Below are 55894 nucleotides of genomic sequence, written 5' to 3' on the forward strand. Positions count from 1 at the left end.
TGGCCCTCCTCGATTCGCTGCTCGGCCCCGTTACCCGGATCATCGACAAGGTCGTTCCCGACCCCGAAGCGCGCGACCGTGCCAAGCTCGAACTGCTCAAGATGGAAAATTCGCAGGAACTCGAAATGCTGCAGGCCAGCCTCTCGGCGATCGTCGCCGAGGCGAACAGCAGCGATCCCTGGACCAGCCGCGCACGGCCCAGCTTCCTTTACGTCATGTACGTCATCGTCCTGTGGGCCCTGCCGATGGGCTTGATCGCGGCCTTCAACCCCGGCCTCGCCAAGTCGATCGGCACCGGCATGAACGACTACCTCGCGGGGATACCCGAGCCGCTCTACGCCTTGTTCGGCACCGGCTACCTCGGCTATTCGGCGATGCGCCAGTGGGGCAAAACCAAAGGCTCAGACCGGTAAGCGAAACGCTAACCCTTTCGCGCTAGGCTGCGCCCATGACCGTCCGCACCTTTCCGAACCGTCGCCTGGCCGTTCTGGCCGCCGTCCTTCCGGCGCTGGCCCTTGCGGGTTGCGGCAGTGGAACCGCTCCGCAACCCGTGCCGACCGAAGACACGGCTGCAGTTCAGGCGGAACAGGCGCGGGCGGAGGCCAAGGCCCAGCGCGAAGAAGCCCTCGCCCGATTCTACGGAGGCGACGAGCCCGCCGCCGACCAGGACAAGAAGAAGGACAAGGAAGCCGAGGATCACACGCGGCCGGTCGGCGACGATCGCCCCGACCCGGTCATGGCCGCACCGGCTGCATCCGCGCCGATCCCCGCACCTTACGGTGGATCGCCGCCGCCCCCGCCCTTTGCGGAGCCCGCGCCGCCCCATCCGGTGCCTGTACCGCAGTAACCGCCCCGCGTCTCTTGCCAGCCTCGCTTGCGCACGGCGCGCGGCCCGCTAAAGGTCGTCGCAAAGTTGCGGAGTTCTCGAGGAATATGGCGGACAAGCTGGTCTACGTGCTCAACGGCCCCAATCTCAACCGGTTGGGCAAGCGCGAACCGGCGATCTACGGATCGCAGACGCTGGAAGACATCGGCGCGATGCTGGAGGAACGCGGCCAGGCACTGGGCCTGTCGGTGTTGCTGTTCCAGTCCAACCACGAAGGCGACCTCGTCGACTGGCTGCACGAGGCCGAGGATGCTGGCGCCCATGCCGTGCTGCTCAACGCCGGAGCCTATACCCACACCTCGGTGGCGCTGCTCGACGCGATCCGCGCGATCACCGCGCCGGTGATCGAGGTCCACCTCTCCAACCCGCACACCCGCGAGGAATTCCGTCACACGTCCTGGGTCGGCATGGCCGCCAAAGGCACCATCGCCGGGTTCGGCGCGGAGAGCTATATGCTGGCGCTGGAAGCTGCGGCGGGGCTATAGCCCTCTTCGTCACCCTGGGATCTTCTGAGGCAATCTGCACGATCGGCCACCGTGACGCCGAACTGTCGCGACCTTGCGGTGGCGTCCGCATAAACCGGGATGACGGCGTCACGGCTTGCAGGAATGCAGTTGTCCTTGCCCATCGCGAACCGAAACGATCCGGTGGACCGGGGCTTTTTCTGCACCCGCATCTATGAGCGCCACATGGCAGATTCGCTTGCGCACAAGCGTCAGCAACGCCAGACGCATCTGCGTTGCCCCGAAATCGTCGGAGAGACGAACCGGAAGATAGTCGACAACTTCTGCCGTATCGGTCTGCTCGCCAGTGCTGCGGAGCAGCGGGCGCAAATCGTTCACGGCGCGGCCGTTCAGCGTCCAACGATGATGTGCGGAATCGAACGAAGGCGAAGCTGCCAGCAATTCGGAAGAAACCGGTATGCTCTCGCCGCCCCAAGCCCCGAGTTCGAAATCCGGCTCGCGCGGTGCCGGAGCACGCAGGAAAAACCACCAGACATTCGCCGCCACCAGCACCGCCACCGCCAGCAGCAACAGCGGCGTGCGCCTCGATCGTCTCATCATGCCGCCAGACTCAGCCCAGCGGGACGCCCGGAGTGCTCTTGGCGGTGCGGATCGTCAGCGAGGTCTTGACGCTGTCCACGTTGGGCGCGGGCGTCAGCTTGCTGGTGAGGAATTCCTGGAAGCTCTGCAAGTCGCGGCTGACGATCTTCAGGATGAAGTCGATCTCGCCATTGAGCATGTGGCACTCGCGTACTTCGGGCAGGCCCTTCATGTGGTCCTCGAAGGCGCGCAGCGACTCCTCGGCCTGGCTCTTGAGGCTGACGAGCGCGAAGACGGTGATCGTGAAACCCAGCTTCGATGCATCCAGATCGGCGTGATAGCCCTGGATCACGCCCGCTTCCTCGAGGCTGCGCACGCGGCGCAGGCACGGCGGCGCGGTCAGCCCGACGCGCTGCGCGAGTTCGACGTTGGTGATCCGTCCTTCCGCCTGCAGCTCCGCCAGCAGCCGACGGTCGATTTCATCGAGATTGATCATTCACTATTCCTTGGACAGGCGTCCTCTCGCATCCCCGTGTTGCAACATCCACATCGAAAACGCCAGCGTGCCGTAATAATATTATGCCTTAGCGTAATCGTCCCGCTTTGCAACGTCCGAAACTGCACTCTTTCGCTATCCGCAGGCCTTGCTAGGAAAAGCGATCCGTTGTTTTCCTTATGGTAAAGATCATCGGGCCATAGGGGTGTGTCGGCCAGCTTGTCCGGCGCCCCCGCCACGACGCTTTGAGGTGCGGAAAAGTCCGCGCCTGGAGATGGAATGCATTTCGACGACCGCCTTGCCACTGTCCTGCGCCTGCCGCCCTCCGGGGACGGCATTGCGCGGATTCAGTTCAGGCAACTCGTCGATATCCTCGGCCGCACGCCTGATTCGTCGGAGAGGAGCGAGACGGTCGAGGCCGCCTTCCGTCGCCTCGGCGAACTCGGGAACGAACTCCCTGCCGCCGATCGCGCCCGGCTGCTGCGCCAGCCCCTGCAGCCGATGGGCAATTCCCGGCTGCTCGCCTGGCTGGTCGAGGCCGAGCCCGACGTCGCCTGCGCCGCGATCGCCGCCGCGCGGCTCGACGACGCGGCATGGCTGGACCTGATCCCCAGCCTGCCCGTACGCGCACGGGGCATCCTGCGCCATCGCAAGGACTTGTCACCTGCGGTCGAAGGGCTAATGGAGCGGCTCGGCGTCCATGATCGCGGGCTTCCAGCCGGACCGGCGCTCCCGGTCGCCGAACCACAATCCTTCGCGTCCCAGCCCCCCGAACCGCTTCCCGAGGATCCCATCCCCGAAGTTCCGCAAGCCCGCTTCCGACGTCCGACCGGCGACCTCGCCATAGATCAGGACATCTCGGAGGACGTGCTCGATCTGCTCGACATGGCGGAAAATCCGCCGCCGCCCACGTCGCTGAGCGATTGGGCCCGGGCTCGCGCGGCACAGCAGCACAAGGACTTGCAGCAAAAGGTTGCCGCAGACCCCGCGCCCCCGCGCGAGGCCGGCATCGGCGCCATCGTCCGGCGCATCGAGGAATTCCGCAAGGCCCGCGCGGCGGCGGCGCACCCGTTCGACCCGCGTACCGATTCGCCTCGGCTGCCGCTGGGCGACGCTGCGGCGACGGCACACAGGCTCGCCACCGCGATCGACTTCACCACAGGGATCGAGGGCCGCATCGACTGGGCGGACGGTCCTCACGCACCGTCGGTCGTGGGGCTTGCCCTGGCGGCCGATCTGCCGATGACGGACGGTACGCCGCCTTCCAGCGACATCGCGATCACCCATGCCATGCGCCAGCGCCTGCCGCTGCGCGGTGCCCGCCTCGCGATCGACGGAGCACCGGCGGTGACCGGCATCTGGCAGATCGATGCGGTAGCCCGCTTCACGCACGGCCGCTTCGCGGGCTATTGCGGACGCCTGCGCCGCCAGGCCGCGCCCACGGACAGCGCCAGCACCTCGCCTCCCGCCCGCTTCGCCGCAAACGCCGAGGCCGACCGTCTGCGCGAAGTGCTGCATGAACTGCGCACCCCGGCGAATGCCATCCAGGTCGCCGCCGAGATCATCCAGCAGCAACTCTATGGCCCAGCCCCGCACGAATACCGCGCTCTCGCCGCCGCCATCGCCGGGGATTGCGCGCACATCCTCGCGGGCTTCGAGGAACTCGATCGGCTGGCGAAGCTCGAAACGGGCGCGCAGCCGTTGGAGGACGGCGAGTGCGACCTCGCCCGCGTGCTGGCGCAGACCGTCGTACGCTTGCGCGCATGGACCGAGCCGCGCGGCGGCGGCTTCGCCCTCGCTTCCGATCCCTCCGCCGTCTCGCTGCCGGTTCGCATCGCGCGTGCCGAAGTGGAGCGTCTGGTCTGGCGGCTGTTCGCCGCACTCGCGGGATCGACCGCACCCGGTGAAACACTCGACCTCGGCTGGGCCCTGCATGGCGGCTTCGTCGAACTGACGGTGACCCTGCCCGCGGCACTTGCCGAACGCGATCCCGATTCGCTGTTCGAGGCCGTTGCCGGGGAACGTGGCCAGTCACTCGCCGCCGGGATGTTCGGGATAGGTTTCACGCTGCGCCTCGCCGCCGCCGAAGCTGCCGCCGCCGGCGGCGCCCTGCGACGCGTCGCAAAGGTACTCCACCTGTCGCTGCCCGCCTTGACCGACACCGGCTCAGGCAATAGCAGTCCAGCAGTCTTTTCGCAGCAGTAACCCTTTGGGATGCGACCCTGAGAGGGAAATTCATTGCCAGGATCCAATCTCCTGGAGCCGCCCGTCAGGCAGGCTTATGCCTCCTTCGGCGAGGGGTTCGGTCAACGTTTCATCGTCACCGTCGATACCGAAGAGGAGTTCGACTGGTCGGCGCCGCTCGACCGGGACAAGCACGGCATCGTCACGGTACCCGCGCTGCGCAAGTTCCAGCAGTTCTGCGAAGGGTTCGGGGTCGTTCCCTCCTATCTGATCGACTGGCCTGTAGCGGACTCGGCACTCGCGCCCGAAGCGATCGGTGAGGCGGTCTACGCAGGCAGGGCGGAAGTCGGCGTGCAGTTGCACCCCTGGGTCAACCCCCCGTTCGTGGAAGAGGTGAACGAGGTCAACAGCTACGCCGGCAACCTCCCCTTCGAACTCGAACGCGCCAAGCTGCATGCCCTGCGCGACCGCATCGAGCGCGCCTTCGGCACCGCACCGCAGTCCTATCGCGCCGGCCGCTACGGCCTCGGCCCGCGTACGGCGGAAATCCTGCTTGAATGTGGCATCGCGGTGGACACCTCGGTGCGTGCGCGCTTCGACTACAGCGGCGCCGGCGGACCCAATTACCGCCAGCACCCGCTCCACCCCTATTGGGCCGACACCGATCGGCGCCTGCTCGAACTGCCGCTAACCACGGTATATTGGGGCCCGCTGCGGCAAGTCGGCAATGTGATCTACCCACACTTGTGGCGCGCGCCTTCCGTCCGCGGCGTGCTCGCCCGAGCAGGCCTGCTCGAACGTATCCCCCTGACCCCGGAAGGTATCACTGCGGAGGAAGCGCTACGCGGCGTCGACATCGCGATCGACGAAGGACTGCCGGTGCTGGTCTTCTCCTTCCACAGCCCATCGCTGGCAACCGGCCACACGCCTTACGTGCGCAAGGAGGCCGACCTCGACGCGCTCTACGATTGGTGGCGCGCGCTTTTCACCCACCTCGCCCGGCGCGGCATCAAGCCGACCAGTATCGGCGAGATCGTGAAGTCTGTGCATCGTGGATAGAACGCCGCTTGCCTGATGCCTCGCACCAAGCTAACGGGCTTGGCATCCGGCCATCGTCGATGGGGCCGGGTCCGGCACGGGGGCCTGTAGCTCAGCGGTTAGAGCTGGCCGCTCATAACGGCTAGGTCGCGGGTTCGAATCCTGCCGGGCCCACCATTCGCCGGCTGCTGCTGTTCTAGGCAGTAGCATCGACAACCCCAGGTCGGGGAGTGGCGCAGCCCGGTAGCGCGCTTGCTTTGGGAGCAAGATGTCGCAGGTTCGAATCCTGTCTCCCCGACCAATTCTCAATTTCGGGGGTGGCGACACCGCTACCCCCCTGCGATGGGTCGGTTCCATCTATCGTTTCGACAAGCATATCAAATGGTTGCTGGTAGTCGGCACGTAGCTCGCCATGCTTCCAGGTGCAGTTCGATAGTAGGAAGTTGAGCAAGCGACGTTTTTCCGTCCCGCTCGAACCCTCGAACAATCCGTGCGCCTTGCGCGCCAGCGTCAGCAAGGCGACACCCTCATCCATATAGTCGTTGCTGGCGTCCTGATGCCGCGCCAGGTCGCGCTGGCAGCGATCCAGTTCATCGCGCCACTGCGCCGACACGCGCCGGTAGAAATCCTCGGTCACGGTGCCGTCCAGCTTATCGACATACACAGCCTCCAGCCGATTACGGAGCCGATCGATCTCAGACCGAAGGCTCGTGACCGCCTCGTCATGGTCGCGCCGCTCGACCTCGAAGCTGTCCCGGAGCGCCTGGACGATAAGGTCGTAGACTTCCTCGTCGATCCGCAGCTTCCGCAGCAGCCCCGCGAACTGCTCCTCAAGAATTTCCTCGCGGACGAACTTTTCAGGGCATTTCCCGTGGTAGCCGGTGCAATGATAGTAGATGTATTTGCCCTTCTTGATCTCGGCCGTAAGGGCACAACCGCAATGGCCGCAGCTTATGAGGCCGGTGAAGGCGAACTCCCGCACGCCGCCGCCTGTCTTGGGATGCCGGGTCTTGTTGTTGCGGCCGTCAAGAATGTCCTGAACGCAAAACCATAGGTCCTTCGAGATGAGCGGCTCGTGGTTGCCCTGATAGACCTTCCCCAGCCACTCGAACTCGCCCGTGTAGAGGCGGCTCCGCAGGATTTTATGGACAGTGCTGACGGGCACCGCGCGCCCGCTCTTGCGATAGGCGAGGCCCTCCTTGCGAGCCATCGCGCCAATTTCCTTCAAGGAATAGCCGCCCGTCGCATACCACTCGAACAGGCGGGTAATAATCACCCCCTGATCGGGCTCGACCGCAATCCCCTTCTTGCCGTCCGGGCCGACGATGTTCCGATATCCGAACGGCGCGGCACTCGGCCACAAGCCCTGCTCGGCCTTCTCCAACATGCCCTTGCGGACCTCTTCGGAGAGATTGTCGATATAGTTCTTCGCCATCAAGACCTTGATGCCGTGCATGAACTTTTCGGAGGACCGGGATTCCCGCGAAAGCGCGACGCCCTCTTTCACCAGATGGATTTCGGCATTCAGTTCGTCGATCGTCACCCAATCACGCAGGTTGCGATAGAGGCGGTCGGTCTTTTCCACGAGGACGGTCTGCACCGTGCTGTTCTTGCGGAGGAAACGGATCATCTCGCCGAAATTGGTGCGGCCGCTGTGCTTGGCGGTCTCGATGTCCACATATTCGGCTGCAACGGTGAGCCCGTTGGCTTCGGCGTGATCGCGCAAAAGCTTGAGCTGGGCGGGAATAGAAAAGCCCTCGCGCTCCTGCTCGCGGGACGAGACGCGCGCGTAGATCACCGCCTTGGGGATGGCCTGCATTTCCGGCCGCTTCTGCTTCGCCCTAGTCCTTGCTGTCTTCGCCATGCCGATGCTCCTGACTTACGGCTAGTGCCGTTCTCCGCTGCCGCCTGCCGCTTCCTCCAATGAAAGGACGGATTGCGCCACGGCTGGCGACGATTGACGCGCTTTGTTGAGGAACCGCGCATCGGCGGTCACGAACTGCCATCCATGGGCCATTGCGAGCGCGAGATAGATACAATCATAAGCTGGATGGTCCAGGTCAATAGCCAGCTTCGCGGCCGGCTCCATGAGCGCGCGCATGGGGTGAAGTTCCACATCGGCCCGCTGGATGATCTTTGCCGCGACCATCGCCTCCTGCACCGTCAACTCGGAGCGGCGTACCTTCTTCCAAAGGATGTTCGCGCATTCGGCGACCAGCAAGTCAGGCGCGGACAGGCGATGGCGCGAGAGCAGCGACACGGCTTCCTCCGTGCCGTCCTCCGTCACCACCCATTTCACGGCAACGCTGGCATCTATGACCAGCCGAGTCACCGTTCTTCGCGCCCTTCGCGCAACAGCGTTTCGGAAGGCGTTTGCCGCCGCTTGGCGGTCAGCGCGCGCATTTCGGCGGCCAGGTCGCCGAATGAGGGATCGACCTCGGCGGACAGAGCCTGACGTAAAATCTCCCGATGCTCAGCTTCGACCGAACGACCATGGCGCGCGGCCCTTTGGCGCAAACGCTGGATAAGGTCATCGTCGAGATTACGGACTTGAAGGGCGCGGGACATGCCAAACCTCTGCAACGAAAATGATGGCAATGATATCATTGATGCCGATTCTCGTCAACGCTGGCCATTCTTGCCGTTCTTGCGGAAGGTATCCGCGTCACCCTTTGCCTGCGCCCTGTCCCACTCATGCAGCACGCGGAAAAAGCCGGTCAGATTTTCGAGCATCTGCCGGGCATCCTCATTGGTCAGCTTCCTGCTGGTGCGCTTCTGGAAAACACGTCGGGCTTTCTCCACCAGCGCGTCGGAAAAGCGCCGACTATGCCGCGCCTTGCCTTCGCCCGACCACTCGGCCATCCCATTGTCCGGTCGATCGCGGTTCATTCGACTGTCTGCCTTGCCGCGTGCGCAGGCATAGGGTTCATCACCAATGTTGCTTTCATCCCTTCGTCATCGGGGAACAGCGCCGCGCTGATCGGGCAAAGTGGATCGTCGATCCGCACGCGCAGATAGTCGCGCGGCGGATCGGCACGCGACTGCCGTTCCCAGGCATCCCCGATCGCCTGCCAGCCCAGCATGACCCGGAACGCCGGATCACTGTCAGCCACGCGATTGTCATTGGGCATCAAGCGGACTTTCCGTTGGATGGTGAGGGTCTGGATTTCGCCCTCCCAGCCGCCCTGCTTCGACCGCTTGAAATGTCCGATCTCGCGGCGACGCCTCATGTCGCAGCCTCCGCTTCCTTGCGGGCCTTGGCGAACGCCCGGTCGCTGGCAAGGAAGGATTCGAGCATTGCCGGTATGAGGTCCGCGACCGTCGCGGCCTTGTCGCTATAGGCGGTGCGATAAATATCCAGATAGGCCCGCAAGTCCGCATCGAGGTCCGGCGTAACGGTGATCCCGATCTTGACCGGCGTACGGTCGGGAAGCCTGGCGAGTTTGAGCATGGTGGCGTCTCCTGTCAGCGCCCGCGCCATTCCCGCAGGACCAGATCGCGGTGAACGATCACGCGAAGCGGCCATCCGGGGCGGACGGTGATGGTGGGCTGGATGTTGAGATTCTTCGATACGATCTGTTGCCCCGCCTGATTGGCGGACTGCTGCGTGGACTGCCGAAGCGCCCGTACAAGATCGCTCTCGTCGCCTCCGATCGACAATTCGGTGCCGACGCCCAACAGGGTCGATAGCGCCACGCCCTTGAGCAAACGCCAGGTGTGGTAATCAACCTTGTCGGACAAGCCCGCATAGCCCACCGCGTCAGTAGTGGGCAGATTGTCGATCTGGATGGAACTGCCATCGGGCAGGATGATCCGCTGCCACACCAGCAAGGCGCGGCTCTGCCCGAACGCCACGACACTATCGTAACTGCCGATCAAGCGCGACCCTTGCGGGATCAGCAAGGTTCGGCCCGTCACGGTATCGAAGACATTCTCCGTCACCTGCGCCACGACCATGCCGGGCAGGTCGGAGTTGAGGCCGGTGAGCAGGCTGGCCGCGATCACGCTACCCGCCATCACCTGATACGGCGATGCCGGGGTCTGGAGTGCATGGGCGTTGTAGATTCCGCCCGATGCCGATTGCCCGATGAAGTCGAGCTTGCGTTGCTGGTTGTTCGGGTCGGTGCCCGGGTTGAGCGCCAGCCGATCAGCCTGTGTCGGATCGGCAGCGGGCGCGGCGCTGGTCGCCATGTCGGCGGCAGCGCCTGCAACCGCAGTCGCTGTACGGCCCGAAGATTGCACCATGACGCCCGCCTCGCGGGCCTGTGCCGCCTGCGCGGCGATCCGCTGGCGCTCCGCTTCCGCCGCCTGTTCTTCTGGAGTCATCGCAGGCGGCATGGCGCTGTCACCGGGCATGACGCCGCCCGCCTCAAGCTGCCGCTGCCTGTCAAGAATGGGCCTGCCAAGATCACCGGGGAGCGGCGGGCCAAGGACCGGAACCCCCGGTGGAACCTCGCCATAAGTGCCGGGCAGGTTCATTACCTGATCTGCGGGTGTATGGCGCACGGTGATCGCCTTGTCGCTCGCATCGACAAGCCGAAGCGGCTTCGGCCCCAGGGCCATCCATGCAACAGCGGCGATGGCGAGCGATCCGGCCGCTGCGCCGCCGATGATGACGCCGCGCTTGAACCGCACCACGCGGCGTGGTGCGGCGCGCAGGGTGAGCGCCTCGGGCGGTGCCTTACGCGGTGGCACAGTGGGCGCGACATCCGGCGCTGCTGCATCAGCCGCGGCGGGATCGACGGGCGGGATTGGTTCAACGGGTGGTACGGTCATTTCCGCGCCCTCCCGCTACGGCCATCCGTCCGGCTGATCCGCACGACCTGCTGCGGCTTCTCGCCAAGGCGCAGTTCGGCCGCCGCGAACAGACGATCGACGATATAGTGATGGCCGCTGACGCGGTAGTTGACCAACTGGGTGTCGCCCAGCGGGCCGACGACGAACAGCGGCGGCGCCTCGCCCTGATCGAGCCGCGCAGGAAACTCGATATAGACCTTGGCGCCATCATCCCATGCCCGGATCGGCCGCCACGGCGGGCTATCGCCGGTGATCTCGTAGCGGAACCTGAGATTGGTGAGCGTGACATTCTCCGCAACCGGGCGAGCATCCTCCGCTCGGGCATTCTGGCGGCGAAGCGCAACAAGCCGATCCTGCGGATAGGTCCAGCTAATCGCAGCCATCGCCGTGCGGTCGGTGCTTTCGAGCGCGAGGTGATAGGCGCGACGGTCGGTCGTGATGACCATGTTCGTTCCAAGACCTGGCGCAAATGGTTTCACCAACACATGCACGCGGGCCTTATCTCCCGCGCCGCTCGTCGTGTCGCCAATGATCCAGCGCACGGTATCGCCCGCCGATACGGCGACCAGCTTTTCGCCCGGCTGCAAGGCAATGTCGCTCACGCGCTCCGGCGCGGTGTAGAGCCGATACAACGCTCCTTCGGTCCACGGATAGACCTGCACCGCGTTGAGATAGCCCGAGCTCGATGGCTCGCGCGTGGCGGCCCGGTTGGCGGCTTCGATGCGCGCGGCCGGTTCTCGCGTCTCGCCTTTTACCGATGGCGGCGGCATGAGTTGGCCGGGAAGCGGTAGCGGCACGGGCTGCTCGACGATCTCGACCGGCCGGGGCGGCTCGGTCTCGATGGCGGCGGGCCGGAAGTCGGCGGCATCATAGGTGATCGCGGGCGGCGGGGTCTTGCCCGCGCAGGCGGTGAGTGCCAGCGCGAACGCGGATAGGATAATCGTCCGGGTCATTGTCCGGGTTCTCCTTCATTGTTGGGACTGGCGGGCGTCGCCGGGACCCGCGCGGCTTCAGTGGCCGGAACGGCGGTGACGGATGGCGTGGGAACAGTGGACGGCACCTGCGGCACGGCTGTCGCTGTCGAAGGCTGCTGCTGGCGCTGAGCTTGCGGCCCGGCTGGTGCGGGCTGACCCTCCAGTTCGCGCGCCCAGTCAATCGCATTGACGAACAGGCCGAGCGGATTCTTGCGGAGTGCATCAGCGGTCCGGGGCGGACGCATCGTCACGGTCAGCATGGCCGTCCAGCGCTCGGTCTTGGCAAGGCTTCCCCGCTCATAGATGCTCTCGGTCCATTTGACCTGAAAGCTGCTGTCGGAGGCGCGGACCACGCTCGTCACCTGCACCGAGACGCTGCGCTGGCCGATCCCGGCGAACGGATCGTTGCTGCGCGCATATTCGTTGAGGAACAGTGCGGCCCGGTCGTTCGCTAAGTCATAGGCGTCCAGCCAGTTGCGCTTTACCAATACCGGGTCCGTGGAGACGGAGCGCACGTTGCTGACGAAACGACCCAGGTGCCATGCGATCTGGCCGTCCGTGGGCTGGTAGTTCTGTATCGCCGGGGCGACGCTGCGGGCTTCGCCCAGCCGGTCCACCTCGACCACATAGGGCGCGACGCGGCTTTGCATCGACTGCCAGACGTTCGACCCGATCAGGACGCCAGTAAGCCCAAGGCATCCGAAGGCGACAAGTCGCCAGTTGCGGGCCTGCACACGGGCGGAACCGATGCGCTCGTCCCATAGCTGGCCCGCGCGCTGATAAGGGGTTTCGGGCTGCGGGGTATGCCCATAACGCTGGACGGATCGCTTGAAGATCATGGAATACTACTCCTTCTGGCTAAGGTCTGGATTGGCTGCGCCGCCCGGACGATCGCCGTCCTTGATCGTCTGCATCGCCATGTGGCGCTGATGCCGGGCGGTCTGCTGCGTACGCAGGCTCTGCGCCCAGGCAGGCGTGGGATCAGATACGGCGCCGGCAGAAGCAACGGCAGGTGCAGGTGATGTGCGCCCCGCGTTCCATGCGGCCTGTTGGCCACGTTCGGCGCTCGCACGAATGGGACTGGCGATGCGGGATGCGGCGGCTTTCATGCCCTGCGATGCGGCGCCACCAGCGGCGGTCGCCATGCCGCCAAGACCCGCGCCGATGCTCGCGCTGCCCGAGGTTTCCTGCCCAAGCCGGTAGGACGCCTGCGCCGCTGAACCCATCGCCGTGCCGGCCTTGATCGCACCCATGCCGCCGCGACCGGCCGCCATCGCGCCGCGCGCACCCAGCATGGCCGCGCCGCCTGTCGCCAGCGCTGCGCCAGCGACCGTACCGACCGCTGCCCCCGCGCCAAGCTGCGGTGCGCCGGAGACAAGGCCGGACGCAATGCCGGGACCGAAGATGCCAAGCCCGAACAAGGTGAGAGCGCCCATCAGCAGGCTCAGCGCCTCGGCGATCTCCGGTTCGCTGCCCACGAGAGCGGTCAGTTCGCCGAACAGATTGGTGCCGATGCCGATAATGACGGCCAGCACCATGACCTTGATACCCGACGACACGACATTGCCCAGCACGCGCTCGGCGAGGAAGCTGGTCTTGTTCCACAGTGCGAACGGCACGAGCACGAAGCCGGCCAGCGCGGTCAGTTTGAACTCCAGGATCGTGATGAAAAGCTGGATGGCGAGGATGAAGAAGGCAAGCACCACCAGCAGCCAGCAGATGAGCAGCACCGCGATACTGAGGAAGTTGCCGAAGAACTCCGGAAACCCCGACATCTCCGTCACCTGATCGAGCAGCGGATGTGCGGCGGTGAAGCCGGTGCCGGCGATCGCGCCGGGGTGCATCAGATCGTCGGCCGATACGCCCCCGCCGCCCGCCGTGATGCCGAGGCCGGAAAAGCTCTGGAAGATGATATCGGCCAGCGTGCTGAAATTGCCGATGATGAAGGCGAAGGCCCCGACATAGAGCGTCTTCTTGATGAGCTTGCCCAGCACATCCTGATCGTTGTCCATCGCCCACCACAGCGCGGCCAACGTCACGTCGATGCCGATCAGCACCGTCGTGAGGAACGCGACATCGCCGGACAGCAGACCAAAGCCGCTGTCGATGTAGCTGATGAACGCTTCGAGGAAGCTGTCGATGATGTTGAGGTCGGGGTTCATGGTCAGCCGCCTTGCCGTGCGCGGTCAGTCGCGCGTGTAGATGTCGGCGGAGCCGATGAAGCGCTTCGTCCGTTCGCGTGCGGCTTCGAGTGCCTGTTGCTGACGGGCGCGTTCGAGGGAGTCGGCGCGATATTGCGCCGCCATCATCTGCTGGATCTGAAGGTGCTGCTTCGTGCTGAGCGCGAGAAGCTGGTTGGTGGCCTGGCCGACCTGCAAACTACCGGTCGCGGATTGGCTTTGGCTAACCAGTTCGGACAGCAAACCGGCGTCGGCCTGCACATTTTCCGCGACCTGCGCCTGCACGCGCATGGTCTGCCGATACGCCTGCATCGACGTTTGCAATCGCGCGCGCGCCTGCGCCACGATGTCGCTGGTCGATAGCCCGGTATCGAACACCGCCGGAAACTGCTGGCGCAAGGCGTCGTCGGTGGAGGCGATATCGAAGGCAATGCCTTCAGCCTGACCCATCAGCGTGTCGATGCGCTGCATCGACCGGGTGATCTGGCTGAGCGACGAGAAGTCGAGGCGCTGGAGATGCTTGGCCATGTTGGTCAGCATCGACGCCTGATTCTGGAGCGCCTGAATCTGGTTGTTGATCTGGGTGAGCGTGCGCGCGGCGGTGAGCAGATTCTGGGCATAATTTTTGGGATCGAACACCACCCCGCCGAACTGTGCGTGGGCGGGCGCGATCGGCACGATAGCCGCGCCGGTAATGGCGGTGGCCGCAAGGCACGCGGCGAAGATACGAGATTTCATAGGGGTAACTCCTGCTGGGTGGTGGAAGGATTGGGGGCAGCCGCGCCCGCGCCGGGAAAACCGGCGAGCAGGTCTGCGGCCCAACCGAGACCCCGCGCACGAAGGAAGGCGGCGGCGAACGGCTCCGATGGATGTTCGGCAAGCAGGCCGTCGATCAGGCTTTGGGTTTCGGGATCGGACGCGCCGCTTAGCGCCAGTGCGACCGGGCCAAGCGCCAGCTCGAACAGGCGGTTGCCGCGCCGCGATTGGAGATAATAATGCCGCTTCGGCGTCGCGCGGGCGATCAGCTCGATTTGGGCGTAATTGAGGCCGAACCGCTCATAGGCGGTGCGGGCCTGCGGTTCGATCGCCCGGTCATTGGCGAGGAATATCCGCTGCGGACAGGATTCAAGGATCGCGGGCGCTATGCTGCTGTCGGCAATGTCGGCCAGTGATTGCGTGGCGAACACCACGCTGACATTCTTCTTGCGGAGAACTTTCAGCCATTCGCGGATGCGGGCGGCGAACAGCGGGTTGTCGAGGAACACCCAGGCTTCGTCCAGCACGAGTAAGGTCGGCCGCCCGTCGAACCGTTCCTTAAGTCGGTGGAACAGATAGGTCAGGACCGGCAGCACGACGCCGGCGGTGTTCATCAGGGCTTCGGTCTCGAAGCATTGCACGTCCGATAATGCGAGGCTGTTTTCCGCGGCATCCAGTAGCCGACCGAACGGGCCTTCCAGCGTATAGGGCATCAATGCGGATTTGAGCGCATTGGACTGGAGCAATACCGATAGCCCGGTCAGCGTCCGTTCCTCCGGCGGAGCGCTGGCCAGGCTGGTGAGCGCGGACCAGAGCGCCTCCTTGACCTCCGGCGTTACATCGACGCGCTCATGTGCGAGCAGAGCCGCGATCCACTCGGAGGCCCATGCCCGTTCACCGTCATCATCAATGTTGCAGAGCGGCTGGAACGCCAGTGCGTCGCTCTCGCCTAGCGCATGATGCTCCCCGCCCATCGCCAGCACGGCGGCGCGCGCGGACAGTCCCTTGTCGAACATATAGACCTGCGCGCCCTCGTAGCGGCGGAACTGCAAGGCGAGCAGCGCAAGTAGGACGGACTTGCCCGCGCCGGTCGGACCGACGATCAGCATATGGCCCACATCGCCAACATGTGTGCTGAGCCGGAACGGTGTCGATCCGCTGGTCTCGGCATAGAGCAAAGACGGACCGGCAAGGTGATCGTTGTGCGCCGGTCCGGCCCACACCGACGACAGCGGCATCAGATGCGCCAGGTTCAGGGTGTGAATGAGAGGCTGGCGGACATTGGCGTAAACATGGCCCGGCAAGCTTCCCAGCCAAGCCTCCACGGCATTGACGCTTTCGCGGATACAGGTGAACCCCAGGCCATTGACGATCCGCTCGACAATGCGGACCTTCTCGTCGACCGCCGCGCGGTCGTGGTCGGATACGGTGATCGTCGCCGTATAGTAACCAAAGGCGACATGATCGCCGCCCAATGCCTGCAAGGCCAGATCGGCGTCGGCCACCTTGTTGTCGGCGTCGCTATCGGTTAGCGGAACCGGCTCGTTCATCATCACCTCGCGCATGAGCTGCGCGATGGACTTGCGCTTGTTGAACCATTGCCGTCTGATCTTCGTCAGCGTCTTGTTGGCAGCCGTCTTGTCGAGCGCGATAAAGCGCGTCGTCCAGCGGTAGGCGAAGTCCTGATGGTTGAGCGCGTCGAGGATGCCGGGCCGCGTCGCGCCCGGAAATCCCATCACCGTCACCGTGCGAAGATGGCTGTCGCCCAGCATCGGTTCGATGCCGCCCGATAGCGGCGTATCGACCAATAGGCCGTCCAGATAGATTGGCGTGTCCGGCGCCGCGACCGGATGGCGCTTGGCGGATATGCAGCCGTGCAGGAATGTCAGCGTCTCGGCATCGTCCAGTGCGCGCACCTCCGGCATGATGCCGGTGAGAAGATCCGATAGCCGCTCGGTCTCCGCGATGAACGCGCGAAGCTCCTGCCGCCAGTCGCGTCCCTCCTGCGGAACCTCGCGCTCCAACAGCGCCCGTTCCGCCCGGCTCACCTGATCGGCGGGCGGCAGATAGCAAATGGTCAGATGATAGCGGCTCTCGAAATGCTGGCCGCGCCGCCCGTCGAAATGCGCCCGCCGTTCCTCGTCCACCAGCCATGATGCGGGATCGGGAAAATCGCTGTCGGGATAGCCCAGCGCCTCGATGCGTTCAGCATCGAAGAACAACGCCCATCCGCTGCCCAGCCTGCGAAGCGCATTGTTGGCGCGGGCGCAGACCGAAATCAGTTCGGCTTCGGTGGCGGACTCAAGGTCCGGTCCGCGAAAGCGGAAGGTGCGCTGGAAGGAGCCATCCTTGTTCAGCACCACACCGGGAGCGACCAGTGCCGCCCAGGGAAGGTGGTCGGCCAGCCGGTCGGCGGCATTGCGGTATTCCTTGAGGTTCAGCATGTCAGATATCCCCGCTGGCGAAGGTGACGGGCGATCACGGACGCAAAATCCGGGTCGCGCTTGGCGGCGAACACCGCGAGGCTGTGCCCGGCGAGCCAGAGCAGCAGCCCGGCGATCCATTGCTGGAGGCCCAGCCCCATCGCCGCCGCCAGCGTTCCGTTGAGGATCGCGATACCGCGCGGCGCGCCGCCCAGCAGGATCGGTTCGGTGAGCGCGCGGTGAAGCGGCACTTCGAAACCATCAATATGACCATTGGCGATATGGCCACCTGCGGCGATGGGACTGGTTCCCGCCATCAGACCAGCGCTCCGCCGCCAAAGCTGAAGAAGCTGAGGAAGAAGGAACTGGCCGCGAACGCGATCGACAGGCCGAACACGATCTGGATCAGCTTGCGGAAGCCGCCCGATGTTTCGCCGAACGCCAGCGCGAGGCCGGTGGTGATAATGATGATGACGGCGACGATCTTGGCGACCGGACCCTGAACGGATTCGAGAACCTGTTGCAGCGGTTCTTCCCAGGGCATGCCCGATCCCGAGGCCATCGCAGCGACGGGAAAGATCAGGGCGGCGGCGGCAACGAGCGCAAGCCGTTGCGGCAGGCGTGTGTAGACGGGGGGATTAAAGCTATGCATGTCAGTCTCCAGTGCGGTGGGGGATGGCGAGGTCGGTGACGGCGTAATCGCCGTCGCTATCGAGACCGCGGACCTCGGCCACGCTCTCGACCCTGCGGCCGGTTCCCCGGCCGGAGATGAACACCACCATGTCGATCGCGTCCGCGATCAGGCGGCGCGGGACAGTGACGACGCCCTCCGAAACAAGCTGTTCGATCCGGTAGAGCGCGGAGCGCGCGCTATTGGCGTGAACGGTGGCGATGCCGCCGGGGTGACCCGTGTTCCACGCTTTGAGCATGTCGAGCGCTTCAGGGCCGCGCACCTCGCCGACGATGATCCGGTCGGGGCGCAAGCGCAGGGTGGAGCGGACAAGATCGGTCATGCCGACGATGCCGGGCCTGGTGCGAAGGGCTACCGTATCGGGCGCAGCGCATTGCAGCTCGCGCGTGTCCTCGATGATAATCACCCGCTCGTCGAGCGTCGCCATCTCGGAAAGCAGCGCGTTCGCCAGCGTGGTCTTACCCGATGACGTGCCGCCCGCGACGAGGATATTCCTGCGCTCGACCACGGCGCCCGAGAGCGCCAACGCAACCTCCGCGCGCATGATGCCATCGGCCACATAGTCTATGAGGCGATGGATGCGGGCAGCGGGCTTGCGGATAGAAAAGCACGGGGCGGCCGACACCGGCGGTAACAGTCCCTCGAACCGCTCGCCGCCCTCAGGCAGTTCCGCGCTGACGATGGGCCCACCGGCATGAACCTCCGCCCGCACGTGGCTGGCGACAAGCCGGATGATGCGTTCGGCTTCGGCGGCCTCCAGCCGTGCGCCGGTATCGACGCGCCCTTGCCCGAGCCGGTCCAGCCGTAGCGCGCCGTCCGGGTTCACCATGATCTCGATGACGAGGGGATCAGCGAGCGCCGCCGCGATCTGCGGCCCCATCGCCGTGCGCAGCATAGCGTGGCGACGGCTTTGCGCGGTCGCGTTGACAAAACCGTTCATGGCCGGACCTCGCTGGCCTGCGTGAGCGGCCTGGCGCCTGCCGCCATCTGGAGGCCGATCTGCTCGATGAACCTGTCGAAGCGGTCGCGGCCGATGGCGCGCGCGGCGGCGTCGGGTTCGGGAAGCTGGGCTGTGAGGCAATAATGCTGGTGGACGAAGAGCGAGAAGCTTTCCAGAAGCACCTGAACATCACGGCTGAGCCGGCCAAGCTGGAGGCTCATCCGGTCCAGCCGTCCGCCGAAGCGGTCGTCCAGTTCGTGACTGCCCTGCCGGGTCAGCCAGGCGTCGAGCGCGGCCACCAGTATGTCGGAGCGCGCGACGCCGGGTCTGGCGGCCATTTCTTCCAGCCGATCGGCCAGCTTCGGCTCAAGGAAAAGCTGATAGCGCACCTTGTCGCGGTTCCGCATCACCGGTCCCCTCCGAAGCTGGGAAGGATGTCGCTGCTGCGCTGCTTGCCTTCATTCATCGCGACGGCGCGGGCGACATTGCTCAGGCTGGTCATCGCGCGCCGGTCGGCGGCAGGATCGCTATCGTCGTCGTCGCCGGGGACGGCGTCCTGCTCGCGCTCGACCGGCTTTGTGGCCTGCTCCTCCGGAAGTCCGGGGTGGCGCTGTTGCTGCAAGCCACCTTCGGCTTCTTCATCGAAGGCAGCACCCTCGGCCTCGGCGGCGGCGGCCAGCCCTTCATGCAGGCCGCGCACTTCGCTGCCCCAATCGTCAGGGCGGGGTCTGGGACGATCGACATAGACGCCATCGCCGCTATCGAGGCTGGGCGGCGGCAAGACGCGAGCGGTGAAATTGCGATCCTCGAAATAGCGCAGTTTCTTCGCCCGGATCGGCGCGAGGCCGGACACCAGCACCAGTTCGTCGGCGGGCGGGAGTTGCATGACCTCGCCGGGAGTCAGCAGTGGCCGGGCCGTCTCCTGCCGCGATACCATGACATGGCTGAGCCAGGGCGCGAGGCGATGCCCCGCATAGTTACGCTGCGCGCGCAATTCGGTGGCGGTGCCAAGTGCGTCGCTGATCCGCTTCGCGGTTCGCTCGTCGTTCGACGAAAACGCGATCCTGACATGACAATTGTCCAGGATGGCGTTGTTCTCTCCATAGGCTTTGCTGATCTGGTTGAGCGATTGGGCTATCAGGTAAGCGCGGATGCCGTAGCCGGCCATGAAGGCGAGCGCCGTCTCGAAGAAGTCGAGGCGGCCAAGCGCCGGGAACTCGTCCAGCATCATCAGCAGTTGATGCTTGCGGCTCTTCTTCGGATCGCCTTCCAGCCGTTCGGTCAGGCGGCGGCCGATCTGGTTCAACACCAGGCGCACAAGCGGCTTGGTGCGCGAAATGTCCGATGGCGGAATGACCAGATAGAGCGATACCGGCACCGGCCCATCGACAAGATCGGTGATGCGCCAGTCGCAGGCCGCCGTGGTCTGCGCCACGGTGGGATCGCGATAGAGGCCGAGGAACGACATGGCGGTGCTGAGGACGCCGCTGCGTTCGTTCTCCGACTTGTTCAGCACTTCGCGCGCCGCGCTGGCGACGACGGGATGGACCTGCGGATGCTCTTTGGTGCCGAGATGGTTGGTCGCCATCATCCGCCGCAGCGTGTGGGCGAACGACCGCTGGGGATCGGACAGGAAGGTGGCGACGCGGGCCAGCGTCTTTTCTTCCTCCGCATAGAGAACGTGGAGGATCGCGCCGACGAGCAGGCTGTGAGAGGTTTTCTCCCAGTGCGAACGACGCTCCAGCGCGCCTTCGGGGTCCACCAATATGTCCGCGATATTCTGGACGTCGCGAACCTCGTCCGGGCCTTTGCGGACTTCGAGCAGCGGATTGTAGCGCGCCGAACGCGGATCGGTCGGATTGAACAGCAGGCAATGCGAAAAGCGCGAACGCCACCCTGCCGTCAGCGTCCAGTTCTCGCCCTTGATGTCGTGAACCACGGCGCTGCCGGTCCATGACAGCAGCGTTGGCACGACAAGTCCGACACCCTTGCCCGAACGGGTCGGCGCGAAGGCCATGACATGCTCCGGCCCGTCATGGCGCAGATAATCGCCGCGATGGCGACCGAGAAAGACACCCGCGTCATGGAACAGACCCGCCTTCGCGATCTCGCCACGCGATGCCCACCGCGAGGAACCATAGGTGGTGACATTGCGGTTCTGCCTTGCCCGCCACAGCGATCCGCCAATGGCTGAAGCACATCCAAGAAAACCGCTGGCTCCAGCGAGTGCTCCGGCCTTGTCGAACACCTCCGGGGCATAAGCCTCGAAATGATACCACCAGCGGAACAGGTCCCAGGGCCGGTAGACCGGAATGTCGAGGACGATGATCCAGGGCAAGCCAAGTTGGGCCTGATAGCCCAGCATCGACGCGGCCCATTGGGTTGCCGCCCATACGCCGAGGATGACGATGGCGAAAACGATGAATATCTGCCCGACAAGCAGTTTGGTGGGGGTCATGATGCTGGCTCCGACTCGCGGGCCGCGACAGGCGGCGCGAACGAAGCCAAGGCTGCGTCAGGTTAGGGAACGAGAGTGATACCCCTGATCGTCCTGAAACATCCTCGAATGTCCCTGCCGGTCCTCACCGGGAGGAACCGGCATTACGGGCGGAGAGACAATTCCCGCGCGTTGAGCGGGAAGTCCGTCCCGGCATCGTAGAGAATGATCCCGATCGATTCGCCGGTTGCATCTATTGTTAGATTCACGAGGTGGGTGTCGATCTCGGAAGCGACCAGCCGGCGCGCGAAGCGCCAATGTACGTCATCAGCGCATTCGGGCAGATTGACAGTGATCTGAAAATCATAGCCCTTGATCGCGCTGCCTTTCGCTTGACGGTCGCCGCACGGACCGGTCAGCGTGATGCGCACGATCCGGCCCTGTTCCGGCATCACTCCTTCGCCATAGCCGAAGGCCCCGCGAACAATGCGGCTAATCTGCTCGATTTCTTGCTGCGCCTGCACCGGTAGGTGCCCGATGCGCGCCATGATAGCGGCGGGGTCGTAAATCTCGTCCAGAAAATCGCGCGGTTCGTCCATGGCAGGTCCCCGATCAGACAATTGCAACCAAACTGGGTCAATCGGAAGACACGATGTGAAAGCACCGAACTCCCGCGCACTGGACGCGGGAGCCGCCGGGGCTTCACAACATGACGAAACGACATGCGCCGCCGTCTTTAACCTAACGGCCTGGACATGCACGGCGACACCCCGGAAACCGGGGTTTCCGAGAGCGGTTTCGTTCCGTCGGGTTGTGAAGCCCGGCGCTGCCCTCGCAGCGCGGAAATGTGACTAGCAGGCTGGTGAGATTGCGCCAAGGCAGGAGGCGTAGACGACGTCGTTCATAATGTCGGCACTAATCGATAACAGTCGGTTAGATACAAGAAGTAGCGCATCCGCCTCTCAGAGGCGGATGCGTCCTAAGTTAACGACTAGAACTGCTTGTCATACAAGCGTTCGTATATCTTCTCCAGGCTCCAAAAGGGCCGGTCCGTCTCTGTCTTTATGGCAATGAAACGCTCCATGGGGGTCTTCTTGCGCATGTCTTCGGCGAGGGCGAGAACGGCGTCACGCAGCGTCACTGCGCTGGGGGTGCAGCACAGTCCCATCTCTTCTGATGGTGAAGACTTGTTACTTGCGGCCCCATCTGGTCCCACGAACAGCAGACCGAGAAGATCGAAATCGGAATAGTTTTTTTCCAACCATTCGATGTGGTTGTGGCCCTGACCGATATCATCTTTCGAATAGGCACCCGGCTCGTCCTTGTCGGTCTTCAGTTCGAACGCCAGCATATGTGCGTTCTTCTCATCCCGCCAAAGAACGTCTGGTCCGATGCCTTCATCATTGTCCGGTCGTGTCGAGGTGAAGCCGAGCAATTCGCCCAGCGCTCGCATGCCGGCTTCGGCCTGATTGGGCGTGCCGCTATCAATGAGGGCGAGAGGCTTGGTGAACTTCGCGAGTTCCTTTTCGTATTTCGCCCCCGCGGCATGGCTGAGCAAATCCCATATCGACTTGCCGAATTCATTGAGTTCCTGCCCGTCATTTTTGACGGTCTGCACGGTCGCCCTGGGAAGCGTCATCGACCGGCCGAGACGCTTCATCGCGATCGCATATTCTCGCAGCGCCGCATCCCGATCGCCTTCGCGCTCGTAGGCGGCGCCCAGCCACAGGGCATGCCATCCCCCCAATGGCGTATCATGCGTGGCAGTTTGATCGACCGTCTTTTCCAACTCGCGCCGGGCCGTGGCTGGATCTCCGCCCCACATCGCAGCCGCGTAGCGCGCTTCGGACAAGGCTGCTTCAACGAGAAACGGCTCGGCGGCCTCGGCCCGTGCTAGCTGATCCTTGTCCAACTCGCCGAGCTTCACCTCGCGCTCGTAATAATCCAACCACCCCTTATCACGGCCAAGAACGGAATCGACCAAGGCGATGACATCCTTCTGACTTTCGAGCTGGCCAGAATCATGCACTTCCCTTCCGACATGGACTTGTTTCTGAAGCAGCGGCGGAAGCAGCGACAGGTTTCTATCATTGTCCAGCCACTTGTTGATATCCTCCCCCTCCAGCAGAAAAGCGCCATAGTCATTCCGGCCCCGGTTGATCCGTCCGAAAAGCTGGGCGAGCCGGTTCGCCACGCGCACCGCGTGGACATTTTTCATGCGGAGATATTCCCACTGGAATCGCTCGACCAGAGACATGCCAGACGGGAGACCGTCAACGACCATGATCCGGCATATTTCATGCGGGAGGTCGATCCCGTCCACGCGAGACACCAAGGCGAAGGCACCCTGCTTCACCTTCCTAAACTCAGCAAGCTCCTTGGAAAAATTCTCCGTTTCCGGCGGTTTGGCGACATCTTCCCATTTGGTCACGGCGCCGTAATCCGGAATCGCGATCACGACCTTACGCGTATCGACAAGCTTGCTGACAAAATCAGGCCCCAGCCCCTTTTTGACACGACGGCCGTTGATAATCAGCCGCTCGCCATTGCCCGCATCATTTGAGGGCATGACCGTGGCTTTGGGTAAGCGCCCGAACGCGCGAACGAACTCGGTCTGGCTTTGTAGTGTTGCGGAAAGATACACGCGGCGGAGCGGTTGCTCGAAAATATCCAGAGCGAGAGACGGCAGAAACGGAGGGCCGATTTCAAAAACGCCGCGCGTGAACAATGCAGCGCAGGCGTCGAGATTATCCTCCAGCCATGCGAAGGGGTATTTCAGATCGGCATGTTCGCCAAGCTTGTGCCGGTTGAATATCTCCCGGAGTCGTTCGCTTCGCTCATATAGGCCGCCGGGAGCAACGAATGCGGTCGAATGGTGTCCGAGGCTCAGGCTGTCCCGAAAGCGTGAGCGTATGCCCAGTTCCTTGAAGTGGGGTTCGAATAGGTCCGCTATCTCGCCAAACAGGTCTTCCTGGTCGCGGATATCGATCCTGATCGTGAACGCGCTGCGCAGGGTCGATTCAGCGACATGGGCGTCATCGAAAATGATCGCGCCCGGAAAATAACGCCTTCTGATCGAGCTATGGCCGTTGAAAAGCGCCGAATAGGTAGTGATACAGAACGCTTTTCCGGTTTCGAAGAGTTCGTTCGAATAGGAGCTATAAACGCGTGTCGTGTGATCGATACCGATGCGCTCGGCTTCGTTGGAGGTCTGGTTTACAAGGTCGATGGTCGAGCAAACATAGATTACGTTGTCGACTCCTTCGTTCACCAAGCTTTGGGCGACCAGCAGGCCCACGATCGTTTTGCCCGCGCCGGTGTTCAGCGAGATCAGGACATCATTTTTGGCGCGGACATCGTTCCAGCCGGAAAGCGCCCGATCCTGGCCGCGCCACAGATCGTTGGGCGTTCCTTTCAAACTGGGAAGCGATTCGAAGATTTTGATAGGGTCCGTGGGAGCCTGCTTCGATTTTGCGCTTCCCAGTTTCGAAAAATCAAAAACCAAATTAGCCACTCCCTTTTCAGCCTTGCTGCGGCAGGCTTTAACTCTCTATTTCCGTAATAACAGACCAGTCATTCCAACGGTCTCGTCGCAGTCACGCTGCTTCGACAGCGTGCGCCTGAATTTCCACACCCAATTGCTTGCGAACCGCTCCAAAGATCGCGGCGATATTGTCCATGCTCGGATTGCCTTTCTCCGACAACATGCGATGAAGGCTCTTGCTGGGCCGATTGGTCTTGATCGCCAGCGCTTCGAAACCGACCGAAGCGTTCACCAGATCGCGTAAAACGAGCCGTGCCGTATGCGGCTCGCCATTCAGAAACAGCGTCGCGGCCTCATCCAGAAGCGCCTTAGCGAAAGCGGGATCACGCATGGCGCGATCCTTGACCGTCTCCTTGAAATCACGAGTCAACATCTTAGCCTCACTTTCCGCCCTTGGGCATTCCAGCCTTTCGAGCCTTGTATTCCGCCAGCAACCCTTTCGCCCGTTCGATATCGGCCTGCTGCCGCCGCTTGGTTCCGCCTGCGAGCAGTATGATGAGCGTGTCGCCGTCCTGCGCCAGATAGAGGCGATAGCCCGGCCCCCAATCGATACGATATTCGCCAAAGCCGCCGCCGATCCATTTGACGTTCGACATATTGCCGAGTTCCAGGCGCAACGTTGCAGTAGCCACCTTGGCGGATGCCTGGGCATCGAGACCGTCGAACCACGCCCGGAACGGACATGATCCATCCTCCCGGATATATTCATGCACTCTCATTTCTACTGCTGCGTAAGTAACATATACGTTACCACTTGTCGAGTCACGAAATCGACGGCCCGCGCTGGCGGCCGATGGTCCAGTTGATGCTATCGCCGCGCATGATGCCGGACACCTGCTTCTCAAGATGCCGGTCCAGCACCGGCCGCCAGGGCACGAGCGTGAACTCCCGGCTCTTTTCGATCAGCGCATAACGGCCCGACGCCAGTTCGATAGGGCGGCGATAGATGCCCTCGATCCGCTCGCCCGGCCTGGCTTCGGCATAGGATAGCCCCAGCTCGTCCGATAGCTGCCCGGCGATGCGGTTCATCTCGCGCCGTCGCAGCACGGCCAGCAGGTTCGCGCGATAAACGATGCGCCCCCGTTTCTCCTGTGCCAGCCCTTCGGCCATCAGCCATTGCCGCCGCTGGGCGAGCGCGGCGCGGGTATCCTTCCCGAACCCGGCATCGCGCAACGGCTCTGGCCGGTCGGTAATCAACTCCCGGTCCAGCCAAGTCGCGCCATCGCTCCCGGCCTGCCGGTCCAGGGGAAGCGCGGACAGCGTATCGACCAGAACCGGTGCGGCTTTCGCGCGCTGCGCCTCATATGCGGCCGCCTTCTCCACATGATCGGGGGCGATGATCCAAGTCCCGTCCGGCTCGCGCTCGACGCTGCTCATGGCCTTCCTCATCGCCTCCAATCGCCGGACATGGGTTTCGGCAAAGGCTTCCCGCGCGGTGGGATCGTGCGCCAAGTGAATGTCGATCGAATAGCGCCCGCCATTGGCGGCGGCGATCTCGGCAACGGTGCGATCGACGGCACGGGCCTCGATCGGCTTGGCCGCGACCCGTACCACCGCGCCGGTTGGGACAAAATCCGTCGCCTCGCCCTTGCCTATGTCGATGTAATGGCTGCGCCCGTCCGTGCCATCGACAATGAGATAATGGCAGTCGTTATATTCATCGGACAGGCCGCGCTCCACGACGCGCCCGACGATAGGCGTCATGCTGGCGGGATCGGCAATGGCATAGTCGTTCGCGGCGCGCTCCAGCCCATGTTCGGTGAAAGCGCGCTGCATGGTGCGGATGATGTCGCCGCGCTCCCCCATCCGCTTCAAGGTGTCGTCCATGCCTTCGGCCAGGCGCCAGCGGCCCGGCTCGATCTCGTCGGCCAAGCCAAGATGCCCGAGCTTCTGCAGGCGGCCCGCGCGCAAGGATTGATAGAAGGGATCGCGGTCGGCGGCGTCCACGATCCGGCCGCTATCTATGTCGCGCAGCAAGCGGCGGTCGATGCTGGTCAGGCGCTCCTGCTCGATCTCGCCCTGTAGCCGGTCCTCGATCTCGATATCCGTGCGCGGCCCCAGGTCCAATGACACCAGTTCGGCCGCGCGCTCGCGAATACCGCTGGTCAGATACTCGCCGCCTATAACCAGATCTTGCCCGCGCTCGTCCTTCCCGCGCACGACAATATGGGTATGCGGGTGGCCGGTGTTGAAATGATCGACCGCCACCCAGTCGAGCTTCGTCCCCAAATCCTCTTCCATCTGCGTCATCAGGCGGCGGGTCAGCGATCGGAGGTCGTTATAGTGCTGACCGTCCTCCGGTGAGACGATGAAGCGGAACTGGTGGCGGTCGCCCTCGCATTGTTCGAGGAACGCCTTGCCGTCGGCCCTGTCATGTTCGGCCGAGTAGAGCCGTCCCGGCTCGCCCTCGCGGGTCACGCCGTCGCGCTGGATATAGCGCAGATGCGCGCGAGCCGCGCCCATGCTGTTCGCCTTGTTGAACTTCGCAATCCGGTATTTGACCATGACGCGGCGCTGACGAAAGCTGGCGAAGCGATCACGGCTGGCAAGCTGCCGTCCTGCGACCGTGCCGCGCGCGATCCGGGTTCCGTTGAAGGACCGGCCCAGCCGCCGCGCTCCGCCAGCCAGCGTGCGTGCCTGAAGCACGCGCTGAAGATAGGTGCGGGTCTTTCGGCTTCCGCCCGCGCGCGGCTTGCCCAGGTGGGGCGTGAAATCGTCATCATCGCTCATTGGGATGCCTCGCCTGACCGGGAACAAGGGACGGAACGGCGATGCTGATCCGAAGACTGTCGGCAGATCAACGAGTCTCGCGGGCGAGCCAATAGTATCAAGGACTTGACGCCACCCTGTCTCCCGGCGGGCCTAACCTGTCTCGTGAAATAATGATGTGCAGACAATGACTTGATCCCGCCTGCGGGATCGAGCTTTAATCTTGCACTTCGCGACCTATCCCATTGAAACAGCTCGAAATCTCGCAAATTCGCCACACGGCTCGAAGGCAGGAGCGACACGCTGTCTGCGCCGCTCCTGCCTTTCATGCGGCCTGTCAGTTCGGCCGCCCCTGCCCTGCCGCGTCCAGCTTCGCCAGTGCGGCCAGCGCCGCCGTCAACTCGGCCTCGATCTGCCGGATTTCGTCTGCGTCGTTGATGCTCCGAAGTTCGGCGCGCAGTTCTTCGATATGCTGTTCGAGAGCCATGATTTCCTCCTGCTCGTGAAAGACAGGAGGCTGCGCCCGGCATGGAGCGGGCCGGGTCAAGGACCGCGAAGCGGCCGCGCCAGCGGCGATGCCGGGCGCGATTATTTTCGGCACCGCGCGACATTGGCGGGAGAAGAACTGCGGTTTGATTGCCGAAAAAAATCGTGTCCGGCGTCGTCCTTGAGGCGGCCCGATCCATGCCGGATACTGGGCAATGTTGAGCGGATATTCCCCTCCCCACCCACACGACGCCCTTCATCGCTCGCCACCAGACGGGATGGTCAAGGGGGCGAACAGGCCGCCCGACGTCGGTTGGTCAGGGGCGTGTCGTGCATCGCTATCCGCGCTTTCCGCATTACCGGTTGGCCGTCCATCCAGGGCGAATTGCGCATCCCTGGATGCATTTGCCGCACTGTCAAGCGCGAAGAACAGGCACCTTCCTGACAGCGTCGCGGGCGGCATGGACGGCGTTGCGGGCGCCCTAGCAAGCTGCGCGATGTAGCCGCGCGTCTCTACGGGAAGCCGCCTGCCAGTGCGCAGATGCTCGGTATAGCGGCCGGGTCCGGCGTTATAGGCGGCGAACAATCCGGGGTATCCGAAACGGTCATACATGGCGCGCAGATAGGCCGTTCCCGCCATGATATTGTCGCGCGGATGGTGCGGATTCGGCCCTAAGCCATGCTGGCGGCGCATCGCTGCCCATGTTCCGGGCATCACCTGCATCAAGCCCATCGCGCCCGCATGGCTTGTGATCGGGCGGCCATTCAGATGCGTCAGCCCCGCACTTTCGGCCTGCATGACAGCGGCGATCCATGCTTGCGGAATCCCAAAACGCTGGGAGGCTTCGGCGATATAGGGCCGCCAACGTTCAACGGCGGGCAATGCTCTGAATGCGGGCCGTGATGCCTGCGGTGCATCGCTGGCGGTTACGGCCAAGGGCAAAGCGAGCGCCAGCGATACCGCCAGCAGCGGCGCAGTGATGCGGGTCAGCGCAGCCATAATGGCGTCGCCTTGCCGATCACAGCCGTCTCATCGACCGGCCCGAAATAGCGACCGTCAAACGACTCCGGCATGTCCATCAGGAGGAATAGCCGCCCGCCGCGCAACAGTTCACAGCCGCTCCACCACGGCAGCGGACGGCCTTGCCGGTCGGCAATATGGCGCTCGCCGATCCAGCGGCCGTTGACGAAAATCTCCTGCCCCAGCGCGCAAACCTCGTCACCGTCGCGGGCCGCGACACGCTTCAACAAAGGCACGTTGGCGGGGAGATAATGACGTGTCGCAGCGAGCTGGCGGACATGCTCCGGCGTGCGCGCCAGCACCATGTCGCCGGTGCGGATGCGCGCTCCGGGATGGATGCGCCACAAGCCGATGGGCGCGCTGGCCGAGGCGTTCCAGACGACGCGCGGCGCGGGCGGCCCCATGAAACCGAGCGCGGCGGCAAGGCCGAGCAAAGCGAGGCCGATGCCGCCCGCGATCAGGACGGGACGGCGATGGCGGCGGACGGCACGCGCCAGCGGCGGCGGCCAGTCGAGCAGCGGGAAGGACGGGCGCTTAGCCATTGCGCTTCCCCTTTCGCCCGTTTTCGCGCGACCATTGTTCAAGCTCGTCGATATGGTAGCGGACCTGTCCGCCGTGCCGCCGATAGGGCGGACCCTTGCCTTTCCAGCGCATGTTGGTGAGCGTCTTGACCTGTAGGCCGAGGAAATAGGCGGCCTGCTTGGCGGTCAGGAACGGGCTTCCTTTCCGCGCCTTGCTGGCACGGATATTTTCGTCGTCCATGTGCATAATCCTCCTGATGCGCGGACGGCGGGGGACCCTCAGCGACCAGACGGGACATTGCGGGACACAATCGCCGCGCGGGACGGTCGAAGGTGCGGCACTCGTTTTTCGACCCATGAGACCGCTGATGCCAAAGCCCCCGCGCCGGGTTCGGCGCGGGGGCCAGGCGGTGCCCGTTCAGGCGGCTTCGTTGACGATCAGCGCCAGCACATCGTCGTCGTCCTGCCCGGCGGCGCGGCCGAGATTGGCGAAGATCGGCCACGGCGCGATCTGCGGATGGAAGATGCGGAGCGAGATATAGGGCCTGCCGGTTTCGCGGTTCTTCTTGATCCAGCCGCCGCCGATGTCGTTCGGGCCGCTCCAGATACGGAAGTCGGGCTGCTTTTCCGCCCGCTTTTCGGGGTTGGGCACGATCTCGATGCCGAGCGGATTACGGCGACCGAGAAGGCCGATGCTGCCGCGCATTTCGTTGGTTTCCGGGTTGCGCGAAACGATACCAAGAGTGGACATGGGATTTCCTTTCCGTTGCTCGCCGAGGCCGATCCCCGGCGATGCGGGACCGTCATGGGCCGACCGGAACGGCCGCACCCGAAGGGCCGGAGCGAAGCGAAGGACCGGGATGCGCGGCTATTTTGGAGCGAAGCGGCCGCGAGGAGCCGCGTTCACGCGGCGGGGAAAATAGCCGTGGCAAGCCCGGTTGCGGACGATCAGGGCCGCCCATAGGTCCACCGCCAGCGGCCGGGTTCGGTCCTCCGGCGCGCGGCGAAAGCGCGTTTTCCCGCCGCCCCTCTCGGGACAAGTCCAGCCCGGACCGGCGATGCGGAAGCGATGGGAGTCGATCCCAGCGCCATCCACGCTATCGTGATATCCGCCCCTGACAGCCAAGGGAGATGCAGCTTGCCGATGACCGAATCATTGGCCCGCGCCACGCGGGCACTGATGCAAGCCCCAAGCGATCATGTCGCCCGTCTCGCTGCCCTCGACACCGACGCGCTGGCCGATTTCGAGGGTGGCCGCGCCGATTTAAGCGGCGACGCCAAGGACCGGCGGGTCATGAACTCGAACGAGCGGCGCGCTGTTCCTGCCCGAAGACAGCGCGAGCGGCAAAGACAGGATGACAGGATGACAGGATGGTGTGGCCGTCCCTTCCAGTCAATCGTCATACCGCGATGTAGTCGGTGCTCCGGATTGCAGTGCAGTTCCGCAACAGCAGGCGAAACAGGGGCGTCCGTAACCGTCAGCGCCATCCGGCGTGCATAGTCCGCCATCCGTCGTGGAAGAGGTGCAGGATCGCGCGAACCTTCCTACAGGCGCTCCCGGCCTTCCCGATGCGGGCGGCTGAACACTCCCGGCGGCGATCGGTATCGTCGCCGGGAGACCAGAAAATCTCGGCGACGGTGCCTATTCGATTACAGGGGCCGGCGCTTCCAGCTCGACCACGAGACGACGAAGATCCTGTTCGATGGTCTGGAGGATTGGGCTGAGGCGATCTTCGATGTCTTGGCCGCGCACGTCTTCACCTGCCAGTTGCACCTTGACGATCACCGCGTCGAGATTGGGTGCAGGCAACGCGTGAAGCGCTTCGACTGCTTCCTGATAGGGCACGCCGAAAGCATCGGCTCCCTTTTCCCATCGCGTCACCTGAGCATTGGCGTCGTCGAAATCCTCCGACTTCAAATCCGTGCCCGGATAGGGATTATTCGCCTTCCATTCGTCCAAGGCACGGCGCGCTTCGCGGAACCGCTCTATGGCGGCGAGCCAGGCCGCGATCATATTGTCTCGTTCGGCCATCGTCGAACCTCCGGCAAAGTGTCGATCAGGAAAGGGGAATATGCCCGATTCGCATAGCGAGGCACAGCACGGGCAGCGACGATGATCGCTAGCCGCTGCCCTAGCAGGAAAGATGATAGCGGATTCGCTGCGCGCAGGACCGCGCAAGCCGATGACGAAAAACAAAGCCGCCCGCGTCCTGTCCAGGGCGCGGGCGGCCACGATATTTCGGGCCAGCGGATGGATGAAGGGACGGCATGGCCGCCCCTTCTCTTCCCTATCATGCCGCGATAGCATAGGGATCGGGCTGTTTGATCTCCACGGCAAGCGGCGCGGGCAGCGTCTTGAAATCCCGCTCGACCATCTTCCACCGGGTGAGGGTGACGAAGGGCCGCGCGGTATAACTGGCGGCGGGGAAACGTAGCCATTTCGGCACCCAACCATCAACCTTCGGGCGCTGATTTTCGCCTGCAAGGCAGTCGCGGATGATGCCCTTCTGCGTCTTGACCTTCTCCGCGATATTGCCGTCTGCCACCTTCTTGCCCGCCACCTCGCGCAACATGGCACTCACAACCTGACGGTCGCGGATAAGACCAAAGAAAGCATCGTCGGGAGTCCAGAGGTCCGCCATGTCGACCTTGAGATAGCCGCCCACGGCCTCAACCACGGCACTACCCGCTTCCATGGTCTCGCCCATGACGATGGCGATGATTGCCAACACATCGGCATCGGACAGGGCGAGAAGCCGCGCGAATATCGCTGCGGTTCCCTCGCTCTTGCCGTTGCCGCCCGCCACGGTCGGTTCTTCCGCCGAGAAGTCGAGAAGCGCCAGAACCGCGCGGCGCTTTTCGTCGAAGCGGGCTTCCGCCGTGCTCGTCTCGACGCTCTCCACGATGGCCTCGTTACGGCAATGGGGCTTCTCGACCTTGACGGTCCACAGCGGCGAGCCGGTGATGACATGGGCCACCATCAGACGCAGCGCGACGGACGGGTGATCGGCCAGCACGGCGCGCGCCGCGGAGTGGCGGTGCATGTCGATATAGGTTTGCAAGGGGCCGGTGGTTTCGGGGCGGGCGTCCCGCGCCGCCAGCCGGTCGGCCTCGGTGGTGCCTGCCTTCGCTTCCGCTGCCCGCGCCTTGCGGGCGTCCTTGCCCGACAGCCAGCCCTCATGCACTTCCACCTCGCCATTGTGGCGGACGGAAATATAGACCTTGCCGCCCTTGGCCTTCGGGGTCTTTTCATGCTCGTAGCCGTAGAAATAACTGCCGGGTTCCATGATCTCCACATCGGCCCATCCGTCCGCGAGATAGGCGTCCCGCTTGGCGGCGATGGCCTCGTTCTGCGCGGTCCAGAATTGTTCCGCGTCTGCGAAGAACCCGTCCTGCTCGAACAGGTCGCCGACGATCTTGCCGCCATAGTCACCAAGCGCGAAGATCGCCGCCTTGACCGAAATGGACTCACCTCCGAACAGCCATGCCTTGAGCCGTTCGCCGGTCGGGGCGCGCTGCTCGGGGTCGTCCAGCAGCGCCAGCCAGTCCTTTTGCTGCGCCTTGCTGGCAAGGGTCAGATGGCGGATGGTCGCCGTATTGATCTCGCCCTTGCGGTAGAGGTTACGCATACGCGGCAACAAATTGCCGAGCGCGAGGACGCGGCGAACGTGGAGTTCGGTCAAGCCGAAGGTCTGGCCGATCTGCTCGACCGTGCGCCCTTCCTTCTGAATGAGCCGAGTCAGCGTTTCCCATTGCGACACCTCATCGGGGTCCAAGCGCTGGATATTCTCGATGAGCGAGGCTTCCAGCGCGGCGGCATCGTCGCCTTCTTCCAGAATCGCGCACGGCAAGGGGCCGTGGTCGATCCCTTCGGACAGGGCGACGGTATTGGCATGGTCGCGGCGGCGTCCGGCGACGATGCCGAACATGCCGGGCCTGCCCTCAAGCTCGCCGGGACGGACGACAAGCGGCACGATCACGCCGCGTTCGCGGATGGACGGGAGAATGTCGGATACGTCCGTGTTCTTCTCCGCGTGGCGCATATTGGTCTTGCTGACGAACAGCTTGCCAGCGTCGATATTTGCGAGTTTCATGGTGGTTCACTCCTGCTTGGGGTGGACCGGCCCGTCCGCGTGTCTGCCAAGATCGTGCGGACGGGCCGGGACATGCGCCGAAAGAGCGGCGCGGCTCATCCGTCCGATGCGGGCGGAATCTCTGGATCGGAATTTCGGGGTGTGCGAAGCGCGCGAGCGCGCGCGACGGTCGCCAACAGGGCTTCGGCTTCGGTGATGCGGCCCGCGATGCGTGCAGCTTCGGCATAGGCCGACAGCGGAAAGCGGGCCACGAAATGCAGGTCGCGCTCGATGCCGAGCCCACCGGGCAGGCGGATGGCCTCGATCTCCCGCAAATCGAAATAGCCGAGTTCCGGGCACCCGAAACCAAGGTCGGCCAATCCGAACAGGGTCGAGCCATCCGCGTCCAGTTCGCTCGCCAGCCATGTCGCTGCACCCATGGGATTGAACAGCTTCAAAACCGGCAACGGGTCTGGTTCGCGCCTGCCATCGCGCTGCGCGGCGTGGTGGGCGATAGCGTTCGCGCGCAACGCTGCACGTAGTTCGGGGGTCAGGAGGATCATGCTGCGATCCTCCCGGTTTCGGCCTCGCCGAAGGCGAGGATATAGTCCGCCGCCTTGCTGGCATGGCTGGCGGCGCGGAAGATCGCGCGGTTGTCCTCTTTCACAACCTCGAGCCACGATCCGACATAATCGGCATGGCGCACGGTCGGGACGATGCCGAGCGCCGCACAGATGAAGGCGGCGGAAATTTCGGCGCAGAGTTCTTCCCTCGCGTAAGGCTTCGATCCGAAGCGGCCCGACAGGTCGCGGTTCAGCCGGTGCCTTGCCCCCGAATGGTGCGACAATTCGTGAAAGACGGTTCGGTAATAATTGATCTGGTCGCGGAACGCGGGTTGCGGCGGCACCTGAATATAATCGGGACCGGGAGCATAGAATGCCTTGCTACCGCCGATGCGGATATCCGCGCCGGTCGCTTTTATCAGCGCCTCTGCTTGGGGGATGATCTCGCGTTCGGGGAGCGGCGCGGAATCGCTCGCCAGCCCTTCGCGCAAGCCTTCGCATTGCGCGACGTTGAACACCGTGAATCGTTTCAGGAACGGGACCGCCTTGGCGTCTTCGCCGCTCGCGATGGCGCGTGTCTTCTCGGCTTCGGGAATGAAGCGGTCGGCATAGACGACGGTGATCCCGCGCTCGCCCTTGCGGACATTGCCGCCCGCTTCGAGCGCCTGTCTAAATGTTAGCCAGCTTTGCGAGGCATGGCCGCCGTCGATGGCCGCGCTCCACAGCAAGAGCACATTCACGCCGGAGTAGTTTCGCCCGGTGAGCGCGTTGCGCGGCAGGCCGGGACTGCCCGCAACACGCGAATCCCAAGGCTGCACCCAAGGGAAGCGCCCTTGCTCAAGCTCGCCGATGATCTTCTGCGTCACCTCGTCATAAAGATTGACGCGGGGCTGTGCCCCATTCTCGCCGACCTCTCGGCGCGCGCGACGCTTGCCGGAAATGCCCATAGCTAGCCTCCTTCACTGGCCCAAAACCACCGCAACCCCGCCGGGCGTGGGGGGTGGGCGGCAGGAGCGACCGGAAAGGCCCGCATCAAGCGACGGGCGGCACCCGAAGGGGCGCAATGCAATGGAGCAGCCAGACCCTGAGCGCAGTCGAAGGGGCAGGCTTGCCGCCCGGCGCGGCGGGCCTATCAGGGCGCGCCGACCACCCTCCGCGCCCAAGGGGATGCAAACTAAAAGCGCCGTCGCGCGGCACGCGCGACGGGCAACGACCGGGGCGAAGCCCCGGAGAGCGTCATGCGATCGTGACCGGAACGGCCGGGACGCCAGGGGCGGCCCGGCGGAGGTTGACGCCCTTCGGGCGTCTAGCGACGTAGAGCGCGGTCGCCCGCGACGCGGGCGAGACGCCCATTTCCGCTGTTTCTTGCCGACACGCCGCCAGCAACATATTCAGGGTTGCGGAATATTCATATATCTGCTCGCCCGAGGCAGTGCTTTTGACTACCGACGCATATTCAGCAGGCTGACCGCAGGAAGTCCGGTGGACACACTACAACGAAAAGAACGAGTTTTTGGGGAGTTCGTACCGGAAATTCTGTGCTTTTGGCTGCCTCGCCGAGACTCCACATTGCTGCTTTGAGCGTTAACAGATCGGATGAGAAAACAGATGGACCACCCCCTCCCCCAGGATTTTGTTGCAGCGCTTAAGCAACCATTCGACAGCAAGGCTGGCAGCGCCATCGTGGAGCCTTTCGGTATTGCTTGGGGCGACGCTGTCGCATTGGATAAAGGATTGGACAGCTATGACATTTCGGTACTGAAGTTGGGCATTCACCTCAATTTCAAGCATACCGGCGTGGTGTTCGACCATGAATATCAAGACGACGGCAAAGGCCCGTTCCTGCTGACATCGTGTGCCTTCTGGGGGAATGAAGGCGGCTATGAGAGCTACAAGGGTCCGATGTGGAAGGGCTTGACCTTTTCTGACACGGAGGCCGACGCGGCGGCAAAATTGGGAGCGCCAACGAGCGTTGGTCGTTACGGCATCCACGCCTGGGAGTTACCCGATTTCAGGTTGACCATACATTGGAAGAACCCGAACAGCATTCGAGTGATTTCATACTGGATGGAACAATAAATTCACCCTGTAAATTGGCCCGGTCACCGGACCGGGCAGCCGCTGAACAAGGCGATGCGCGGATACCGGCGGTCCGTCTTGCCGCGCTCGCCCCTACCTGCGGCATGCGGGACATCGCGACCCCCCGCGCTCGACGCTGAGGCATTTCTTGGACCGAAGTGCCCCTCCGTGGCGGATCGTCTGTGGTGACGGCCGCCCGTTTCGGCTGGCCTCGCCATCGGGGCCTTCTCCTGCCGGTTCACGCCGCCTGGCACGGTCGAGATCAGCCAGCGCTTCGGATTGCCGACCGCCATCGTCGAAGATCTTGCTGCATTCGCCCCTCACCGCACCAAATCTTGCGCGGCGCTGCGCACATTTGCGGCAGCCTTCCTGGAGCATCGTGCCACAATCTCCTGACAACGGATCTTCGTCATTCGCAAAATTGGAGGTAAATATCGATATATGAACAGGAAGGTGGTCGGTTATATCGTTCTGATTGCCATGCTTCCTTTGGCTATCATCGGCATATTGACGATGCCGAATGAGTATCGCGCGATGGGCGCGGATGGCATCGATTGCGACGGGCCAGTTTCAGTATTGATCTTCGCTGTGCCTGCCCTGGTTATCTATGGAATTTCCAGCGCGATATTTCTTTTCCGTTTCCGGCGCCGCCGTTCACTCCTTCTCGGCTGTATTTGCGGGCTGATATGCGCGGGACTGATCTGGAATATCGGCAACGCCGTTGGAGAGTTTTGGAGAAATAGCGGTCCATCCGCATGTGGCGCTGGACTGTAGCGAAGACCGAGCACCGAGTGCGGTCGGGCGTCCGCTCAACACGGTCGATCCGCCGGAATCGCCCCTCCTGAAACGACTTGTCGGCAGCCTATTTGGCGAAATCCGGCGCCGCTGGGCACGCATGGCGCTTCACCTCGAGCCGGACGATATCATTGCGACCAAGCACTTCGTCGCGGACATAACCGACCCGCACCCATGAATCCGCATGGACAAGGCCGCCGCCCGGCTCGACCCGATGATAGCCGAGCCGGACCTCGTCCACCGCATAGTCGAACAAGTGCCCCGCCACCGACCATTGCTCGAAACCGGAATCCGCCTCGCTCGGTCTGGCAAGCCCTGGATGGAACTGATCGAGGCACCCTTCAATGCTCGCGAACCGGCCACTTAGAACCTGCGACTTCACGGTATGGGCATGCCGGATATCGTGCAACATAAACCAACCCATAACCGCCGTTATAGCCAGGGCAACGAGCAGATAGAACAGAGCGCCCATCCGTCGCTGGCGGATAGCGACATACAGCATTATCCCGGATGCACTCACACCGATCGCCAGGAAGGTCAGATAAAAGACATAGGCCGGGCTGATCTGATCGGGGTTCCGGGCTAGATCGAAAACGTCCAAGAACTCACCTTCTCACCTCATGTCTCTTGCCATACCGTGTCAGCCACGGTGCGGGTTCGCAATGGGTTCAGTCCGGTAACGAAAAAGGAACGCCAGCGCGGCTCATCGAGGATGAAGCGCCCGCTTACATCAATTCCTTCAACGCCTGAATGACCGCCCGGTCGCCTATGCGCGGCTTGCTGCCATAGCTGTCGATGGCGCGCTTCAGAACCCGCTCATGGATGTCCGGGTCCGTCTCCTGCATCTCCGCGATCAGCGCGCGCAGATAGGCATAGGCAGCGAGGCCATAGGTTTCCGGCGCATGCGACATAGACAATGTTCCATCGGGCATTTGACGACAGGGATCGGTAGTCCAGGCACAAGATTCTGTCGAATAGATAGCGTTCATTTTTTGAGCCCGATCGCTCTTGCCAGAAGGCTCGGGGCAAGGATAGTTGTGTCATGCAACCATCTTTAAGATCGTCCATGTCCGAAGACTCTACCCTGATCGGCCTCGTCCGGGATGCCTCTCGCAGACTCGTCCGCGATCTGGGCTTCATGAATGAATCGTTGGCCGGGACTGACCTGTCGCCCTCGGCCGTCCATGCCCTGATCGAGATCGAGGCGCGGGAGGGCATCACTGCGCGGGATCTCGGCGACATTCTCCGCCTGGAAAAGTCGAGTGTCAGCCGAATGCTGCACAAGCTCGCACTCTCAGGCGATATCATCGAAACGCCGGATGAGAAGGACGGGCGCATCAGGAAGCTCTCCTTGAGCGAGGCCGGCCAGAAGCGCGTCATGGAAATCCACGCCTTCGCCCATGCTCAGGTCGCTCGCGCATTGGGCCGCCTGGCTCCGGAACAACGCGATATCGTCCTTGATGGCTTGCATCTTTACGCCGGGTGTCTGGCCGCAACGGCGGATGACGGCGCGGCCATGCCGCCCCGGATCGTCACCGGCTACCGGCCTGGACTGATCGCCCGCATCACCGAGATGCACGCGCTGTATTATGCGCGGACATCGGGATTTGGTCAGCGCTTCGAGACGGTCGTCGCCGGCGGTTTGGCCGCTTTCTGCGATCGTCTCAACCGGGCGGGCAACGCCGTTTGGACCGCCGTCCACGGTGAGAAGGTCGTCGGTTCGGTTGCCATTGACGGCGAAGATCTTGGCCCCGGCATCGCCCACCTACGCTGGTTCATCATGGACGACGGGGTGCGCGGTGGGGGAATAGGCCGCCAGTTGCTCTCCGCCGCGCTCGACTTCGCGGACGACCGCCAATTTACGGAGACGCATCTGTGGACCTTTGCCGGTCTTGCGGCGGCCCGGAATCTCTACGAAACGCAGGGCTTCGTCTGCGTCGAGGAGCGCACCGGCACGCAATGGGGCAACGAAATGCTGGAGCAGCGCTTCGTCAGGCCGCGCCCCCGGTAACGAATGCCCTCGTTACGGTTTTTGGGACTTCTCAAAGGCATCGAGCGCATCCTGATCGGCCTTCCAGACAAATTCGCAGGCGAGCAGCGTCTTGCCCGGCAGCGATGCGCTTTCCCGCGCGATGATCGACACCGTTCCCATATCGGGCTGCGGCTGCTCCTCCACCGGCAATGCCCGCGCATAGCCCTTGGTGGAAGCGCCGAAGAGGGAGGAGCGCTCCTTCGTCAGATGATAATGTTCAGCCAGCGCCTCGGCCTGCAATCCGTCGATGAGAATACCGATGCTTGTACCGGCAAAGAGGATCTGCCTGCTCTTGAACCCGTCCTGCCCGATCTCGTCCGGCACCGTGAAGACATGGGCGGACAGCATCGATGTATCGGGCTTGGCGAGTTTCTCCGCCGCATCATAAAGGGCGGTGGCCGAGTCCATCGCATAGGGCGGCTTGCAGATTGCCGCGTCGAAGAAGGCGCTCGCCGAAGCAACCGTGCCAAGCGCGGCAGCGCCCAGAACCGGAATAGCGAAGTAGCTGCGAAACATCGATATTCCTCTTTGTTGTCATAGCTGAAAGCCTCCCCTTGGCATAGGGAGAGCCGTCCAGGCAAACCTATCTATTGGACCTCGTAAATCACAGGACCGTTTCGGGGACGCCCGGTTTTCATTGCGGAACAATGCTCCTTCGGCTAGCTATTATTGCGAACGCCTCGCAACTGGTTGGTCCTTTTCCAACTCGGCGCGAGACCGCGCGGAGGGAAGTCGACGCCTTGACCAACGAACGTATAGCCCTGCGCCTCTATAGGACGCACCGCGATACGCTCGTCAACTATGCCGGTAGGCTGTCGGGGGACCACGTGGGCGCCGAGGACATCGTGCAGGATGCCTGGCTGCTGATGGACCGGAAAACGGACAGCGGCGCCATCCGCGAGCCGCTCGGCTATCTTCGACGGATCATCCGCAATCTCGTCTTCGCGCAAGCCCGTCAATCGCGCGGCACCGCACTCATTGCCGAGGACTTTCCCGACATCGTCGATGACCGGCCCTCCGCCGAAGCGGAATTGATGGCGCGGCAGGCAATGGCATTTGTGCTTGATGCGATCGATGCGATGTCCGCGCGCCAGAAGGCAGCGATCAAGATGTATCATTTCGAGGAGATGAAGCTGCGCGAGATCGCCGCGAAACTGGGCCTGTCGGTCTCCTACACGCACAGCCTGATCGCCGAAGGCATGGAAATCTGCAATCAGCGCCGCCGCCAGGGGCTCTGAATCGATGGCCCTCGAAAAAATCACAGGAAAAGGCGTGCGCCCAAACATCTGCCTCATATGCAGGCCCCTTCCTCATTATCGGTCCCGCGCGTCCATTGCCATCTGCACCTCGTGCCCGATGACTGGCCGATCATGACAGCGGAAGGGCGCACGCCAGAACGCGCGGCCGCCGAATGGTTCATCGCCCTGCGGGAAGACCCCGGCGACGCTGCGTTGCGGACGCGCTTCACCGCCTGGCTTGACGCTGATCCCCGCCACGCCGAAGCTTGGGCGGAGATGGGCGAGACCGCTCGGATCATTAGCGCCGCGCCGCTTGAACGGCGCGCCTATGACGTACCGGCTTCCATTCCTGGGCATGGACTTGCGTGGCGGCGTGGTCGTCACCGGGCCATGGCCAATCCGCGCCGCTTCTTGAAACGGGCGGCGGTTGCCGCCGCCGTTGCTTGCCTCGCGCTGGTCGCCGCGCCAACGCTCTTGCTACGACTGTCCGCCGATCACATCTCGGGCGTGGGCGAGGTTGAGACCATCCGGCTTGCGGACGGCTCCACCATCGAACTGGGGCCGGACAGCGCGATCGCCGTCGATTATGACTCCGGCGGACGCGGCATCCGCTTGCTGTCGGGCCAAGCGATGTTCGAGGTGCGCCGCGATCCAGCGCGGCCGTTTAGCGTGACCGCACGCGATGTCACGACGACGGTGCTGGGGACCGGCTTCGAAGTGCGCATGATCGGGGACGCCACCAGCGTCGCCGTTCGACATGGCCGGGTCCGTGTTGAAGACGGTGAAAGCACCCGCGAACTGGGGGCCGGCGATTGGGTCCGCATCGCACCAGGCGCCCTGCTTTCTGCGGGTGCCGGGACGCCGGAACTGGTCGGCGCGTGGCGCGGCGGCAAGGTGCCGGTGCGTAACCGCCCAATCGCCGAGGCCATCGACGAGATGCGGCCCTGGTATAACGGCAAGATCGTCCTTGCCGACCGCGCGCTCGGCGAAAAGCTAGTGACCGGCAGCTATGATTTCCACGATCCGGCACGCAGCCTCGATTTGATCATTGCTCCCTATGGCGGTCGCGTGGTGCGGATTACGCCCTGGCTGATGATCGTGACGGGCGGATAAAAGCCTTGCTGTTTCAAGGGCCTGTCGCGGCGCAAAAATAATTCTCCAAAAATCGCAGGAAAACCGGCGCCCTGGATCATCTCCCTTAAGACGCGACTGCATCGCATTTGCATAAATGCAGTTGTCAGATGGAGATTGTTGATGAGCGGGGGTTATGTGACGAAACGATTCGGGGCACAGCGGGCGGCGGTATTCGGCGCGCTGCTGATGGGAACGACAGCGTTGGCGGGCGTGGTGGTTCCGGCGCCAGCCCTGGCGCAGACCACGGCGTCCACCCAGCGTCCTTTCAACATCCCCGCCCAATCCCTCCGCGAAGCCCTTCTAATCTTCGGCCAGCAATCCGGCCTCCAGGTGACGGCGCAGGGACCGCTGGTCGAAGGTCGCACCAGCGCAGCGGTCTCCGGCACCCTCTCGCCGGCCGAAGCGCTGAGCCGTCTCCTGACCGGCACCGGCCTGACCTTCCGCTTCGACGGAGCCGACGCCGTGCGGATTGAACCCGTTCCGCAGTCAGCGGACGGCGCGATCCAACTCGGGCCGGTGCGGGTGGAGGGCGCTAACAATGGATCGGGCGACCGCACGACTCCGGCCCCCACTGTCGGCAACATCGTCCAGACCGAAGGCACCGCGACCGATGGCTACCGGGTCCGCACGCTGACGAGCGTGGGGCCGCTCGGCGCGATGGCAATCAAGGATACGCCCTATTCGGTGAGCGTGACCCCCAGGGAACTGATCGAGAATATCCAGGCCCAGTCCCCCGACGATATCTTCAAGATCAATCCCTACACCCGCATGATGACGCCGCAGATCACCGGCTGGGCGCCGATGGTCAGCATTCGCGGTTTCCAGACTTATGACCGGGCTGAGGATGGCCTACGCAGATCGTTCCATCACGCAGCCGTCGTCGAGGACAAGGAACGGATTGAGGTGCTCGGCGGCCTTTCCGGCTTCCTCTACGGCGCTTCTTCCCCCGGCGGCATGATCAATTATGTTTACAAGCGTCCGACACTCGACCCGTTTCGCAGCGTCACCGTCGGCAATTATGGCGGCGAGCAATATTATGGCCATGCGGATCTTGGCGGCTCGATCGACGCGCAGGGGCAGCTTGGCTATCGGCTCAACCTTGTCAAACAGGCGGGCGATACGGCGGTCGACTATCAGAATATCAACCGTTTCCTCGCCAGCGGCGCGCTCGACTGGCGGATCACCGATCGCCTCATTCTCGAACTCAATGCCGCTTACCACCACTATAAATTGCGCGGCCCATCCGCCTACTGGTTCATTCGTCCCGGCGTGACGCGGGGCGCGGCGCCCGATGCCGGCAAGAACTGGGGGCAGCCCTGGGTCAGGGACGAATTCGAGACGGTGAAACTGATGGCCAAGCTCAGCTATCAGCTCAGCGACCATGTGACGCTGCGCGGCGCCTATGGATGGGATGATGTCGATCGGCCGGTTCAGGATCACACGCAAAATTCGGTGCGTGCCACCGATGCCTACTACCAGATCCGTATCCGATCGGGCCGGACAAGGGATCGCAATCAGGCGGCCAACCTGCTCGCCGATTTTGATTTCGACACCGGCCCCCTCTCGCACAAGGTGACGCTGGGCTACTTTGGCTATTGGAGCAAGAGCTGGAGCACGACCTACAGCCCCAACACCACTTATCTTGGCCCCTATCCACGGTCCGAGCCGACCTATGTGCCCGAACCGGCCTTTCCCGCTGATACCTCCACCCCTTATTATTCCGGGCGCGGTCGCAACGACAATTATGTGGTCGGCGATCAGATTTCGATAGGCAACCAGGTGACCGCGATTGTGGGCGTGTCGCGCAGCGAAATCTTTGACCGCAGCCTCGATACGACCGGCGCGCTTAGCCGCGCGGACTACAAAAAAGGCCGCTGGTCACCGACCGTCGCGCTGACATACAAACCCCTCCCCTGGTTGACCGCCTACGCCTCCTATATCGAAGGGCTGGAAACGGGCGGCGTCGCACCGCTAACGGCGGCGAATGCGCGCGAGATCATGCCGCCCATGGTCAGTCGCCAGAAAGAGATCGGCGTGAAGGCCGAACTGGGCGGATTGCTGCTCACAGGCGCGCTGTTCGATATCAGCAAGGCCTATGAGCTGCTGACCGACGACAATCTCTATACCCAGGATGGGCGTCAGAAGCATCGCGGGATCGAATTCTCCGCGACCGGCAGGCTCACCAACAACCTGACGATCGTCGGCGGCTTCACGGCGCTCGACGCCGATGTCGATGGCGGCGATTATGACGGCCTCAAGCCGATCAACGTCGCGGGCAACTGGGCCAAGCTCTATCTGGAATATGACCTGCCCTTCGTGCCGGGCCTGACCCTGACCGGCGGCGTCTATCGCACGGACAAGCAGTGGGGCAACGCTGTCAACACCGACAGGCTCCCGGCCTACACCACTTTCGATCTGGGCGCGCGCTACAGCGTTCCGATCGGCGACAAGGCGCTCAGTCTCAGGGTGACGGTCAACAATGTCGCCGACAAGAGCTATTGGCAGAACGCCTATTATGTCGGCCTGCCGCGGAGCGTGGCCTTCTCGGCCCAATTCCAGTTCTGATCGCCATGCGGGCAGGTCTGGTTCTGTGTCACCGTTATGTCGGGTTGACGATCGCGGGATTTCTCGTGATCGCCAGCCTGACTGGAAGCCTCATCGTCTTCCGGGCGGAACTGGACGCTCTCCTCAATCCCGAACTCTTCCGGGTGCAGGTCCGCGGGGCCCCTATGCTGGGCTATGGCGGGATCGCGCGGGCAGTCGAAAACTTTGATCCCGATGTTCGCGCCGGGACGATCGTCTATGCACGGCATCCCGGTGAAAGTGCGCAGGTTGTCATCGTCCCAAGGACCGATGCGCCCACGCCGCGCTACAATCAGCTTTTCGTCGATCCCTATAGTGGCGCGATCCTGGGCCAGCGCACCTATGGCGCGTTCGTGCTGGACCGGCCGCACCTTATGCCCTTCCTGCACCGCTTTCATTATACGCTGATGATGCCCGCCAATGCGGGCGTAGTCCTGCTGGGTATCGTCGCACTGCTCTGGATGGTGGACTGTTTCGTTGCCTTCATCCTGACCCTGCCGCGTGGCCGGCCCTTCTGGCGAAAATGGCTACCGGCGTGGGGCATCAAGCGAAAGTCGGGCTCCTATCGTCTCAATCTCGACCTGCACCGGGCATCGGGCCTCTGGCTGTGGCCGATCCTGTTCCTGCTGGCGCTCACCAGCGTTGCCGTCAGCCTGGAGCAGGAAATATTCCGGCCCGTGCTATCGGCCTTGCTGCCCACCTCCGAGGAGCCTGTACGTCCGGAAGGCATTGCGCCTGACCCTGACGGCATCGGCTTTGACGGAGCGATAGCGGCGGCCGCCGCCGAAGCGCGGCGCAGAGGATGGGAGGCCGAACCGTCCGTCGCCTATCTAATCCACACAAGGCATGTCTTCGGTGTCCGCTTTGGCGATCCACGGCGGCCGGGTTTTGGCGTTTCGGTTGTCTTCGTCGACCTGGGCACCGGCCGCATCCTGCGTGTGGACAAGGCCGGGACCGGGCTTGCTGGCGACAAGGTCGCACAGCTCATGCTGCCGATCCACACCGGCAGGGTTGCCGGACTGCCAGGCCGCATCATGACGAGCGTAGCGGGGATGGTTATCGTGCTGCTGTGTGTGACAGGCATCGTCATTTGGTGGAAGAAGCGCGCGCCACGAGTCGCGCGGCGACGGAAGGTTCGCACGATCGCACCGCGCGCGGCTTTGTCGACAGGAGATGTCAATGCTGCTGAATGAGGTTCGCAGCGCTGATGGTGATCGACCCGGCCTGCAAAACGAACCAATCGTTATCGCCGCAACTGCGAGGGCGCCAATCGAGCGCCACGGCTATCGTCCCGCCGCCAGTAGCCGATGGTTCGGTCTTGTCTGCACGGCGTTGATCGCCTGCCTGGTCGCGGCGGGCTTTTTCGTCACCATCTCGATCGGCTTCGTCAAGCCGGCTCCCCAGGCGGCATTGACCGTGGTGGACCTGATGCCGCCCGCATCACCGCGGGAAGCCCCGCTCGAGGAAAGGCAAGCGCCTAAGCCGGTCGAAAAGAAGGAGCCACTGCCCGATCGAGCGCCCATGAAACCGGTCGAACTGCGGGTCGTACCGATCTTGCCGGTGGCCGTGCCGGTTGTGGCCCGTACTTCGGAGTCCTCGAAGTCGGCCACACGCGAACCTGAAACCGTGGCGCCCAAGACCGTTTCGGCGCCACCGGCGCCGCAGATATCGAGCAAGGGAGCGGAGACTTGGGAAGGACAAGTGCTGGCGGCGCTGAACAAGCAGCGGCGCTATCCACGCCTCGCCGTGACCCGCAGGCAGCAAGGCGTACCCTGGGTGCGGTTCGTGATGGACCGCGAAGGCAAGGTATTGTCGGCGCGGCTCGAACGTTCCTCCAGCTTTCCTGACCTTGACCGCGAAGCCGTCGCCCTGCCAAAGCGCGCGCAGCCGTTGCCGAAACCACCTGCAGACAAAGCCGGTAATACTCTTGAGCTGGTTGTACCGGTCGAGTTCTTCATCCGCTGACCGCCTTGGGCTTCTCCGATCCTGGCTGCTGATCCATCCGGGGCGTGGTCAATCCGAAAAAATCCCTCGTTCGACTGTCGATAGAGATACCCCATTTATCGCAATAGGTGCCGCCACCTCCCGCCGATCAGCGTATCCGCAGTCCTGAGCAACCGCTTCACATGCGTTCGCAGATAGTCCGATCTGCCGAACCAATCGCGCTCAACAAGGGCCGTGCCGTGAATGACGCAGGCAATCTCCTTGTGGCTCGCGCCAGCGTGCCGCCCATCCCATGCCTGCAAGGCCAGCGCCCACCGCCGTGCCCGCCGCTCAAGTGGAAACAAGGTGCGCGGGAAGCGGCCGAGACGGCATAGCGCGATCAGCCGGCGCAGCGTCAGGAGCTTTGCGGCCACATTGGCACGGTCGGAGAGATGATAATCGAGCCGCACCGGCCCCTCCAGCAATGTGCCCGAACGGACCTCTATGCGGATGCAACGCGGCCCGTCGGCAATCAATAGATGCTCGCCGCCGCGGTGACAGAGGACAACAGCGGGATGGCGCAAAGCGCGCAAATGGAAGGCGTCGACGGCGCCGCCCGGCGCGGGCGCGGCATCGACTGCCAAGACGGGCGGATGCAGCTCGCCGCACCAGAAGACATGCCCCGCTAAGCCGGCGATATCGTCGGGCACTGCGAGCGGAAACGGACCACGGCAGACGGATCGCGGGCCGATGGTGAGGACACGCAAGGGCGGCTTGGCGCGCAGCATTCGCCAGCGAGCATGGCGCAGTGCGACGGATTCGTTCCCTAAGGAACGACGCAAGCATTCCCATGCCCATGTCGCCTTGTCGAAACCAAGCAAGCGGTCGTAGCGCGCGCGGTCGCGCCATGCGGATGCGGCATCCGCCCGGATGATCGTTGCCATGATCCTCTCCATGTGAACCGCACACTGGCGCCAAGCGTCGCGGGCGGCTTCAAGATGCCAACGAGGCACCGCTTGCCGGCCGCCGCCAAGGCGGGCGAGCCGGAACAGCATGGAGAAATGGCAGAGTCGGCACCGGTGCGTCTCTCGATAACACCCGGCAAATCACGGAAATGCCCGGTAAAATGCACTGGCTCCTACTTACGAAGGCTGCGCTCGTGCTGCCAGCCCTCGCTGGTGAGGACCAACGACGCCTTGTCCGCGCCCTCCGCCTTCTCGAGCGCTCGCGACAGACGGGGGAGCGCGGCGCGCACTTCCGCCGCCTGCGTCCAAGGCGCGATATCCACCAGGCTGTAGCGGTAGCGGGTTTGTGTCGCCCAGATTCCCATCACGTCGGCGGGCTCGGTGTAGGACGTGACCTCGATCACATTGCGCCGCGCGAAACAGAGATCGAAGCCGCCGAAAAGCGGGTCGGAGGATTTGTGGATCATCTGCGCCCCGGTGTCGGTCGGGCGGTATATCAAGGCATCATAGCTCATGTCCGTGCCCATGATGGGCGGCCGCTCCTCGCGTCGGCTCTCGATCGACAACAACCCGGCGGCAGCCAGCGCCTCATAGCTCGCGCGCTGCTTCTCCGGTGTGTCCGCGCGCAGCGTGGCGGGTATCCTGCCGATGTTCACACATTCGGGGTTCTTATCGAACCAGCCTTGCAGCGCGGCCTTGAAATTGCCCTTGCTGACTTCTTTGGAGTCGCTGCACCCGGCCAGCAATAAAGCAGCCACCGCCATCGCGGCGCTTGATCGATACGACATCTTTATCTCTTTCCTCAACCAGTGGTCGCGCCCTACGGGGATGGGATTGCATCACATGCGCAGGAAGAATTCCACCGGCACGACCAGCTCCAGCGTGTCGCCGGGTTTGTCGGCTGGCGGTTTGGGGATTGGCTGGGCCCGCTTTGGCAGGGCCACCGCCTCGCGGTCGAGATCGGCGAAACCGGAGGATCGTTCAAGTCGCGATAAGAGCACCTTGCCCTCGCGGTCCATAACGAAGCGGATGTAGGGCACGCCTTGCTGCCGCCGCGCCATCGCCAAGCGCGGATAGCGGCGATGTTTGTTAAGTTGGGCGAGGACGCGGCCCTCCCAGGTGTCGGGGGCATCGTTCGATATTTGCGGAGCTGGTGGCGCGGGCGCCGTCTTGGGCGCGGCTGTCTCCGGTTCCGTCGGACCGGGATCGGAAAGCTTGGGCGTTACTGCCGACATTGGCACTGAGACCTGCGCGATCGGAACGATTGGAGATTCCACCGGCTGCAGCTTGGGCGCCTCCGGCTGCTCCCTCTTCTCGTGTACCGGCTTTGGCGCTTCATTTTCCTGCGGCGGCGTTTCCGCGGGGGACGCTTGTGGCAGGAGGTTTACGACCGTCAGCGCGGACGGTGGCTGAGCAGGAATGATATAGCTGACGGTAAAGAAGAAGCCCGCCACCGCCAACGCAAAGATAAATGCGGTGCCGCCCACACCGATCAAGCGGCTGCTTGCGGGTGGCTGATAGACATGTCGTTGAACTGGAACATCATTCGCGGCTATAAGCATGACATCAGTGCCCGTTGGCAGCGGCGCGTCTTGCAAGGGGTGGTTGCGAACCTTATTCAGCAGCATTGGTGCTCTCGATCCTGCGAAGGGAAGATTGTGGCTGACTTACAGCTCCGCGCTTTGAACGTTTTCGCGCATTCATCTTCTTCCACCAGACATAGACACCGGTGATCGACAGCATTGCAACTACCAGACCGGTGATGCAGATGAGAATACGGCCGGGCAGACCCGCGACCTGACCCGAGTGAATCGGAAGCATCAGCCCCGAGACGACATCGCCCGACTTACCGCCACCCGCTTCCTCGACCGAGAGGATTCGGCCGTCCTTTCCGGAAACGAAGATGCTCGATGCGCCGAAGCCCGCTTGATGCGGGCGGCCGAAACTAACCATGTAGAAGCCATGCGCGCGGGCGGCATGGATCAAACTGACTGGGCTATCCCATCCGCGCCGTTCCGCTTCGGTCTGCGCTCTCGTTGCGGCGGCATCCCAATCGAGGGTCATGGCGGGCGTCGCCGGCAAGAGCTGATCCCATATCCTTTGAGTAGTTGGAAGGAATGCTGTCAGCGCCGGGCGGAACAACTCACGGTTGAGGTTCAGCGATACGCTCGTCAGCGCCAACAAGAACAGCACCGCCCACAGCCACAGACCAAAGGCGCGATGCAAGTCGAGATTGAGGCGCTGGAGCCCAGCGCTGCGCTTGATGGTCCAGATCGGCCGCCATTTTTGCCAGAAGGGGCGTCCCCGTGGCAAGGTGAGGCCGAAGCCCACGAAGCAATCCAACATCCATGCCAACGCGACGCCGCCCAGGAGCCACCGCCCCCAACGCCCCGGCATGGTGAGCGTGTAGTGGAAACGGTAGAGGAAGGGCATCAGATGCGCCCGATCGAACTGCAACGCGCCATCCATCCGGTGGCCGAGAATCGCGCCTGTCGCCGGCTCGACGAATAGCTGGTCGTAATCTAGAGCTGCGGCTCCTTCTTTCGGCCCAACATAGGCAATAGCGCTCGCATTCCTATCGCTCGGAAGCGCAAGCGTGAGTATCTCCACATTCAGGTGGGCGCACTCGACCTGCGCCACAATCCGCGATGGAGACAGCACTGGTCCCGCCTGTTCGACATGGAACAGGCGGGGATTGAGCCAGCTATCCAACTCGGACCGGAACGCGAGGGCGCTTCCGGTCAGACCGGCGATGACAAGAAACCCCGCCATCGTCAGCCCGACATAACGATGCAGGATGACCAGATATCCGCGCGTTCTGGTCATCCCCAAAGTATGAGCCGCCGATACGGATCGACGGCCCTAATCCTTGATCGGACGCGCCCGCCTCGTTTTCCAATGCCGGCACAGACAACGACAAGATGCGGTTTCGACACCTCTGCTACCATTTATAACGCAATGTCGCCGTCACACTGCGCTTTTCCCCGAGGTAGCATTCGCCGTGGTAGCAAATCGTGTTGTAATTATTGTTGAATAGGTTGCTGGCGCTCACGATCAAGCGCCATGGCCCGGTTTCATAATGCGCGGAGGCATTGAACAGCCAGAAACCCGGCTCGATCGTCGTGTTTGCCTCGTCATTGGGACGCTCCCCGGTGTAGTTGACGCCGACGCCAAGACCCAGACCCATCAGTGCGGTGTAGTCGAGCCAGGCCGAAGCCGTCTGCTCGGGGATGATGGCTGGCTTCTTGCCGACTTCGGTCGCGTCGGCGCTCTGGACGATTTTGCCGAACAGCCGGGTATAGGAAGCGGTAGCGTTCAATCCGGGAAGCACTTCCGCCTTGGCTTCCAGTTCCAGACCACGCGAGCGCTGCTTGCCGATCTGGCGGGCGTCGCCCGTCATGTTGTCATAGGTAACGACGTTCGTTTTGGTCAGATTGAAAAACGCCGCCGTTAGGAGCAGCGAGGAGCCTTCGGGCCGATATTTCAGGCCTGCTTCGACCTGCCGCCCTCTGGTCGGCTTGAAGGGTTCACCATTGGCGTCGAGGCCGAGAGCAGGGAGGAAGGATTCCGTATAGCTGACATAAGGGGCAAGGCCGTTGCCGATCAGATAGGTGAGGCCCGCACGCCCGCTGAAGGCTTCATCCTTTTGAACCGTGCGTGTGGACGACCGGCGATTATCCGTGATCGCACGGGCGAAATCCATGCGGCCGCCCAACGTCAGCACCCAATGCTCGCCAGCTTTGATCTGATCCTGGGCATAAAGACCGATCTGACGCTGCCTCTGCGTGAAATCTTGAAGCACCCCGGTCGGTGTGGCGATGACCTGACCATAGACCGGAGCGAGCAGATCGAGATCGGGCGCCGGGCCGCGTCGCCGCAGCGCCGTTCCGGTCTGGTGGTTATAATCCACTCCTGCGACAATCACATGCTCGATCGCGCCGGTATTCAGGGAACCGTTGATGCGGCTGTCGAAAGACAGTTGCTTGATGCCGTCATTCCATGTCCGTGCGAAGCGGGAATAGGTGTGACCATCGGCCTGAAGTTCATTCACCCAGATCGCGCGCCGATCCAGCGACACTTCGCTGTAGCGAGCATTTTGCTGAAAGCTCCATGAGTCGCTGAATCGGTGCTCGAACTCATAGCCCAGAGACCATTGGTCCTGCTTGAAATCACTGAACGAATAGTCGCCCATCTTGACGCGCGTCAGGCTGAGGTCGGCGGCGACGGCATAATAGGGGTCTTCGCCTGATTTGCTTTTGAGCCATTGGCCCAGAACCGTCAGCGAGGTGTCGTCGCTGGGCTGCCAGCGCAGGGAAGGGGCCAGCATATAACGCTGCCGGTCGATGCGCGTGCCATCGGGGTAGCTATCCTGGTCATTGCTATCGAGCGCGACACCGACCAGTCGAGCCGAGAGCGTCTTTCCTGTATCGATGGCACCGCCGAAATCGAACGCCGCCTGCTTTCGATCGAAGCTGCCATATTGCAGAGCGATCTCGTGGATCGGATCGGCGGTGGGCCGCTTGCTGATACGGTTGATGATGCCGCCTGCGTCGGCCTGACCGTAAATAACCGACGATGGCCCGCGCAGAACCTCGACACGCTCGACCGCATAAGGGTCGGTCATATAATAAACGACGCCGAAATTGGCTTGCGACAGACCATCCCGGAAGTTTCCGCTGTTAGCGGAAAAGCCCCGTATGTTGATATATTCCCAGCCCCGGTTGTCGGGGCCATAGGTATTGACGGAAATGCCGGGGGTTTGCGCCACGATATCCATCATGTTCAGCGCGCCGCGCATTTCGATCTCATCGCGGCCTATAACGGAGACCGACTGAGGGATTTCGGTGATGGGCGTGTCGGTCTTGGTGGCTGTCTGGCTACGGCGCGCAACATAGCCTATGACGGGTCCGGTTGTGGTTTCGACATAACCGGCCGGCGCGTTTCCATCGGTTCCTTCGACGCGCACAGGCCCGAGTTGGATCGCGCCATCCGCTGCTTGCGGCGCTGGCTCAAGGGTCACGATATTACCACTGATCTTATAAACGAGGCCGGTGCCAGTCAGGAGACGGCTCAGGGCATCATGTGGTGTCATCGTGCCGGATACGGCGCTGGACGTGTGACCGGCGGCCAACCCGGCTGGCACGCTAACTTGCAGGCCGGATTGGCGGCCGAAGATCGTGAGCGCGGAGGGGAGCGACTGTGCGGGAATATCGAAGGAGCGCTGCGCGGCGGTCTGCGCCTGTGCGGACGTGGTCCATACGGCTCCCGCCATCGTTGTCGTAGTCAGCAGCGCCGCAGCCCATATCGCGCGCCGCTTCCCCCTGTGCGCCAAACCCCCATCAATCATCACGAATCGTCCTTCGTCAAAATTATCAAACGAGGGACCGCATCCCAAGTTTTGCGAATGCAATGCAGAAGCATGAGCCCTCGCATTCAATTGACTGTGGAGGGACGGATTTTTTCGGGAGAAACTTCCAACCGAGTTGCTAATTTGAACAAATAGCGCTTCTTTCCAGAAGGTTGCATGCCATTTATTTTGTTGCGCGCATCAACTCTCAGATAGGATGAGCAGCCAGGGTGTAATCTGCCGGACGTGCCCGCCATATGCTTTGGCGAGCGCTGTCATGGCCCCGGCGGGGTTGCGCAGATCATACACGCCGGTCACGCGACGTTGGGCGAGCGTATCCGAGCGCACCACGATCATGCCGCCATACCAGGGACGCAGCGCCTCGATCACCTCGCTCATTGGCTTGTCCTGAACGGCTAACTGTCCATCGCGCCACGCGCCGATGAGATCGAGCGACTCCGTCTCGTGCCTCACCGTCCCGGATGGTCCGATCGAAACCGCCTGGCCGGCGGTGAGCCGCTCCGCGATGATCCGTTTTGCTTTCACATCCTCGACGCGCACGATGCCCTGGGCGACGCCAACATGGATGTCGTCGTGGCCAAGCCGCACCTCGAAGGCAGTGCCTATGTCGGTCGTCTCCACATCTCGCGCGACCACGCGGAACGGCCGCCCAGATTCGTCGTGGACCTCAAACCAGGCCTGCCCGCGCAGCAGCCTGATCCGTCGTTCCCCCTCCGAATAGTCGATCGCGATTGCCGAGCCGGGATAGAGGCTTGCATGGCTTCCGTCCGAAAGCCGCACCTCGCGCAGTTCGCCGGTGCCGGCGATTTCGTCCGCCTGCCAGTGCAGCATCGCTTCCGGCACGGCAATGACCGCCAGCATGGCAGCCGCCACGGCAGGGAGTGCGACCTTGAGGAACGGTCGGCGCACCCTGCGCCTTCCGTCGGGTGAAGCGTGGCGGATTCGATGCCTGCGCGCCGCGTGTATGGGAGAGGCAAGCTTCGGCTTGCGCTTTCGGGCCTGCTTCTCCCAGCGTTCAGGATGGACCGGCCGCGTCTCCCCGATACCGCCGTAGACCCGCGCGGTTTCTTCCCATGCGGCGGCGTTCAACGAATTGGCCGAATGCCATTGCTCGAAGCGCTGGCGAACGACGGGATCGTCCGGCGACTCCTGAAGCGTGACGATCCAGTCGAGCGCCTCCACGTCGGCACGCATCGCGGCGGAATTAGGGTCTTCCGACATCAATGCTCCTCTCGCCCGCTGCCATCGCAGCGGGCTATGGCCCGCCTGCATGTTTGCGCGGACCTCATCTGATAATGACTGATTGGCATCCGAATTTTTCGGATTATTTCTTCACAAGGCTCCATGAAGCCTCAGCGCAGACGGGAGCGGCAGTGCGCAACGCCCTCGATCACGAGCTGGTGCGCCACCGTGAGCGAAACGCCAAGCTCCTCGGCGATCTCGCGCAGCTTTGCGCCACCGAAGCGGTGCATTTCGACAGCGATGCGCTTGCGTTCGGGCAGCTCGGCCAAGGCCGCTTCTAGACGGGCGAATTCGTCCCGCGCCAGCGCGGCCTCCTCCGGCGAAGGCAGGTCCGAGACGACGCTGGCAAGCGCCATTTCTCCATCGGGCACGAACGACGCGGCTTCGCGGCGCGAACGCCACACTCGGTCCAGGGCAAGATTGCGGACGATCCGGGCGAGATAACGCCTAGGCTGCTCCAGCAGCCGCTTCGCAGCCGTCTCGCCAAGGCGCAGATAGGCTTCCTGGACAATTTCTTCGGCGTAGTCCTGATCGCCGGTGATCCTGTTTGCGTATCGGATCAGATCGCGGCGCTGATGTATGACCTGTTCATATTGCAACTTCGTCTGCCCCACATCCCTCGCCTAGAACTGCGGCGCCCGAGGGGCGACTCATCGCGACATCCACTGCCAATTGCGAACTATTTGCAATAATAGCCCGCGCGACGGATTATGCAACCGCGCCACAATCCGGCCAAAATGGCAGGATCGTCCCGAAAAAATCATGCGCCAGCGAGTCATTAGATTGTGGCGGCCACTTCTCCGGCGGCAGAGCTGCACGCAGGAGCAGGAGGGAAGCGCATGGGCGCGGACGACGACGAAGCCGCGACAGAGTTGGTGGATTTTTCGTTCCCGGTGAGCACCGACCGACTCTCGCTGGATGCGCGCATGAGTCATAGCGGGGTGCATGTGGTGCGCGGTTCGCTGGCTCCGAATGAAGGCGGAGAGATTGGCGCGACCCAGCTTTCTGCGGTTGTCCACAAGGGCGAGCCGTTCGAGATGGAATGGCGCCTGCCCGGAAGTGACCGGCTGCACAGCAGGCGCATTGAGTTCGGAGACATTCATATCAATCCGGGCGATACTCCCTTTTTCCAGCGATGGACCGGGCGCCCGCTCATTCTCGGGATGGCGCTCGATCATGCGTTGATCGACCGGGTCGGACAGGAGACGTTCGGGCGGGGCGGCAGCAGCCTTCAAACGCTGGTCGGCATTCGTGACGACTGGCTCATGGCGGCGGCGAAGGCTTGGCGAGAAGAACTGGCAGCAGAAGGCTCCGGTGGGAGGCTAGTGGCCGAGCATATGGGCGTCCTGCTCGCCATACGCCTGTTCCGCAGATACAGCGATGCCGCATGGCGTCCGGTTCCCCCCAAAGGCGGCCTCGGCGCGCGCCGGCTCCGGCTGGTGATCGACTATATCGAAGCGCATCTGGGCGACGATTTGAGCATGTCGGCGCTTGCAGCCGTCACGGGACTCAGCCTGCATCATTTCGGGGAGGCGTTCCGCCAGTCGACCGGCATCCCGCCGCACCGCTTCGTGCTGATCCGCAGGATCGAGCGCGCAAAGATATTCCTGCTCACGACGGACATGACGATTACCGAGGTGTCCTTTGCGATCGGTTACGCCAGTCAGAGCCATTTCGCGCTCAAGTTCCGGGAAATGACTGGCGTGGGACCACACCGCTTCCGGCTCGATCGGCTTACATGATCGATCATCGCTTCCACGCGCATGAGACAGTCTGCGCCGATTCATGCTGCGCTTAGTCGGACTTGCTCATCGCTGCGGACGTTCTCGAACCCCATTTGAGAATCTCCGAGCACAGCACCCGGCAAGCGGCGCGCAACAAAGGACATTTCAAATTTGCGTGCTCGCTTGATCCGCATGACCGCAGCGTCCAATATTGAGAACGACTCGCAAATAGGATTTCCGATGACTATCCTCGCCGATGCAACTCCCGTAGAGACGGACCGCCGTCCGTTCAGCATCAGGCCGCTGATGTTCGAGACTTTCATGTGCTCGATGGCGATGATGGCGTTCGTGGCGCTGGCCGGACCGATCGCGCGGGTGATCGGCCTCGCCCCCTGGCAGGTCGGCGCCGCAATGACGGTCGCGGGCGCCGCCTGGATGGTGATGGCGCGGGTCTGGGGTGCGGCGAGCGACCGACGCGGACGACGGCCGGTCATCCTGTTCGGTCTGGCCGGGTTTGCGATCAGCTATTTCTTGCTGTCCCTATTCATCGACCTGGCACTGCGCACTGCAATGGTGCCTGTCCTTGCATTTGCCGGTCTGCTGATCGGCCGGGGCGTCGCAGGCGTATTCTATGCGGCTGTCCCTGCAACCGGGGCCGCATTGGTTGCGGATCATGTGCCCCCCGAAGGGCGCGCCGCCGCGATGGCCGGGATCGGAGCATCGAGCGGTGCGGGCATGGTGATCGGCCCCGGTGCTGCGGGGCTGCTTGCGCCTTATGGCCTGAACCTGCCGCTTTATCTCACCGCCGCGCTGCCAGTGTTGGCGCTCGTCATATTGTGGCGCGCCCTGCCCAGGATCGAACGTCACGCGCCGCCCAAAGCCGAACCGCTCAGATTGAGCGATATGCGCCTGCGCCGTCCGATGACAGTTGCGTTCATCGCAATGTTCAGCGTCGCTGTCGCCCAGGTCACGGTCGGCTTCTATGCGCTCGACCGCCTGCACCTCGATCCCCCCGGGGCCGCGCGCGCCGCCGGGATCGCGCTCGCCGC

General features: G+C 63.2%; 57 protein-coding genes, 2 tRNA genes and 1 pseudogene (2 of these 60 running past the window's edge). 17 read left to right on the forward strand and 43 right to left on the reverse strand.

Features of this window, described 5'->3' with window-relative positions; genetic code table 11:
- From V2S85_RS02465 to aroQ, 3 genes are all read left to right on the forward strand, one after another.
- A protein-coding gene (locus V2S85_RS02465) for a holin family protein (protein WP_330701276.1) crosses the window boundary here: on the forward strand, positions 1–413 show its 3' portion. The gene continues 1 nt to the left of window position 1, outside the view; 413 of the gene's 414 nt are visible here — the last part of the coding sequence; its start codon straddles the left edge of the window (only 2 of its three bases are visible, at positions 1–2); it ends in the stop codon at positions 411–413.
- Positions 414–448: 35 nt separating this feature from the next.
- Positions 449–847, forward strand: a complete 399-nt coding sequence (locus V2S85_RS02470) for a hypothetical protein (protein ID WP_330701277.1) — start codon at positions 449–451, stop codon at positions 845–847.
- Between the two features lie 86 nt (positions 848–933).
- Positions 934–1371, forward strand: coding sequence for a type II 3-dehydroquinate dehydratase (gene aroQ / locus V2S85_RS02475; RefSeq protein WP_330701278.1), 438 nt, complete (start codon positions 934–936; stop codon positions 1369–1371).
- Positions 1372–1479: 108 nt separating this feature from the next.
- Here the strand turns inward: aroQ and V2S85_RS02480 are convergent, their stop codons facing one another.
- Positions 1480–1920 carry a hypothetical protein gene (locus V2S85_RS02480; protein ID WP_330701279.1) on the reverse strand — a complete coding sequence of 147 codons (441 nt, stop codon included), beginning with the start codon at positions 1918–1920 and terminating at the stop codon, positions 1480–1482.
- A gap of 40 nt (positions 1921–1960) precedes the next feature.
- Positions 1961–2425 carry an Lrp/AsnC family transcriptional regulator gene (locus tag V2S85_RS02485; RefSeq protein ID WP_103095788.1) on the reverse strand — a complete coding sequence of 155 codons (465 nt, stop codon included), beginning with the start codon at positions 2423–2425 and terminating at the stop codon, positions 1961–1963.
- A gap of 279 nt (positions 2426–2704) precedes the next feature.
- On the opposite strand from V2S85_RS02485, the gene V2S85_RS02490 reads away from it, so the two are divergent.
- The 4 genes from V2S85_RS02490 to V2S85_RS02505 all read left to right on the forward strand — a co-directional run bounded on the left by V2S85_RS02490 (position 2705) and on the right by V2S85_RS02505 (position 5948).
- Positions 2705–4630: a sensor histidine kinase gene (locus V2S85_RS02490; RefSeq protein ID WP_330701280.1), complete on the forward strand. Its 1926-nt coding sequence runs from the start codon at positions 2705–2707 to the stop codon at positions 4628–4630.
- A gap of 33 nt (positions 4631–4663) precedes the next feature.
- Positions 4664–5668 carry a polysaccharide deacetylase family protein gene (locus V2S85_RS02495; protein ID WP_330701281.1) on the forward strand — a complete coding sequence of 335 codons (1005 nt, stop codon included), beginning with the start codon at positions 4664–4666 and terminating at the stop codon, positions 5666–5668.
- A gap of 80 nt (positions 5669–5748) precedes the next feature.
- Positions 5749–5824: transfer RNA gene (locus V2S85_RS02500), tRNA-Ile, on the forward strand.
- A gap of 47 nt (positions 5825–5871) precedes the next feature.
- Positions 5872–5948: transfer RNA gene (locus V2S85_RS02505), tRNA-Pro, on the forward strand.
- Between the two features lie 567 nt (positions 5949–6515).
- Here V2S85_RS02505 and V2S85_RS27235 read toward each other — a convergent pair.
- The 31 genes and pseudogenes from V2S85_RS27235 to V2S85_RS02665 form a co-directional block, all read right to left on the reverse strand.
- Positions 6516–7511: pseudogene (locus V2S85_RS27235) on the reverse strand (recombinase family protein); the annotation flags it as partial.
- Positions 7512–7532: 21 nt separating this feature from the next.
- A complete protein-coding gene (locus V2S85_RS02520) occupies positions 7533–7979 on the reverse strand; it encodes a type II toxin-antitoxin system VapC family toxin (protein ID WP_330701284.1) in 447 nt (148 codons plus the stop codon).
- Complete coding sequence (locus V2S85_RS02525; RefSeq protein WP_330701285.1) at positions 7976–8215, reverse strand: FitA-like ribbon-helix-helix domain-containing protein; 240 nt, start codon at positions 8213–8215, stop codon at positions 7976–7978. Before V2S85_RS02525 ends, V2S85_RS02520 begins: the two co-directional genes overlap by 4 nt.
- Before the next feature lie 54 nt (positions 8216–8269).
- A complete protein-coding gene (locus V2S85_RS02530; RefSeq protein WP_330701286.1) occupies positions 8270–8536 on the reverse strand; it encodes a hypothetical protein in 267 nt (88 codons plus the stop codon).
- Positions 8533–8877 (reverse strand): DUF736 domain-containing protein, encoded by a 345-nt coding sequence (locus V2S85_RS02535; protein WP_330701287.1) that lies wholly within the window; start codon positions 8875–8877, stop codon positions 8533–8535. Before V2S85_RS02535 ends, V2S85_RS02530 begins: the two co-directional genes overlap by 4 nt.
- Positions 8874–9098 carry a DUF2274 domain-containing protein gene (locus V2S85_RS02540; protein WP_330701288.1) on the reverse strand — a complete coding sequence of 75 codons (225 nt, stop codon included), beginning with the start codon at positions 9096–9098 and terminating at the stop codon, positions 8874–8876. Before V2S85_RS02540 ends, V2S85_RS02535 begins: the two co-directional genes overlap by 4 nt.
- A 14-nt stretch (positions 9099–9112) precedes the next feature.
- Positions 9113–10423, reverse strand: a complete 1311-nt coding sequence (locus V2S85_RS02545) for a TrbI/VirB10 family protein (protein ID WP_330701289.1) — start codon at positions 10421–10423, stop codon at positions 9113–9115.
- Positions 10420–11397: a P-type conjugative transfer protein TrbG gene (gene trbG / locus V2S85_RS02550; protein ID WP_330701290.1), complete on the reverse strand. Its 978-nt coding sequence runs from the start codon at positions 11395–11397 to the stop codon at positions 10420–10422. Before trbG ends, V2S85_RS02545 begins: the two co-directional genes overlap by 4 nt.
- On the reverse strand, positions 11394–12257 hold the full coding sequence (gene trbF, locus V2S85_RS02555; protein ID WP_330701291.1) for a conjugal transfer protein TrbF: 864 nt from the start codon (positions 12255–12257) through the stop codon (positions 11394–11396). Before trbF ends, trbG begins: the two co-directional genes overlap by 4 nt.
- A gap of 6 nt (positions 12258–12263) precedes the next feature.
- The gene (gene trbL / locus V2S85_RS02560; RefSeq protein WP_330701292.1) at positions 12264–13580 is read right to left on the reverse strand and encodes a P-type conjugative transfer protein TrbL; all 1317 of its coding nucleotides are present in this window, start codon (positions 13578–13580) and stop codon (positions 12264–12266) included.
- A gap of 24 nt (positions 13581–13604) precedes the next feature.
- Entirely contained in the window at positions 13605–14336 is a 732-nt protein-coding gene (trbJ, locus tag V2S85_RS02565) for a P-type conjugative transfer protein TrbJ (protein ID WP_330701293.1), read from the reverse strand.
- Positions 14333–16798: a conjugal transfer protein TrbE gene (gene trbE, locus V2S85_RS02570; protein ID WP_330701294.1), complete on the reverse strand. Its 2466-nt coding sequence runs from the start codon at positions 16796–16798 to the stop codon at positions 14333–14335. Before trbE ends, trbJ begins: the two co-directional genes overlap by 4 nt.
- Complete coding sequence (locus V2S85_RS02575) at positions 16792–17094, reverse strand: VirB3 family type IV secretion system protein (RefSeq protein ID WP_330701295.1); 303 nt, start codon at positions 17092–17094, stop codon at positions 16792–16794. The genes trbE and V2S85_RS02575 overlap by 7 nt, the downstream gene beginning before the upstream one ends.
- Positions 17094–17429, reverse strand: coding sequence for a TrbC/VirB2 family protein (locus tag V2S85_RS02580; RefSeq protein ID WP_330701296.1), 336 nt, complete (start codon positions 17427–17429; stop codon positions 17094–17096). The genes V2S85_RS02575 and V2S85_RS02580 overlap by 1 nt, the downstream gene beginning before the upstream one ends.
- 1 nt (position 17430) lies before the next feature.
- Positions 17431–18408: a P-type conjugative transfer ATPase TrbB gene (trbB, locus tag V2S85_RS02585; protein ID WP_330701297.1), complete on the reverse strand. Its 978-nt coding sequence runs from the start codon at positions 18406–18408 to the stop codon at positions 17431–17433.
- Positions 18405–18815 carry a CopG family transcriptional regulator gene (locus V2S85_RS02590; protein ID WP_330701298.1) on the reverse strand — a complete coding sequence of 137 codons (411 nt, stop codon included), beginning with the start codon at positions 18813–18815 and terminating at the stop codon, positions 18405–18407. Before V2S85_RS02590 ends, trbB begins: the two co-directional genes overlap by 4 nt.
- Positions 18815–20866 carry a conjugal transfer protein TraG gene (locus V2S85_RS02595; RefSeq protein ID WP_330701299.1) on the reverse strand — a complete coding sequence of 684 codons (2052 nt, stop codon included), beginning with the start codon at positions 20864–20866 and terminating at the stop codon, positions 18815–18817. The genes V2S85_RS02590 and V2S85_RS02595 overlap by 1 nt, the downstream gene beginning before the upstream one ends.
- 143 nt (positions 20867–21009) lie before the next feature.
- Positions 21010–21444 (reverse strand): hypothetical protein, encoded by a 435-nt coding sequence (locus V2S85_RS02600; RefSeq protein ID WP_330701300.1) that lies wholly within the window; start codon positions 21442–21444, stop codon positions 21010–21012.
- Positions 21445–21836: 392 nt separating this feature from the next.
- Positions 21837–24359, reverse strand: coding sequence for a DEAD/DEAH box helicase family protein (locus V2S85_RS02605; protein WP_330701301.1), 2523 nt, complete (start codon positions 24357–24359; stop codon positions 21837–21839).
- Positions 24360–24441: 82 nt separating this feature from the next.
- Positions 24442–24762, reverse strand: a complete 321-nt coding sequence (locus V2S85_RS02610) for a transcriptional regulator (RefSeq protein WP_330701302.1) — start codon at positions 24760–24762, stop codon at positions 24442–24444.
- 7 nt (positions 24763–24769) lie between these two features.
- Positions 24770–25108 carry a type II toxin-antitoxin system RelE/ParE family toxin gene (locus V2S85_RS02615; protein ID WP_330701303.1) on the reverse strand — a complete coding sequence of 113 codons (339 nt, stop codon included), beginning with the start codon at positions 25106–25108 and terminating at the stop codon, positions 24770–24772.
- Between the two features lie 43 nt (positions 25109–25151).
- A complete protein-coding gene (gene rlxS / locus V2S85_RS02620) occupies positions 25152–27119 on the reverse strand; it encodes a relaxase/mobilization nuclease RlxS (RefSeq protein WP_330701388.1) in 1968 nt (655 codons plus the stop codon).
- A 316-nt stretch (positions 27120–27435) separates the two neighbouring features.
- Positions 27436–27585: a hypothetical protein gene (locus tag V2S85_RS02625; protein WP_330701304.1), complete on the reverse strand. Its 150-nt coding sequence runs from the start codon at positions 27583–27585 to the stop codon at positions 27436–27438.
- Positions 27586–27840: 255 nt separating this feature from the next.
- Positions 27841–28584, reverse strand: coding sequence for a lytic transglycosylase domain-containing protein (locus tag V2S85_RS02630; RefSeq protein WP_330701305.1), 744 nt, complete (start codon positions 28582–28584; stop codon positions 27841–27843).
- Positions 28572–29147 carry a S26 family signal peptidase gene (locus tag V2S85_RS02635; protein ID WP_330701306.1) on the reverse strand — a complete coding sequence of 192 codons (576 nt, stop codon included), beginning with the start codon at positions 29145–29147 and terminating at the stop codon, positions 28572–28574. Before V2S85_RS02635 ends, V2S85_RS02630 begins: the two co-directional genes overlap by 13 nt.
- Positions 29140–29373 carry a helix-turn-helix domain-containing protein gene (locus V2S85_RS02640; protein WP_330701307.1) on the reverse strand — a complete coding sequence of 78 codons (234 nt, stop codon included), beginning with the start codon at positions 29371–29373 and terminating at the stop codon, positions 29140–29142. The genes V2S85_RS02635 and V2S85_RS02640 overlap by 8 nt, the downstream gene beginning before the upstream one ends.
- 171 nt (positions 29374–29544) lie before the next feature.
- Positions 29545–29877 (reverse strand): DUF736 domain-containing protein, encoded by a 333-nt coding sequence (locus tag V2S85_RS02645; RefSeq protein WP_330701308.1) that lies wholly within the window; start codon positions 29875–29877, stop codon positions 29545–29547.
- Positions 29878–30768: 891 nt separating this feature from the next.
- Positions 30769–31158 (reverse strand): hypothetical protein, encoded by a 390-nt coding sequence (locus V2S85_RS02650; protein WP_330701309.1) that lies wholly within the window; start codon positions 31156–31158, stop codon positions 30769–30771.
- A gap of 259 nt (positions 31159–31417) precedes the next feature.
- Positions 31418–33220, reverse strand: coding sequence for a ParB/RepB/Spo0J family partition protein (locus V2S85_RS02655; protein ID WP_330701310.1), 1803 nt, complete (start codon positions 33218–33220; stop codon positions 31418–31420).
- 95 nt (positions 33221–33315) lie between these two features.
- Entirely contained in the window at positions 33316–33762 is a 447-nt protein-coding gene (locus V2S85_RS02660; RefSeq protein ID WP_330701311.1) for a DUF2958 domain-containing protein, read from the reverse strand.
- Complete coding sequence (locus V2S85_RS02665; RefSeq protein ID WP_330701312.1) at positions 33759–34709, reverse strand: ArdC family protein; 951 nt, start codon at positions 34707–34709, stop codon at positions 33759–33761. The genes V2S85_RS02660 and V2S85_RS02665 overlap by 4 nt, the downstream gene beginning before the upstream one ends.
- A gap of 661 nt (positions 34710–35370) precedes the next feature.
- Between V2S85_RS02665 and V2S85_RS02670 the strand changes: the two genes are divergently transcribed.
- Together V2S85_RS02670 and V2S85_RS02675 are read left to right on the forward strand one after the other, a co-directional pair.
- Entirely contained in the window at positions 35371–35841 is a 471-nt protein-coding gene (locus tag V2S85_RS02670) for a hypothetical protein (protein WP_330701313.1), read from the forward strand.
- Positions 35842–36282: 441 nt separating this feature from the next.
- Positions 36283–36615 (forward strand): hypothetical protein, encoded by a 333-nt coding sequence (locus V2S85_RS02675; RefSeq protein WP_330701314.1) that lies wholly within the window; start codon positions 36283–36285, stop codon positions 36613–36615.
- A gap of 88 nt (positions 36616–36703) precedes the next feature.
- Here V2S85_RS02675 and V2S85_RS02680 read toward each other — a convergent pair whose 3' ends face one another.
- The gene (locus V2S85_RS02680) at positions 36704–37237 is read right to left on the reverse strand and encodes a hypothetical protein (protein ID WP_330701315.1); all 534 of its coding nucleotides are present in this window, start codon (positions 37235–37237) and stop codon (positions 36704–36706) included.
- A 124-nt stretch (positions 37238–37361) separates the two neighbouring features.
- A complete protein-coding gene (locus V2S85_RS02685) occupies positions 37362–37625 on the reverse strand; it encodes a hypothetical protein (protein ID WP_330701316.1) in 264 nt (87 codons plus the stop codon).
- A 77-nt stretch (positions 37626–37702) separates the two neighbouring features.
- Between V2S85_RS02685 and V2S85_RS02690 the strand changes: the two genes are divergently transcribed.
- Positions 37703–38647 carry a helix-turn-helix domain-containing GNAT family N-acetyltransferase gene (locus tag V2S85_RS02690; protein ID WP_330701317.1) on the forward strand — a complete coding sequence of 315 codons (945 nt, stop codon included), beginning with the start codon at positions 37703–37705 and terminating at the stop codon, positions 38645–38647.
- Between the two features lie 12 nt (positions 38648–38659).
- On the opposite strand, the gene V2S85_RS02695 is transcribed toward V2S85_RS02690, so the two are convergent.
- Entirely contained in the window at positions 38660–39184 is a 525-nt protein-coding gene (locus V2S85_RS02695; protein ID WP_330701318.1) for a hypothetical protein, read from the reverse strand.
- Positions 39185–39408: 224 nt separating this feature from the next.
- Between V2S85_RS02695 and V2S85_RS02700 the strand changes: the two genes are divergently transcribed.
- From V2S85_RS02700 to V2S85_RS02720, 5 genes are all read left to right on the forward strand, one after another.
- Positions 39409–39906, forward strand: a complete 498-nt coding sequence (locus V2S85_RS02700; protein WP_330701319.1) for a sigma-70 family RNA polymerase sigma factor — start codon at positions 39409–39411, stop codon at positions 39904–39906.
- A gap of 132 nt (positions 39907–40038) precedes the next feature.
- A complete protein-coding gene (locus tag V2S85_RS02705; protein ID WP_330701320.1) occupies positions 40039–41019 on the forward strand; it encodes a FecR family protein in 981 nt (326 codons plus the stop codon).
- Positions 41020–41160: 141 nt separating this feature from the next.
- Positions 41161–43605, forward strand: a complete 2445-nt coding sequence (locus V2S85_RS02710) for a TonB-dependent receptor (RefSeq protein WP_330701321.1) — start codon at positions 41161–41163, stop codon at positions 43603–43605.
- A 5-nt stretch (positions 43606–43610) separates the two neighbouring features.
- Positions 43611–44816, forward strand: coding sequence for a PepSY-associated TM helix domain-containing protein (locus V2S85_RS02715; RefSeq protein WP_330701322.1), 1206 nt, complete (start codon positions 43611–43613; stop codon positions 44814–44816).
- Positions 44803–45588: a TonB family protein gene (locus V2S85_RS02720; protein WP_330701323.1), complete on the forward strand. Its 786-nt coding sequence runs from the start codon at positions 44803–44805 to the stop codon at positions 45586–45588. The genes V2S85_RS02715 and V2S85_RS02720 overlap by 14 nt, the downstream gene beginning before the upstream one ends.
- 95 nt (positions 45589–45683) lie before the next feature.
- On the opposite strand, the gene V2S85_RS02725 is transcribed toward V2S85_RS02720, so the two are convergent.
- The 7 genes from V2S85_RS02725 to V2S85_RS02755 all read right to left on the reverse strand — a co-directional run bounded on the left by V2S85_RS02725 (position 45684) and on the right by V2S85_RS02755 (position 53735).
- Positions 45684–46490, reverse strand: coding sequence for a DNA -binding domain-containing protein (locus V2S85_RS02725; protein WP_330701324.1), 807 nt, complete (start codon positions 46488–46490; stop codon positions 45684–45686).
- A 194-nt stretch (positions 46491–46684) separates the two neighbouring features.
- Positions 46685–47299, reverse strand: a complete 615-nt coding sequence (locus V2S85_RS02730; RefSeq protein WP_330701325.1) for a hypothetical protein — start codon at positions 47297–47299, stop codon at positions 46685–46687.
- 51 nt (positions 47300–47350) lie between these two features.
- Complete coding sequence (locus V2S85_RS02735; RefSeq protein WP_330701326.1) at positions 47351–48139, reverse strand: TonB family protein; 789 nt, start codon at positions 48137–48139, stop codon at positions 47351–47353.
- Positions 48126–49337 carry a PepSY-associated TM helix domain-containing protein gene (locus tag V2S85_RS02740; RefSeq protein ID WP_330701327.1) on the reverse strand — a complete coding sequence of 404 codons (1212 nt, stop codon included), beginning with the start codon at positions 49335–49337 and terminating at the stop codon, positions 48126–48128. The genes V2S85_RS02735 and V2S85_RS02740 overlap by 14 nt, the downstream gene beginning before the upstream one ends.
- A 115-nt stretch (positions 49338–49452) precedes the next feature.
- Positions 49453–51858 carry a TonB-dependent siderophore receptor gene (locus V2S85_RS02745; RefSeq protein WP_330701328.1) on the reverse strand — a complete coding sequence of 802 codons (2406 nt, stop codon included), beginning with the start codon at positions 51856–51858 and terminating at the stop codon, positions 49453–49455.
- 201 nt (positions 51859–52059) lie between these two features.
- Entirely contained in the window at positions 52060–53100 is a 1041-nt protein-coding gene (locus V2S85_RS02750) for a FecR family protein (protein WP_330701329.1), read from the reverse strand.
- Positions 53101–53231: 131 nt separating this feature from the next.
- The gene (locus V2S85_RS02755; RefSeq protein WP_330701330.1) at positions 53232–53735 is read right to left on the reverse strand and encodes a sigma-70 family RNA polymerase sigma factor; all 504 of its coding nucleotides are present in this window, start codon (positions 53733–53735) and stop codon (positions 53232–53234) included.
- Between the two features lie 225 nt (positions 53736–53960).
- Here V2S85_RS02755 and V2S85_RS02760 point away from each other — a divergent pair, with 225 nt between their 5' ends.
- Positions 53961–54863 (forward strand): AraC family transcriptional regulator, encoded by a 903-nt coding sequence (locus V2S85_RS02760; RefSeq protein WP_330701331.1) that lies wholly within the window; start codon positions 53961–53963, stop codon positions 54861–54863.
- 174 nt (positions 54864–55037) lie between these two features.
- Positions 55038–55894 carry the 5' portion of an MFS transporter gene (locus V2S85_RS02765; RefSeq protein ID WP_330701389.1) on the forward strand. The gene runs 415 nt beyond the window's last position, so only the first 857 of its 1272 coding nucleotides appear in the window; the start codon lies at positions 55038–55040; its stop codon lies beyond the right edge, outside the window.

The organism is Novosphingobium resinovorum, from assembly GCF_036352595.1.
GTDB classification, from domain to species: Bacteria; Pseudomonadota; Alphaproteobacteria; order Sphingomonadales; family Sphingomonadaceae; genus Novosphingobium; species Novosphingobium resinovorum_B.

What these genes read in the sequence shown, in the direction of transcription:
- V2S85_RS02470 (WP_330701277.1), top strand. Translation starts at nt 449, where the DNA reads ATGACCGTCCGCACCTTTCCGAACCGTCGCCTGGCCGTTCTGGCCGCC.
- aroQ (WP_330701278.1), top strand. Translation starts at nt 934, where the DNA reads ATGGCGGACAAGCTGGTCTACGTGCTCAACGGCCCCAATCTCAACCGG.
- V2S85_RS02485 (WP_103095788.1), bottom strand. Translation starts at nt 2,425, where the DNA reads ATGATCAATCTCGATGAAATCGACCGTCGGCTGCTGGCGGAGCTGCAG.
- V2S85_RS02490 (WP_330701280.1), top strand. Translation starts at nt 2,705, where the DNA reads ATGCATTTCGACGACCGCCTTGCCACTGTCCTGCGCCTGCCGCCCTCC.
- V2S85_RS02525 (WP_330701285.1), bottom strand. Translation starts at nt 8,215, where the DNA reads ATGTCCCGCGCCCTTCAAGTCCGTAATCTCGACGATGACCTTATCCAG.
- V2S85_RS02530 (WP_330701286.1), bottom strand. Translation starts at nt 8,536, where the DNA reads ATGAACCGCGATCGACCGGACAATGGGATGGCCGAGTGGTCGGGCGAA.
- V2S85_RS02535 (WP_330701287.1), bottom strand. Translation starts at nt 8,877, where the DNA reads ATGAGGCGTCGCCGCGAGATCGGACATTTCAAGCGGTCGAAGCAGGGC.
- V2S85_RS02540 (WP_330701288.1), bottom strand. Translation starts at nt 9,098, where the DNA reads ATGCTCAAACTCGCCAGGCTTCCCGACCGTACGCCGGTCAAGATCGGG.
- V2S85_RS02545 (WP_330701289.1), bottom strand. Translation starts at nt 10,423, where the DNA reads ATGACCGTACCACCCGTTGAACCAATCCCGCCCGTCGATCCCGCCGCG.
- trbG (WP_330701290.1), bottom strand. Translation starts at nt 11,397, where the DNA reads ATGACCCGGACGATTATCCTATCCGCGTTCGCGCTGGCACTCACCGCC.
- trbF (WP_330701291.1), bottom strand. Translation starts at nt 12,257, where the DNA reads ATGATCTTCAAGCGATCCGTCCAGCGTTATGGGCATACCCCGCAGCCC.
- trbL (WP_330701292.1), bottom strand. Translation starts at nt 13,580, where the DNA reads ATGAACCCCGACCTCAACATCATCGACAGCTTCCTCGAAGCGTTCATC.
- trbJ (WP_330701293.1), bottom strand. Translation starts at nt 14,336, where the DNA reads ATGAAATCTCGTATCTTCGCCGCGTGCCTTGCGGCCACCGCCATTACC.
- trbE (WP_330701294.1), bottom strand. Translation starts at nt 16,798, where the DNA reads ATGCTGAACCTCAAGGAATACCGCAATGCCGCCGACCGGCTGGCCGAC.
- V2S85_RS02575 (WP_330701295.1), bottom strand. Translation starts at nt 17,094, where the DNA reads ATGGCGGGAACCAGTCCCATCGCCGCAGGTGGCCATATCGCCAATGGT.
- V2S85_RS02580 (WP_330701296.1), bottom strand. Translation starts at nt 17,429, where the DNA reads ATGCATAGCTTTAATCCCCCCGTCTACACACGCCTGCCGCAACGGCTT.
- trbB (WP_330701297.1), bottom strand. Translation starts at nt 18,408, where the DNA reads ATGAACGGTTTTGTCAACGCGACCGCGCAAAGCCGTCGCCACGCTATG.
- V2S85_RS02590 (WP_330701298.1), bottom strand. Translation starts at nt 18,815, where the DNA reads ATGCGGAACCGCGACAAGGTGCGCTATCAGCTTTTCCTTGAGCCGAAG.
- V2S85_RS02595 (WP_330701299.1), bottom strand. Translation starts at nt 20,866, where the DNA reads ATGACCCCCACCAAACTGCTTGTCGGGCAGATATTCATCGTTTTCGCC.
- V2S85_RS02600 (WP_330701300.1), bottom strand. Translation starts at nt 21,444, where the DNA reads ATGGACGAACCGCGCGATTTTCTGGACGAGATTTACGACCCCGCCGCT.
- V2S85_RS02610 (WP_330701302.1), bottom strand. Translation starts at nt 24,762, where the DNA reads ATGTTGACTCGTGATTTCAAGGAGACGGTCAAGGATCGCGCCATGCGT.
- V2S85_RS02615 (WP_330701303.1), bottom strand. Translation starts at nt 25,108, where the DNA reads ATGAGAGTGCATGAATATATCCGGGAGGATGGATCATGTCCGTTCCGG.
- rlxS (WP_330701388.1), bottom strand. Translation starts at nt 27,119, where the DNA reads ATGAGCGATGATGACGATTTCACGCCCCACCTGGGCAAGCCGCGCGCG.
- V2S85_RS02625 (WP_330701304.1), bottom strand. Translation starts at nt 27,585, where the DNA reads ATGGCTCTCGAACAGCATATCGAAGAACTGCGCGCCGAACTTCGGAGC.
- V2S85_RS02630 (WP_330701305.1), bottom strand. Translation starts at nt 28,584, where the DNA reads ATGGCTGCGCTGACCCGCATCACTGCGCCGCTGCTGGCGGTATCGCTG.
- V2S85_RS02635 (WP_330701306.1), bottom strand. Translation starts at nt 29,147, where the DNA reads ATGGCTAAGCGCCCGTCCTTCCCGCTGCTCGACTGGCCGCCGCCGCTG.
- V2S85_RS02640 (WP_330701307.1), bottom strand. Translation starts at nt 29,373, where the DNA reads ATGCACATGGACGACGAAAATATCCGTGCCAGCAAGGCGCGGAAAGGA.
- V2S85_RS02645 (WP_330701308.1), bottom strand. Translation starts at nt 29,877, where the DNA reads ATGTCCACTCTTGGTATCGTTTCGCGCAACCCGGAAACCAACGAAATG.
- V2S85_RS02650 (WP_330701309.1), bottom strand. Translation starts at nt 31,158, where the DNA reads ATGGCCGAACGAGACAATATGATCGCGGCCTGGCTCGCCGCCATAGAG.
- V2S85_RS02655 (WP_330701310.1), bottom strand. Translation starts at nt 33,220, where the DNA reads ATGAAACTCGCAAATATCGACGCTGGCAAGCTGTTCGTCAGCAAGACC.
- V2S85_RS02660 (WP_330701311.1), bottom strand. Translation starts at nt 33,762, where the DNA reads ATGATCCTCCTGACCCCCGAACTACGTGCAGCGTTGCGCGCGAACGCT.
- V2S85_RS02665 (WP_330701312.1), bottom strand. Translation starts at nt 34,709, where the DNA reads ATGGGCATTTCCGGCAAGCGTCGCGCGCGCCGAGAGGTCGGCGAGAAT.
- V2S85_RS02670 (WP_330701313.1), top strand. Translation starts at nt 35,371, where the DNA reads ATGGACCACCCCCTCCCCCAGGATTTTGTTGCAGCGCTTAAGCAACCA.
- V2S85_RS02675 (WP_330701314.1), top strand. Translation starts at nt 36,283, where the DNA reads ATGAACAGGAAGGTGGTCGGTTATATCGTTCTGATTGCCATGCTTCCT.
- V2S85_RS02685 (WP_330701316.1), bottom strand. Translation starts at nt 37,625, where the DNA reads ATGAACGCTATCTATTCGACAGAATCTTGTGCCTGGACTACCGATCCC.
- V2S85_RS02690 (WP_330701317.1), top strand. Translation starts at nt 37,703, where the DNA reads ATGTCCGAAGACTCTACCCTGATCGGCCTCGTCCGGGATGCCTCTCGC.
- V2S85_RS02695 (WP_330701318.1), bottom strand. Translation starts at nt 39,184, where the DNA reads ATGTTTCGCAGCTACTTCGCTATTCCGGTTCTGGGCGCTGCCGCGCTT.
- V2S85_RS02705 (WP_330701320.1), top strand. Translation starts at nt 40,039, where the DNA reads ATGACAGCGGAAGGGCGCACGCCAGAACGCGCGGCCGCCGAATGGTTC.
- V2S85_RS02710 (WP_330701321.1), top strand. Translation starts at nt 41,161, where the DNA reads ATGAGCGGGGGTTATGTGACGAAACGATTCGGGGCACAGCGGGCGGCG.
- V2S85_RS02715 (WP_330701322.1), top strand. Translation starts at nt 43,611, where the DNA reads ATGCGGGCAGGTCTGGTTCTGTGTCACCGTTATGTCGGGTTGACGATC.
- V2S85_RS02720 (WP_330701323.1), top strand. Translation starts at nt 44,803, where the DNA reads ATGCTGCTGAATGAGGTTCGCAGCGCTGATGGTGATCGACCCGGCCTG.
- V2S85_RS02725 (WP_330701324.1), bottom strand. Translation starts at nt 46,490, where the DNA reads ATGGCAACGATCATCCGGGCGGATGCCGCATCCGCATGGCGCGACCGC.
- V2S85_RS02730 (WP_330701325.1), bottom strand. Translation starts at nt 47,299, where the DNA reads ATGTCGTATCGATCAAGCGCCGCGATGGCGGTGGCTGCTTTATTGCTG.
- V2S85_RS02735 (WP_330701326.1), bottom strand. Translation starts at nt 48,139, where the DNA reads ATGCTGCTGAATAAGGTTCGCAACCACCCCTTGCAAGACGCGCCGCTG.
- V2S85_RS02740 (WP_330701327.1), bottom strand. Translation starts at nt 49,337, where the DNA reads ATGACCAGAACGCGCGGATATCTGGTCATCCTGCATCGTTATGTCGGG.
- V2S85_RS02745 (WP_330701328.1), bottom strand. Translation starts at nt 51,858, where the DNA reads ATGATTGATGGGGGTTTGGCGCACAGGGGGAAGCGGCGCGCGATATGG.
- V2S85_RS02750 (WP_330701329.1), bottom strand. Translation starts at nt 53,100, where the DNA reads ATGTCGGAAGACCCTAATTCCGCCGCGATGCGTGCCGACGTGGAGGCG.
- V2S85_RS02760 (WP_330701331.1), top strand. Translation starts at nt 53,961, where the DNA reads ATGGGCGCGGACGACGACGAAGCCGCGACAGAGTTGGTGGATTTTTCG.